The 57,671-nt window shown below is 42.4% G+C and carries 47 protein-coding genes, 1 rRNA gene, 2 pseudogenes and 1 riboswitch (1 of these 51 running past the window's edge); of the genes and pseudogenes, 21 read left to right on the top strand and 29 right to left on the bottom strand.

Annotated elements, in window-relative coordinates:
* The 5 genes from HGJ98_RS13775 to HGJ98_RS13755 form a co-directional block, all read right to left on the bottom strand.
* Positions 1-490 carry the 5' end (the start) of an amidohydrolase gene (locus HGJ98_RS13775; protein ID WP_291352023.1) on the bottom strand. The gene continues 638 nt to the left of window position 1, outside the view, so the window shows 490 of its 1,128 coding nt (coding positions 1-490); its start codon is at positions 488-490; its stop codon lies beyond the left edge, outside the window.
* Between the two features lie 531 nt (positions 491-1,021).
* On the bottom strand, positions 1,022-2,806 hold the full coding sequence (locus tag HGJ98_RS13770) for an L-lactate permease (RefSeq protein ID WP_291351983.1): 1,785 nt from the start codon (positions 2,804-2,806) through the stop codon (positions 1,022-1,024).
* A 614-nt stretch (positions 2,807-3,420) separates the two neighbouring features.
* Positions 3,421-5,580: a Tex family protein gene (locus tag HGJ98_RS13765; protein WP_291351982.1), complete on the bottom strand. Its 2,160-nt coding sequence runs from the start codon at positions 5,578-5,580 to the stop codon at positions 3,421-3,423.
* Between the two features lie 192 nt (positions 5,581-5,772).
* Complete coding sequence (locus tag HGJ98_RS13760; RefSeq protein WP_291351981.1) at positions 5,773-7,836, bottom strand: methyl-accepting chemotaxis protein; 2,064 nt, start codon at positions 7,834-7,836, stop codon at positions 5,773-5,775.
* Between the two features lie 162 nt (positions 7,837-7,998).
* Positions 7,999-8,091: riboswitch (cyclic di-GMP riboswitch) on the bottom strand.
* Positions 8,092-8,308: 217 nt separating this feature from the next.
* Entirely contained in the window at positions 8,309-9,478 is a 1,170-nt protein-coding gene (locus HGJ98_RS13755) for an aminotransferase class I/II-fold pyridoxal phosphate-dependent enzyme (RefSeq protein WP_291351980.1), read from the bottom strand.
* Between the two features lie 238 nt (positions 9,479-9,716).
* Here HGJ98_RS13755 and HGJ98_RS13750 point away from each other — a divergent pair, with 238 nt between their 5' ends.
* Positions 9,717-10,955, top strand: a complete 1,239-nt coding sequence (locus tag HGJ98_RS13750) for an LL-diaminopimelate aminotransferase (protein WP_291351979.1) — start codon at positions 9,717-9,719, stop codon at positions 10,953-10,955.
* A 385-nt stretch (positions 10,956-11,340) separates the two neighbouring features.
* Here the strand turns inward: HGJ98_RS13750 and HGJ98_RS13745 are convergent, their stop codons facing one another.
* The 4 genes from HGJ98_RS13745 to HGJ98_RS13730 all read right to left on the bottom strand — a co-directional run bounded on the left by HGJ98_RS13745 (position 11,341) and on the right by HGJ98_RS13730 (position 14,980).
* A complete protein-coding gene (locus HGJ98_RS13745; protein ID WP_291351978.1) occupies positions 11,341-12,486 on the bottom strand; it encodes an ABC transporter permease in 1,146 nt (381 codons plus the stop codon).
* A gap of 6 nt (positions 12,487-12,492) precedes the next feature.
* Positions 12,493-13,260 (bottom strand): ABC transporter ATP-binding protein, encoded by a 768-nt coding sequence (locus tag HGJ98_RS13740; protein WP_291351977.1) that lies wholly within the window; start codon positions 13,258-13,260, stop codon positions 12,493-12,495.
* Between the two features lie 14 nt (positions 13,261-13,274).
* A complete protein-coding gene (locus tag HGJ98_RS13735; protein ID WP_291351976.1) occupies positions 13,275-14,291 on the bottom strand; it encodes an HlyD family efflux transporter periplasmic adaptor subunit in 1,017 nt (338 codons plus the stop codon).
* 65 nt (positions 14,292-14,356) lie between these two features.
* Complete coding sequence (locus tag HGJ98_RS13730) at positions 14,357-14,980, bottom strand: TetR/AcrR family transcriptional regulator (protein ID WP_291351975.1); 624 nt, start codon at positions 14,978-14,980, stop codon at positions 14,357-14,359.
* 198 nt (positions 14,981-15,178) lie between these two features.
* On the opposite strand from HGJ98_RS13730, the gene HGJ98_RS13725 reads away from it, so the two are divergent.
* Complete coding sequence (locus tag HGJ98_RS13725; RefSeq protein ID WP_291351974.1) at positions 15,179-16,039, top strand: SDR family oxidoreductase; 861 nt, start codon at positions 15,179-15,181, stop codon at positions 16,037-16,039.
* A 92-nt stretch (positions 16,040-16,131) separates the two neighbouring features.
* Positions 16,132-16,518, top strand: coding sequence for a YopX family protein (locus HGJ98_RS13720; RefSeq protein WP_291351973.1), 387 nt, complete (start codon positions 16,132-16,134; stop codon positions 16,516-16,518).
* A 238-nt stretch (positions 16,519-16,756) separates the two neighbouring features.
* Here HGJ98_RS13720 and HGJ98_RS13715 read toward each other — a convergent pair whose 3' ends face one another.
* The 6 genes from HGJ98_RS13715 to HGJ98_RS13690 all read right to left on the bottom strand — a co-directional run bounded on the left by HGJ98_RS13715 (position 16,757) and on the right by HGJ98_RS13690 (position 21,317).
* Entirely contained in the window at positions 16,757-16,954 is a 198-nt protein-coding gene (locus tag HGJ98_RS13715) for a hypothetical protein (protein ID WP_135378093.1), read from the bottom strand.
* Positions 16,951-17,379 (bottom strand): cobalamin-dependent protein, encoded by a 429-nt coding sequence (locus HGJ98_RS13710; protein ID WP_291351972.1) that lies wholly within the window; start codon positions 17,377-17,379, stop codon positions 16,951-16,953. Before HGJ98_RS13710 ends, HGJ98_RS13715 begins: the two co-directional genes overlap by 4 nt.
* 242 nt (positions 17,380-17,621) lie before the next feature.
* Entirely contained in the window at positions 17,622-18,584 is a 963-nt protein-coding gene (meaB, locus tag HGJ98_RS13705) for a methylmalonyl Co-A mutase-associated GTPase MeaB (protein WP_291352022.1), read from the bottom strand.
* A gap of 5 nt (positions 18,585-18,589) precedes the next feature.
* A complete protein-coding gene (locus HGJ98_RS13700) occupies positions 18,590-18,994 on the bottom strand; it encodes a cobalamin B12-binding domain-containing protein (protein ID WP_291351971.1) in 405 nt (134 codons plus the stop codon).
* A gap of 55 nt (positions 18,995-19,049) precedes the next feature.
* Entirely contained in the window at positions 19,050-20,732 is a 1,683-nt protein-coding gene (locus tag HGJ98_RS13695; protein ID WP_291351970.1) for a methylmalonyl-CoA mutase family protein, read from the bottom strand.
* Positions 20,733-20,765: 33 nt separating this feature from the next.
* Positions 20,766-21,317 (bottom strand): cob(I)yrinic acid a,c-diamide adenosyltransferase, encoded by a 552-nt coding sequence (locus tag HGJ98_RS13690; protein WP_291351969.1) that lies wholly within the window; start codon positions 21,315-21,317, stop codon positions 20,766-20,768.
* 500 nt (positions 21,318-21,817) lie between these two features.
* Here HGJ98_RS13690 and HGJ98_RS13685 point away from each other — a divergent pair, with 500 nt between their 5' ends.
* The 10 genes from HGJ98_RS13685 (at position 21,818) to HGJ98_RS13640 (ending at position 33,861) form a co-directional block, all read left to right on the top strand.
* Positions 21,818-22,810 (top strand): ABC transporter substrate-binding protein, encoded by a 993-nt coding sequence (locus HGJ98_RS13685; protein ID WP_291351968.1) that lies wholly within the window; start codon positions 21,818-21,820, stop codon positions 22,808-22,810.
* Between the two features lie 206 nt (positions 22,811-23,016).
* Positions 23,017-23,880, top strand: a complete 864-nt coding sequence (locus tag HGJ98_RS13680; protein WP_291351967.1) for an ABC transporter permease — start codon at positions 23,017-23,019, stop codon at positions 23,878-23,880.
* A complete protein-coding gene (locus HGJ98_RS13675; protein WP_291351966.1) occupies positions 23,865-24,614 on the top strand; it encodes an ABC transporter ATP-binding protein in 750 nt (249 codons plus the stop codon). The genes HGJ98_RS13680 and HGJ98_RS13675 overlap by 16 nt, the downstream gene beginning before the upstream one ends.
* Positions 24,615-24,760: 146 nt before the next feature.
* Positions 24,761-26,332: a helix-turn-helix domain-containing protein gene (locus HGJ98_RS13670; RefSeq protein ID WP_291351965.1), complete on the top strand. Its 1,572-nt coding sequence runs from the start codon at positions 24,761-24,763 to the stop codon at positions 26,330-26,332.
* Positions 26,333-26,608: 276 nt separating this feature from the next.
* Positions 26,609-27,328 (top strand): molecular chaperone, encoded by a 720-nt coding sequence (locus tag HGJ98_RS13665; protein WP_291351964.1) that lies wholly within the window; start codon positions 26,609-26,611, stop codon positions 27,326-27,328.
* Positions 27,273-29,477, top strand: a complete 2,205-nt coding sequence (locus HGJ98_RS13660; RefSeq protein WP_291351963.1) for a molybdopterin-dependent oxidoreductase — start codon at positions 27,273-27,275, stop codon at positions 29,475-29,477. The genes HGJ98_RS13665 and HGJ98_RS13660 overlap by 56 nt, the downstream gene beginning before the upstream one ends.
* Before the next feature lie 12 nt (positions 29,478-29,489).
* Positions 29,490-30,056, top strand: a complete 567-nt coding sequence (locus HGJ98_RS13655; protein ID WP_291351962.1) for a 4Fe-4S dicluster domain-containing protein — start codon at positions 29,490-29,492, stop codon at positions 30,054-30,056.
* 3 nt (positions 30,057-30,059) lie between these two features.
* A complete protein-coding gene (locus HGJ98_RS13650) occupies positions 30,060-30,962 on the top strand; it encodes a DmsC/YnfH family molybdoenzyme membrane anchor subunit (protein ID WP_291351961.1) in 903 nt (300 codons plus the stop codon).
* Between the two features lie 168 nt (positions 30,963-31,130).
* A complete protein-coding gene (locus HGJ98_RS13645) occupies positions 31,131-33,215 on the top strand; it encodes a molybdopterin-dependent oxidoreductase (protein WP_291351960.1) in 2,085 nt (694 codons plus the stop codon).
* A gap of 100 nt (positions 33,216-33,315) precedes the next feature.
* Positions 33,316-33,861, top strand: coding sequence for a 4Fe-4S dicluster domain-containing protein (locus HGJ98_RS13640; protein ID WP_291351959.1), 546 nt, complete (start codon positions 33,316-33,318; stop codon positions 33,859-33,861).
* 159 nt (positions 33,862-34,020) lie between these two features.
* Here HGJ98_RS13640 and HGJ98_RS13635 read toward each other — a convergent pair whose 3' ends face one another.
* The 4 genes from HGJ98_RS13635 to HGJ98_RS13620 all read right to left on the bottom strand — a co-directional run bounded on the left by HGJ98_RS13635 (position 34,021) and on the right by HGJ98_RS13620 (position 39,811).
* Positions 34,021-35,763 (bottom strand): NADH-dependent [FeFe] hydrogenase, group A6, encoded by a 1,743-nt coding sequence (locus tag HGJ98_RS13635; protein WP_291351958.1) that lies wholly within the window; start codon positions 35,761-35,763, stop codon positions 34,021-34,023.
* A 24-nt stretch (positions 35,764-35,787) separates the two neighbouring features.
* On the bottom strand, positions 35,788-37,674 hold the full coding sequence (locus tag HGJ98_RS13630) for an NADH-quinone oxidoreductase subunit NuoF (protein WP_291351957.1): 1,887 nt from the start codon (positions 37,672-37,674) through the stop codon (positions 35,788-35,790).
* A gap of 105 nt (positions 37,675-37,779) precedes the next feature.
* On the bottom strand, positions 37,780-38,268 hold the full coding sequence (locus HGJ98_RS13625) for an NAD(P)H-dependent oxidoreductase subunit E (RefSeq protein WP_291351956.1): 489 nt from the start codon (positions 38,266-38,268) through the stop codon (positions 37,780-37,782).
* Between the two features lie 415 nt (positions 38,269-38,683).
* A complete protein-coding gene (locus tag HGJ98_RS13620) occupies positions 38,684-39,811 on the bottom strand; it encodes a cache domain-containing protein (RefSeq protein WP_291351955.1) in 1,128 nt (375 codons plus the stop codon).
* 368 nt (positions 39,812-40,179) lie between these two features.
* Here HGJ98_RS13620 and HGJ98_RS13615 point away from each other — a divergent pair, with 368 nt between their 5' ends.
* Positions 40,180-41,253, top strand: coding sequence for a cytochrome c3 family protein (locus HGJ98_RS13615; protein WP_291351954.1), 1,074 nt, complete (start codon positions 40,180-40,182; stop codon positions 41,251-41,253).
* A gap of 118 nt (positions 41,254-41,371) precedes the next feature.
* Here the strand turns inward: HGJ98_RS13615 and fetB are convergent, their stop codons facing one another.
* The 3 genes from fetB to HGJ98_RS13600 are packed head-to-tail and all read right to left on the bottom strand — an operon-like array spanning position 41,372 to position 43,127.
* Positions 41,372-42,151: an iron export ABC transporter permease subunit FetB gene (gene fetB / locus HGJ98_RS13610; RefSeq protein WP_291351953.1), complete on the bottom strand. Its 780-nt coding sequence runs from the start codon at positions 42,149-42,151 to the stop codon at positions 41,372-41,374.
* Between the two features lie 19 nt (positions 42,152-42,170).
* Positions 42,171-42,791: an ABC transporter ATP-binding protein gene (locus HGJ98_RS13605; protein ID WP_291351952.1), complete on the bottom strand. Its 621-nt coding sequence runs from the start codon at positions 42,789-42,791 to the stop codon at positions 42,171-42,173.
* Between the two features lie 24 nt (positions 42,792-42,815).
* Positions 42,816-43,127, bottom strand: coding sequence for a PadR family transcriptional regulator (locus HGJ98_RS13600; RefSeq protein ID WP_291351951.1), 312 nt, complete (start codon positions 43,125-43,127; stop codon positions 42,816-42,818).
* A 385-nt stretch (positions 43,128-43,512) separates the two neighbouring features.
* Here HGJ98_RS13600 and HGJ98_RS13595 point away from each other — a divergent pair, with 385 nt between their 5' ends.
* The 5 genes and pseudogenes from HGJ98_RS13595 (at position 43,513) to HGJ98_RS13575 (ending at position 49,077) form a co-directional block, all read left to right on the top strand.
* Positions 43,513-44,637 (top strand): ethylbenzene dehydrogenase-related protein, encoded by a 1,125-nt coding sequence (locus HGJ98_RS13595; RefSeq protein WP_291351950.1) that lies wholly within the window; start codon positions 43,513-43,515, stop codon positions 44,635-44,637.
* Between the two features lie 323 nt (positions 44,638-44,960).
* A pseudogene (locus HGJ98_RS13590) lies at positions 44,961-45,292 on the top strand (MerR family transcriptional regulator).
* Positions 45,270-46,381 (top strand): annotated as a pseudogene (locus HGJ98_RS13585) (RNA-guided endonuclease InsQ/TnpB family protein). Before HGJ98_RS13590 ends, HGJ98_RS13585 begins: the two co-directional pseudogenes overlap by 23 nt.
* 140 nt (positions 46,382-46,521) lie before the next feature.
* A complete protein-coding gene (locus tag HGJ98_RS13580) occupies positions 46,522-47,754 on the top strand; it encodes a diguanylate cyclase (protein ID WP_291351949.1) in 1,233 nt (410 codons plus the stop codon).
* A gap of 126 nt (positions 47,755-47,880) precedes the next feature.
* Positions 47,881-49,077 carry an anaerobic nitric oxide reductase flavorubredoxin gene (locus tag HGJ98_RS13575; RefSeq protein ID WP_291351948.1) on the top strand — a complete coding sequence of 399 codons (1,197 nt, stop codon included), beginning with the start codon at positions 47,881-47,883 and terminating at the stop codon, positions 49,075-49,077.
* Between the two features lie 114 nt (positions 49,078-49,191).
* On the opposite strand, the gene HGJ98_RS13570 is transcribed toward HGJ98_RS13575, so the two are convergent.
* The 3 genes from HGJ98_RS13570 to HGJ98_RS13560 form a co-directional block, all read right to left on the bottom strand.
* Positions 49,192-49,881 (bottom strand): HD-GYP domain-containing protein, encoded by a 690-nt coding sequence (locus HGJ98_RS13570; RefSeq protein WP_291351947.1) that lies wholly within the window; start codon positions 49,879-49,881, stop codon positions 49,192-49,194.
* 35 nt (positions 49,882-49,916) lie between these two features.
* A complete protein-coding gene (locus HGJ98_RS13565; RefSeq protein ID WP_291351946.1) occupies positions 49,917-50,222 on the bottom strand; it encodes a DUF2325 domain-containing protein in 306 nt (101 codons plus the stop codon).
* A 409-nt stretch (positions 50,223-50,631) separates the two neighbouring features.
* Complete coding sequence (locus tag HGJ98_RS13560; protein ID WP_291351945.1) at positions 50,632-51,792, bottom strand: metallophosphoesterase; 1,161 nt, start codon at positions 51,790-51,792, stop codon at positions 50,632-50,634.
* Positions 51,793-52,044: 252 nt separating this feature from the next.
* Here HGJ98_RS13560 and HGJ98_RS13555 point away from each other — a divergent pair, with 252 nt between their 5' ends.
* Complete coding sequence (locus tag HGJ98_RS13555) at positions 52,045-52,707, top strand: DUF3786 domain-containing protein (protein WP_291351944.1); 663 nt, start codon at positions 52,045-52,047, stop codon at positions 52,705-52,707.
* A gap of 246 nt (positions 52,708-52,953) precedes the next feature.
* On the opposite strand, the gene HGJ98_RS13550 is transcribed toward HGJ98_RS13555, so the two are convergent.
* The 3 genes from HGJ98_RS13550 to HGJ98_RS13540 form a co-directional block, all read right to left on the bottom strand.
* On the bottom strand, positions 52,954-54,750 hold the full coding sequence (locus HGJ98_RS13550) for a heavy metal translocating P-type ATPase (protein ID WP_291351943.1): 1,797 nt from the start codon (positions 54,748-54,750) through the stop codon (positions 52,954-52,956).
* A gap of 200 nt (positions 54,751-54,950) precedes the next feature.
* Positions 54,951-55,370 (bottom strand): MarR family transcriptional regulator, encoded by a 420-nt coding sequence (locus tag HGJ98_RS13545; protein ID WP_291351942.1) that lies wholly within the window; start codon positions 55,368-55,370, stop codon positions 54,951-54,953.
* 405 nt (positions 55,371-55,775) lie between these two features.
* The gene (locus HGJ98_RS13540) at positions 55,776-56,150 is read right to left on the bottom strand and encodes a DUF134 domain-containing protein (protein WP_291351941.1); all 375 of its coding nucleotides are present in this window, start codon (positions 56,148-56,150) and stop codon (positions 55,776-55,778) included.
* A 619-nt stretch (positions 56,151-56,769) separates the two neighbouring features.
* On the opposite strand from HGJ98_RS13540, the gene HGJ98_RS13535 reads away from it, so the two are divergent.
* Positions 56,770-57,360 (top strand): nitroreductase family protein, encoded by a 591-nt coding sequence (locus tag HGJ98_RS13535; protein ID WP_291351940.1) that lies wholly within the window; start codon positions 56,770-56,772, stop codon positions 57,358-57,360.
* Positions 57,361-57,554: 194 nt separating this feature from the next.
* Here HGJ98_RS13535 and rrf read toward each other — a convergent pair.
* Positions 57,555-57,670 (bottom strand): 5S ribosomal RNA (gene rrf / locus HGJ98_RS13530).
* Position 57,671 lies beyond the last annotated feature (1 nt).

Genomic DNA, 57,671 nt, shown 5'->3' with positions numbered 1-57,671 from the left:
CTGCAGTTCCCATCCGAGTCATAGGCATTTTTTTTTGTTCGCCGTAAACCATCTTAGGATTTTCCCCGAAAGCAATTTTCAAACCGGCAGGGTCACGAACAATCATTTTATCTACAATCTTTCCTGCCGTCTTCATTACAACGCCGGTTCCCCCAATCACATTTGCACTCCCTGGAACCGTGAACACAGCCGTCACTCCACCTAAACGCGCGTCACGAAAACCCTCGTCTTCCGGGTTAATTCCATCAATCGCCCGCATGTCCGGCGTAATAGGGTCTGTCATTTCATTAAAGTCTTCACCTTCCCACCGATAGATCTCTTCTCCAATCCCTACGTGACAATGGGCATCAATTAATCCTGGCAGTACTAGGCAACCTTGAGCATCGATCACCTCAGCATCTGCCGGTATTTCTACATCAGTAGTTTCTATTAGGGCCGATATCTTTGTTCCCTCAATGAGGATATTTCCTAAAAATTCACGTCCGGCCATTGTTTTAATTTGACCATTCTTTATAAAGAGCTTATTGATTTCTTTATTCACCTTTTTACCTCACTTCTGGCATACCCTTGATCCCTGTTACTAATCAGGAGCAAGCATCTCTAATTATTTTATAATCCAACCAATGTACTCATCTGAATATTATAACAGACTCTTAACATTATCACAGCAAGGAATTAAAGGTGCCAAGGCTTTTCAACCTGTTTCCTAGCCAAAGTATATCATTTGGTTAATTCTTTTCATAATTTCTAAGTATGTAAAAACTTGCCCAGCGCCCACACACACACACGAAGACACTGTCTTCGCACGTAGTAACTCTTCTTACAGACACTGTCTTCGCACGTAGTAACCCTTCTTGCAGACACTGTCTTCGCACGTGGTAACCCTTCTTACAGACATTGTCTTTGCATGGCACGAGTTAGCTTGTCGTAAAGATTACAGGCGAGGCCATGGAGTAACAAAAAGACCCCTCAATTATCAGTAATTGAGGGGTCCTCGGACTAATATAATTTTTTTATAGATTTATTTTGCACCAGGGAGATTCTTGAGTCTACTATTATTCGTTGCAATAATATAGACTACAGCAGCCCAAATCGATGCAGCGATAATCGTTCCGGCATTGATCAATCCGTTTTGAGCGCTATAGAGCATGGCATAACCCACCGCTCCTGGAAGTAAAGCGTAGTATGAGAATACGACCGCAGTCTTTCGTATAACATAACCTTCTTTTCCAAGCAGACCTACGACGGCTGAAGCAGCGACAACATTGTGTACACAGATGACATTTCCTGCTGCACCCCCAACGGCTTGAAGGGCTACAATCCAGGTTGGATCAACTCCAATTCGTTCACCTACACCGAACTGGAACAAGGAGAACATCATGTTAGAAACAGTGTTACTTCCAGCTACGAAAGCTCCAAGTCCACCAATCAAAGGAGCAAAAATGGGCCATGCAGTCCCAGCTAATCCTGCAACGGCTTCAGCGAGGACAATCGGCATACTAGCTAGGCCAGCCGCGCCACCTTTCGAATTCATGAACACTTGAACCATGGGGACGGTGAAAATAAGCGCAGAACCTGCTCCAAGCATCGTTTTTGCTGAGCCTTTCCATGCTCTGGCATAAGCTGTACCATTCATCTTATGCAGGAAGAACGTAATAAGGGAGACTAAGATAAAGATAGTACCGGGTAAATAGAGAGGTTGGAAGGAGGCCGTGATTCCTGTTCCGAAAATTGCAGGCCACTTAACCGTCCATGCCTTGAGCCAACCCGCAAAGGGTAAAAATGAGAGTCTAGAAAGGACAAGGAATAAACCAACGAGAACATAAGGCATCCAAGCCGTTAAACCGCTCATGGTAGTCTTAGCTGAAATGTCTTTAATCTCAATCGAACCAGTCCAAGAGGGATCCCATTTGTCTTTGGCTTCGAAATCCCAAGCTTCTCCTTTTGGCATGAGGAAGCCATTCTTAGCAGCAGTTACAACAATTGCCAAACCTGTTAGTCCACCTATTATGGAGGGGAATTCAGGTCCGAGCAAGTTGGCCACAGCAAGGTAAGGAATAGTCATAGCAAACGCTGAAAAAAGTGCAAATTTCCAAATCTTGAGACCTTCACTAAAGGATTTGTTTTTGCCAAAATAGCGTGTCATAAAAGCAACAACAAAGAGGGGAATAAGGGCACCTGCCACAAAATGCAGGAAGGCAACTTTGGTTGCAATCGCAAATCCGACGAATGCTGTCCAATCAGTATACCCTAAGGATGCGGCATAAGCTTCTAGTTCAGGAGTTTTAAGTCCTGTACTGACTCCAACCAGCATTGGAGTTCCTACAGCTCCGAAGGAAACTGGGGTACTTTGAATCATCATTCCAGCGACGACGGCAGCCATAGCTGGGAAACCCAGTCCAACCATCAAGGGAACCGCAACGGCGGCAGGAGTACCAAATCCTGAGGCACCTTCAATAAAGGAACCAAAGAGCCAAGCGACAATAATAACTTGAATTCTTCGGTCAGCGGTGATTCCTGTAAAGCCTCTCCTAATGGCCTGAATCGCTCCGCTTTCTTGTAATGTATTTAATAGAAGGATAGCGCCGAAAATAATGTACATGAGTGTACCCGCTACAATAACACCATTAACAGATGCAGCTGCTACCTGGGCACCGGGAATTTTCCAAACAAAAAGTGCGAGTATGACTGCTGTAATAAATGAGAGCGGCATAGCTTTACTTGCAGGCCATTTTAACCCCACTAGAAAGATTCCTACAACAGCGATGGGGAGTAGGGAAAGAATAGCTAATAATCCAGTATTCATCTCGAAACCTCCTCATAATTTTCTTAAAAATAAAGTATAAATCCTTTTTTACACAATTAAATCTTGATTCAACCTCCCTTCATCATAATAGGAACCACTCATTAGAACAGTAGAATGGTTAACCTATCATACCACAATTGTCAAAAAAGTCTTATAAGTGTGTGTAGTCATATTTTATACTAAAGTCTAAACTTTTTCAATAATAGAGTTTATTTTCACAATGAAAAACACAATGAATTAAATAAACATTTTTATAAATAGGATTTAGTTCTAAACTTAATATAAAAAACATGGTCTTTATAAAACTTACATTTATATTGTTTCATTATTCTTAATTAAAACCAAAATCGACAAACAAATAGCCCATATTTTCCATCGTTTGTAAAAAGCGACCTATATATGATCCTACCTCGCCTGAAACATTTCATTATTTAAAACAACTTGTAAGGCTAATCCAAATTCATTCCTAAAACGCTACTGACTACTGCTTTATGTGCTACGCTCACGAACTTACCATTAACATGGAAGGTGTTTACTGATAGAAACAAAAAAGAGACATCAAGATCCTTAATGTCTCTACGAATAGTTCTTTGGCAAATATTGGTTTATTCCGTCTAAGCACTCGTCTGGAGATCCCGCATAGATAGGCTTACTCGTTCTCTCGTCTTATCAAGACCGATTACACGAACTCTTACAATATCACCTACAGCAACCACTTCCATGGGGTGTTTAATAAACTTATCACACAACTGGGAAATATGCACTAGGCCATCATGTTTAACACCAATATCTACAAAGGCTCCGAAATCTACGACATTACGCACCGTGCCTTCTAAGATCATCCCTTCGCTGAGATCCTCCATATGAGTGACATCCCTTCGAAGTAACGGCCTAGGCAAATCTTCACGGGGATCTCTACCAGGTCTTTGCAGGGCATTTAAAATATCTCGAACCGTCGGAACTCCTGCACCAAACTTGTCCGCCAGCTCCTTAGGATCTAGAAGAGACAATTTATTACGCACTTCAGTAAGGCGATCTCTCAAATCTCCAGAAGTATGCCCAATACTCTTTAAGATATCTTCGGCAAGCTTATATGATTCCGGGTGGACAGGCGTATTCTCCAAGGGATTATCCCCATCTGGTAAACGAATAAATCCAGCACACTGTATATAGGTTTGTGCACCAAGCCTAGGTATTTTTTTAAGCTGATCCCGACGGGTAAACTTTCCATGTTCATCCCGCCAAGCAACGATATTCTTAGCAACTGCCGGCTTCAACCCTGCAACGTATTGGAGAAGTGAGGATGAGGCAGTATTCAGATCAACCCCTACCACATTAACACAAGATTCCACAACCCCGTGCAGAGATTCCTCCAACCGTTTTGGCTGGACATCATGCTGATATTGACCTACACCAACAGCTTTTGGTTCAATTTTGACTAATTCTGCCAAAGGATCTTGAAGCCTTCTAGCAATGGATACAGCACTTCGTAAGGAAAGATCAAAATCAGGGAATTCTTCTCCCGCTAACTTCGAAGCTGAATATACAGAGGCCCCTGCTTCACTCACCAGAGTGAATTCCACCGAGATTCCATCTTCTTGAATCATTTCTGCTACAACCTCTTCTGTCTCCCTAGAAGCCGTCCCATTTCCAATCGCAATGATATTAGCGTTAAACTCTATTATCGCCTTCCGCAAAATTGCTTTAGCCTCTTCACGTTTACTCTTTCCCGTATGTGGATAGATTACCCCCACTTGATGAAGCTTGCCGGTCTCGTCCACAATCGCCCACTTACATCCCGTCCGGAACCCTGGGTCAAGCCCAAGTACCATTTTCCCACGTACAGGAGGCTGTAATAAAAGCTGGCGTAAATTTGCCGCAAAGACTTTGATAGCTTGCTCTTCTGCTTGAGCAGAAAGTTCCCCTCGCACTTCACGTTCAATCGAAGGTTCGATCAAGCGCTTATATGCATCAAGGGCCGCTTTTTGCACTAGAAGAGAACATGGACCTGTTTTGACATAGCGCAATTCAATAATTCTCTGCAAATTTTCCAGTGGAACATCAATCTTTACGGAGAGGAACTCTTCCTTTTCCCCACGATTCAGCGCCAAAATCCGGTGCGGCGGGATCTTTCGAACCGGCTCTCGATAATTATAGTACATTTCAAACGGAGACCGTTCTGTTGCCTTCTTAGCTGCAGCAACCGCTACGACATCTGCGCTTCTTAAGGTTTGCTCTCTGATCCGTTTACGGAGGGCAGCATCATCTGCGATGGTTTCTGCAATAATATCCATGGCGCCCGCTAAAGCTTCCTCCACGGAATTAACCTCCAACTCTGCATTTAAGTAATTTTCTGCCTCCGCTTGAGGATCACCTCTAGTATATTGAACTAATAACCAATCCGCCAAAGGTTCCAGACCTTTCTCTTTGGCTATCGTTGCCCGTGTGCGCCGTTTCTGTTTGTAAGGTCGGTAGAGATCTTCGACGTCTTGGAGAACCGTTGCCGCGGTAATTTGAGCCGACAGATCTTCTGTAAGCTTTCCTTGCTCGTCAATCAGGCGCAGAACCTCTGCTTTCCTCTGTTCCAGGCGTCGGAGATAATCTAGACGGTCCACAATATCACGCAAAACATTCTCATCCAGTTCCCCAGTTATTTCTTTACGATAGCGTGCAATGAACGGGATCGTATTTCCCCCATCCAGTAAATTAACAGCCTCTTTAACTTGGTTTATTTTCAATCCAAGTTCCTTGGCAATAACTTCATTGAAATCCAACGATCAATTACCTCCCTAAAACTAATGAATACTTGTATAGCCTTTTAAATAATTATACCATTCTTCACCAAATGAAGGAAATTCCGCATCGAAAGTGTGTAAGGGAATTTATCGGGTCTTCTTAACATTTAAGAAAGCTGTGTAAGGTCTAAGGACCCTTCACAGCTTCGTAATCAGGAAAAACTCCCCAAACTATAGTTTAAACATGGTCACACTACCCTGGAAGTCTGTTGCCATTTGGGCAAGTGAGGTAGCTGATCTACGAATTTCTTCCATAGAAGCACTCTGTTCTTCTGTCCCTGCAACCACGTTTTCAAGACTACCGGCTATTTCCTTAGGAATGCTAGCTACTTCCATAATTGAAGCAACGATTGTCTCAGTACTTGTCCCAACCTTCTCTATCACGTCAGCAACAGCTTGTGCCTGTTTTGAAAAGTCGTTAACTCCCTGCAAGATATCTTGAAACGCTTCACCCGCCGAATTAACCATGGTAATCCCGTCTTGAACCGCGGCAGTTCCATCATTCATAGTCTTAACTGCCTTTGAGGTTTCTTTTTGAATCTCGCCCACCAAACCACTTATTTTGCCGGCGGCATCACTCGACTGTTCAGCAAGTTTACGGACTTCATCAGCGACAACTGCAAACCCCCTTCCCTGGTCGCCTGCCCGTGCGGCCTCAATAGCAGCATTTAGAGCGAGGAGATTTGTTTGAGCCGCAATACTGGTTATTATTCCTACTATCTCACCAATTTCCGCTGATTTTTCCCCTAAACTATTCACCACATCTGCTGCCTCTATGACCTTAGTACTAATCGCTTGCATCTCGTCTACAGCTTTTTTAACAACACTATTCCCATTAGCAGCCTTCACTGATGTAGCGTGGGACCCTGCCGTTACTAAATTGATATCCTGGGTGATAGTATGCATATGCACAGAGACTAATTGGGCAGACTGCGCCGTGGCGTCAACACCCGTTAGCTTTTCCTTAACCCCGTCAGAAACTTCTTGAATGGAGTAAACAATTTGCTCCGTTGTCCTACTCCCTTCATCGGCACTAGCAGTTAATTCTTCTGCAGAGGCTGCTAATTGTTCGGAACTATTTACAATACCATTAATAATTCCTTTATAGTTGTTCATCATCCTATTAAGATTTTCAGTCATCTGTCCGAACTCATCTTTCGAACGAACGACCATGGTTTGGCTAAGATCCCCTTGAACAATAGCTGATGCAAACCGATTGACCATTTTGATATTTTTAACTATATAGCGACTATATAAGATGAGCACTGTGCCGGTTACCGCCATTGCCAGTACAATTAGAATTAGCATTCGATTCAATAGATCCTTTAACGGAGCCATCAAGTCATTTTCCGAAACATCAATTGCTAAAATCCAACCAAACTGCGGAACTTCTGCATAGTAAACTTGCCTGGCCCCATTGTTATTGTAAGGAACCGTGCCGCTTTTCTCAGCCATCATCTTTTCTGCAGCTTCTTTCAAGCTGAGGTTCTCTTCTTCCGTAATTTTGATATTCATGATCTTTTTTGGATTTGGATTCGCCAGATACTTACCTTCTTTATTCAAGAGGTAAATATCTGCTTCGATATCTAATTGAATATTACTAATTAACGTTTGTAACGTAGTGAAATCAATCCCACCGGTTATTGTACCCTTGAAATTTCCACTATTATCATAAAACGGGACATTGTCCGTTAATATGGTAGCCTTAGTACCTTCATCATAATAGGGATCAGTCCAAATGGATTTCTCAGTAATACCTTTACTTATGGTATACCATTTCTGAGCGGGATAATCATATTTAGGGTCAGCATATTCATTGGTAAACACTACTTTACCGTCTTTATCTTTATATACATAAGGTCCAAAGTACTGAGTATCACTGTTATAAGCATAAGGTTCATACCACACCCCTGCTCCAAAGGTAACGCTATTAGCTGTTATCATTTTCTGGAGCAAACTTGCATACTCTTCAGTACTTACACCGTTACCAATAGACTCTACAGTACGCGCTAGACCTTGAAGCAGCGTATCATGGGCCGTTAATTGCTTCTCGATATCTTTGATCGTACCTTTTAATTGAGCAGTCATTTTATTTTGAATCTCATTCTTAAGTAGATTTTCTGAATATTTATAGCTGATTACTGACATAGCCACTAAAGTTAATAGTACTAAGGGTAAAATCGTCACCATTGTCTTACTACTGAGGCTAGAAATATTAAATAGTTTCTTAAACATACCTTCATCCCCATTCATGTAATGATCAAATATTATTATTCGACATCGGCCTTTCATTCAAAGACGTCAGTGATACCGCCTTAATATCCCCCCAATTCATAACCAGAACAAAAAAATGCCTAAACTACCGAACTTTCAGCAGATAGACATTTTAGTGTGCGCTTCTGCAACCCGGCTATCGTGATTGTACAAAGTACGACCCTTAGACCCGTGGCTTTGCGTCCCTAACTTTCATTAGGTTTGCGTATTTTAAGTTTACAACTAATTGAGTTATTCAACCCAAAAGCATTGTTTACCTCCTATAGGAAGGCCGGTTTCACATTCCTTATTTCTATCCCCCCTATAACTAAATAAAAAGGCGATATAACAAGTTGTCATATCGCCAAAATAATTTCATAATCATCATTTAATTAAAATCGTGCCCAGTGCCCAAACTGCCTTAAGAAACTGAGAAATAACCGTAAGGAATTACCTATCTACAATGTTTTAAAAACTGTTGAATTCGCTGTACTGCTTCCTGCAGTACACCTTCATCTTGAACCATAGCAATCCTTACGAATCCTTCGCCATGTTCTCCGAAGGCTATCCCTGGCACTACAATTACTCCAACTTCGCGGGCTAAATCCATTGCAAAGGATACCGATCTTTGTCCAGTCGGTACAGGTGCCCAGATAAACATGGAACCTTGCGGGATCGGCATTTTCCAACCGGCAGAGGCACAACCCTCTATCAAGAGATCCCGACGTCTCTGATAGGCACTCTTATTCTCTTCGATAGATCCTTGCGCATTACGAAGGGCATAAGCGCCAGCAGTCAAAACGGGAGCGAAGACACCATAGTCAATATTTGATTTGAGTTGAGAGAGAGTTCCAATGACATCGGCATTGCCGACAACAAATCCTAATCTCGCTCCTGCTAAATTATAGGTCTTAGAAACAGAATGGAATTCAATACCAACCTCTTTTGCCCCCCCTGCTTGCAAAAAACTCACAGGTTTGAAGCCCTCAAACGCTAATTCGGAATAGGCAGCATCATGACAAATGAGCAGATCATACTCTTTAGCAAATTCTACAACCTCGTCAAAAAACTCGAGGTTAGCCACGGCAGCCGTGGGGTTATTGGGATAATTCAAGAACATAAGCTTTGCCTTGCGAGCGATATTCGGGTCAATTTGCTTTAGATCAGGTAGGAAACCATTCTCTTCCAGCAAAGGAATTGCTACTTTCTCTCCACCAGCCAGCAACAAACCCGCCGTATAAATTGGATAGCCCGGATCAGGAATCAAGGCTAGATCCCCAGAGTCGATATAGGCTAAAAAAACATGTGCCAGACCATCCTGAGAACCCATCAGTGGCAAAACTTCAGTTTCTGGGTTTAAAGTAACACCAAAACGTTCTTGATACCATTCCGCACAAACTTTACGAAAATCGTCTGTCCCGCGGGTTAATGTATAACCATATTGATCATCATCCAGAACTGCTTTACTAAGAATATTGCGGATTTCATGAGCTGGGGCACGATCTGGACTTCCTATACTAAGATTAATTAAACTCTTTCCAGCCCTCTCCAATTCCCTTTTCAGATTATCCATTTCCGTAAAAACGGACGCTCCTAATCCTTCTAATCGTTTCGATGGCAGCATATCATACACTCCGTTCTTGTGTGTCATGGGGACGGTCCTTTGACACACCATGACACATCCATACTTTCTTATTTTACCACGTTAATCGCAGTATAATAAAGGTAAATTAACAATTTCCAGAAGTCCTTTTCTTGAGATGAAATGACTAGGGAAAAAAATGTGCTATAATTATAGAAATCGTTTTATTAGAGAATACTTCGATTAAAGCTAATGGTTAAGAAGGGAGACTCATGAATTTATGGCACTAATGAACGAGAATTATCTTAGGTTACCTGGAAGTTATCTATTTTCGGAGATTGCCCGCAGGGTGAATCAGTTTAAAAACGAGAACCCTAATGCGGATATCATTCGCTTAGGGATTGGAGATGTAACTCGTCCACTTCCTCCCGCGGTTATTGAAGCTATGAAAAAAGCTGTTGATGAAATGGGGAACGCCGAAACCTTTAGAGGGTATGGTCCCGAGCAAGGTTATGACTTTCTAATTCAAAAAATTATCGAAAACGATTACAAGACCCGGGGAGTCGATCTTACCTTAGATGAAGTCTACGTCAGCGATGGAGCAAAAAGTGATACCGCGAACTTTCAAGAGATTTTTGGTACCGGCAATATCATGGCGGTCACTGACCCTGTCTATCCGGTTTATGTAGACAGTAACGTGATGGCAGGGCGTACTGGGAACTTCGATACAGATAAAGGGCAGTATGAACGTATTGTTTATCTTCCCTGTACCGAAGAAAACGGAATGAAACCCGCGTTTCCAACAACTCATGTAGATATGATTTACCTCTGTTTCCCAAACAATCCAACAGGAATGACCTTAACTAAATCAGAGCTAAAGCAATGGGTGGACTACGCAAAGAAAAATAAATCCATCATCCTGTACGATTCTGCTTACGAAGCTTACATACGTGAAGAAAACGTCCCTCGCTCGATCTATGAGGTTGAAGGTGCTCGCGAAGTCGCTGTAGAGTTCCGAAGCTTTTCCAAGACAGCGGGCTTTACCGGAACACGGTGTGCCTATACTGTTGTACCAAAAGAAGTTATGGTCTATGATTCAAAAGGTGAGCCTCATAGTCTAAATAAACTATGGCTGAGAAGACAAACCACAAAGTTTAATGGGGTCTCTTATCCAGTGCAAGCTGCAGCAGCAGCGATATACACTGAAGAAGGGAAAAAGCAAGTTAAAGAAACCATTGACTACTATATGGAAAATGCCCGAATCATTCGAGAAGGCCTGACGAAAGCGGGCTATGAAGTATTTGGTGGAATTAATGCCCCTTATATCTGGATGAAAACCCCCAATAATATGAGTTCTTGGGAGTTTTTCGACAAGCTCATGAAAGAAGCTAATGTTGTGGGTACCCCAGGTGCAGGCTTTGGTGCTAATGGCGAAGGGTACTTCCGCTTAACGGCCTTTGGGACACGAGAGAATACGGAAAAAGCTATCGAACGAATTCGAACCAAAATGAACAGCTAACATAAAAAGCCTGTCGCTAGTTAAAACCTAACGACAGGCTTTTTACCTGAGCAGCATCAAACCCTTCCGTTCTTAAACTCCCGTCACTCCAGACCAGAGGGTGTGATGTTGCAGAGCGAACCCTTTAGGCAGAGTCGCGTTAATCGCGCTTAGATTCCGAAGTGCCAGCGTGGCACCGGACTTGTCCATGGATGGACTGATGTTGCGGTGCCAAGGATGGCAAGGAGCAACACACATGCGACGGAACACGATGTTCCTAGTGCCGCATGCGCCAAGGATGGCATAGCATGCGGCCAGAACGCCCAGAGGTTTGCCAACGCTCGCTTCGGAATCAAGTGCGATAGTGACGGCGCCGTGGGTGACCGGAGCAACTTCACATCCTCCGCTAATCCAGGTTTTTCTTAAACTTCTTAGCTGCTATCCCTACTAGGACAATAGCGAAGGCACAAAGGATGAGCGTATCCTGCCAAAGATACTCCATCCCTACCCCTTTAAGGAAGATTCCCCTTACGATCTCCAGAAAATATGTCAATGGAAATAATCCACCTATAATTTTTAGAAACGTAGGCATGGTTTCCCGAGGGAAGATGAAGCCCGATAAGAGGATTGAGGGCAAAATCAGGATAAAGGTCATTTGCATCGCTTGAAGCTGAGTCTTGGCAACACTGGAAATCAAGAGACCAATGGCTAGAATCGTAAACAGAAAAATGGTGGATAAGATTACTAAAAGGGGAATACTTCCTGCGGGCATAACTCCAAACCAAAAAATCGCCGTCGCTAAAATTAAGGTCAAAGAAACAAAACCGATAAACACAAAAGGAAGAAGCTTGCCCATAAGCAATTCAAGAGAGCGAATAGGAGTCACGACCACTTGTTCCATGGTACCACGTTCTTTTTCACGCACAATCGAAAACGAAGTTAACATTGCTATAACATTTTGTAAGATCAGACCGATTAAAGCTGGAATGTTAAAGACCATTGACTTCATGTCCGGGTTGTACCAAACTCTAGTCTCTATATTAAGTGGCATGTTCGTACCCAATGCCGCTCCCCTAGCGGCAAGACGAACCCCTTGTATCTCTAAGGATTTATTAAGACCAAGCATCTGAACCGCGGACATGGCCGCTCGAGCTATAGTAGGATCAGACCCATCGACTAAAACCTGAACGTTGCCTTGACCATTATCTCTCTGTAACTCTTTGCCAAAATTAGGCGGAATGATGACGGCTACCCGAGCTTTACCGCTGTCCAGATAGCTTTCGATCTGATGATATCCTTGGACATATTCATCGGGATCTAAATATTGAGTGTTCCGTATAGACGCGCTAAAGTCTCGGCTATCGGTTGTTTGAGACTGATCCCAAATAACTGTAGGCAGATGATCGACATCCGTATTGACCGCATAACCAAATAGAAGAAGCATACCGATCGGCATGACCATGGCCATGATTAAACTGGCACGGTCTCGCCGAATGTGGAGGAATTCCTTTTTCAAGACGGCTAAAAAACGAACCCAGGAAAATCTCCCCATTTAGGGTCACCCTCCTTTCCTAAGAACGAGATTGCGAGGATCATCCGAAGCTTCATGTTCGACATAATAGATGAAGAGATCATCTAAAGTTTCTTTAGCTTCTTTTCTTTTCATATCCTCCGGCGAGCCAAAGGCTATTAATCGCCCATAGAAAACGAAACCCAAATAATCACAGGTTGCCGCTTCATCCATGTAATGAGTGCTGACTAGAATTGTCATTCCTTCTTTGGCTAACTGATGGATCAAGTCCAAAAAAATACGTCGTGAAACCGGATCCACTCCTGCAGTTGGTTCATCAAGAATGAGCAGTTGGGGACTATGCAGTAAAGCACAAGCTAACGCCACTCTTTGCTTCCAACCACCCGAAAGGGAAGAAACTAACTGAGTGGTTCGTTCAAGCAGGCCAATTCGTTTAATGACCCTTGCCTTCTGTTCTTGGGCTGTCTTTCCATGTAAACTATATACCCCTGCATAGAAGTCCAGGTTCTCCTTCACAGTTAGATCTTCATAAAGACTAAACTTTTGAGACATATAGCCAATGCGCTGTTTAATTTCCTCTGGTTGAGTTAAAACATCATAACCCAACACAGTCGCTTTTCCTTCTGTCGGTAGCAAAACTCCGCAGAGCATACGGATGAGCGTTGTTTTTCCAGCACCGTTCGGCCCGACAAAACCCATAATTGCCCCGGCAGGGAGTTGGAAGCTAACCCCTTGAACCGCTGTATACGTGCCAAAGCGCTTTACCAAACCCTGGCAATCAATCGCTAAATTCATTCTGCTTCACTCCTTTATTCCAGGGTTATATCTGCTGGCATACCTGCTTTCAATTGATCTTCAGTGTCTGTTATGCCAATTTTCACAGCATAAACCGTCGTCGTACGCTCTTCTTTAGTTTGCACATTCTTCGGTGTAAACTCCGCTTGAGTACTGATATACTGAATCTGGCCCTTGAATGTCTTATCCGGGTAGGCATCCGCTGCAATAGAAACTGTCCCACCCATTTTTATCTGACTCAGCTTAGCTCCAGGGACATATACTTTAATCCACAAATCATTAGGGTCCAGAATCGTTGCCAAGGTTGAGCCAAGATTGACAACTTGACCTAACTCTACATTTTGATAGAGTACCTGACCGCTGGCAGGACTCTTAAGAGTAAGCTTGCTTAGACCAAGTTCTGCCGTCTTAATAGACTGCGCTGCAATATCAACGGCTGCTTTTTGTGCTTGAATCATCGGTTGAGTATAGCCGGCCTGGGCTTGATCCAAACTTGCCTGAGTGGCGTCAACACTCGCTTGGGCGCTCTGATACTGGGCTTTTAAGGTATCAAGTTTGGTTCGCTGAGTATCCACCACCTGTTTACTAATTGCACCACTCTCATAGAGTTTTAGATTGGCAGCTAGATTATCTTCCTCAAATTTTAGACTTGGTTCCAGTGCGGATAAATTGGCCTTCGCCTGACTCACTAAGTGCTCAAGCCGACGAATTTCTTCAGCCCTTGCTCCACCTAAAAGGTCATTCAGTTTTGCTTGGGCTTGAGTGTGTTGACTCTTCGCAATAGCCAAGGAAATTTTAGCCTGACTGTCATCCAGTTTAGCGATGATGTCCCCTACTTTAACGACCTGACCTTCACTTACTAGCAAATCGACCACTCTCCCACCAAGCTCTGATTGTACTGGTAGTTCAGTCCCTTCAATAGTACCAGAAAAGACGTTTGAATCTTTAGATCGATTTAGGTATCGATCCCCTATGACCGACAGGGCAATAAAAATTAGAACAATGACCATAACTACAGCTTTTTTTCTCATGTTTTCTCCTCCTGCCCTTGCACATAGTATATAGTGTATCTACGACTCCTTTGTGTTCTTACACGTTACTCAACCAGCAGTCCATGTAAAAAAAGATCTAGTATTTGATCTGCTGCCTCTTCGATGGTTCTTTCTGGAGAAAACCCAGGAAAAACGTGATTGAAGATCCCGTAAAATAATACCGTCCCCATAAAACTTCGCATCATGGATGGAAATGGAACGGGTTTAAAAACCCCTTCTTTAACACCCTTATCAAACCAAGGCTTGACAATACTAATTCCTTGCCCCAGAATTCCATTAAACAGGGCTTCCCTAACTTCATTATGGTACTGTGCTTCGGCAAACATAAAGCGAACAAGACCTTCATTTTCTTTGATTAATTCTAAGCGATCCCTTAGAAAACACCGAAAAAACTCTACAGGATCTTTGTGTTCCTTATCGAGAGAGATAATTCCATTAAGTATTTTCGGCGTCAGAACTGCAATCAGCAATTCCTTCTTAGTAGCAAAATGACGGAAAATAGTTCCTTCAGCAACACCTGCTGCTCGGGCAATTTCAGCCGTTGTGGAGCCATTATAGCCTTTCTTTGTAAATACGTTTATTGCGGCTTCAAGGATATCTTGGCGCCGTTCATCTGCTGTTTTCTTTCTACTGGATTTCTGTTGTTGAGTTTCTTGATTTAGTTTCATAATTGTCCTCCAAATATTTGATCATGAAGCAGAATCTTTATGAGTGATTACTCACTTACAAATCTAAGTTTATCAATTTTAAGATCTTTGTCAAGACTATTATTTGCATTCGCTTCTCCAACACTGGGAAGGTTAAGACTAAGTTATTAATTAGTAAACACCCAGCGCAGAGGGTATACACACAAAGGAGAAAATATGATGAAAAAAATACTGGTAACAGGCGTAACTGGAAATGTCGGCAGATACGTCTGCAGCTCACTTCTAGATATGGGAGAACCCGTTAAGGCAGGCCTTATTTCGATGTCTGCTGCCAAGATTGCTCAAGTAGACAGCCGTGCCGAATGTGTTCTGTTTGATTTTGAAAACCAATCAACTTTTTCTGCAGCACTCCAAAATGTTGACAGAGTGTTTCTGATGAGGCCACCTCATCTTGGCAAACCAGAGGATCTAAAGCCATTCATAACAGCCATGAAAAATGCTAATATTCGCCTTGTATCTTTTTTATCCCTAATGGGGGTCGAGAAGAACCCTATTCCACCTCACCATAAGATTGAGAAATATCTTGAGAAGGCAGGTATCCCCTACGCCCATATCCGTCCAGGTTTTTTCATGCAAAACCTAACCGGCGCCCACCTTCCCGAGATACGTGATAAGGGCGAACTATTCATCCCAGCCGGGAATAGTAAGTGTAGTTTCATTGATTCGAAGGATATCGGGTATGCTGCAGCAGTACTCCTGGCTAATCCCGATAAATACAGAAATACTGCTCATACTCTAACAGGTCCTGAATCGCTGGACTACTTTCAGATAGCTAAAATTCTAACTAACGTGTTGGGTCGGAAGATCGTTTACCAAAAACCTTCGATCTATGCTTATCGGAAACACATGTTGGATATCCGAAGGCTAGACAGGGAGTATGTCAACGTTACAATTATGCTCTATCTTATGACTCGGCTTGGCACAGCCAAGAGGATTACTGAGGACTATAAAAAGCTAACCGGCAGAATGCCACGAACGGTGGAAATGTTTGTGAAGGATAACGCCTCAATTTTCAGCTAATGAAAAAAGATATCTCCTAACCCTCTTATATTTTCTCCCTTTGAACGTATTTATCTAATAAGCGTTTCTAGTTTCAAAGGAGGTACCGCAAATTGAGAGAAATAAAGTTAAGAGTTTGGGACAGGATTCAGGAGAAAATGTTAAAGCCTCAGGCCATAAGTTTTGATACGAACAGTACGTCCCCATTTGCAGTGAGCGTGCCAGGTCGATCTTGGGAACCCATTGGGAAATACATATTGCTTCAATGGACTGGTTTTTGTGATAACAACGGAACAGACGTTTATGAAGGTGATTTAGTCAAAATCTCATCTGCCATTTACAAAGTTATTTGGAACAAAACACTAGCAACCTTCGAACTTCTTGAACTAGGGAGTTTTTCAAAATGCGAAATTAGTGCAGTTGAATGTAGTATTGTTATTGGAAATGAATTCCAAAGGGCTCATTTAACTCCAGAGGCGGTGCAGTTTACATTATTCTAAAGCATACTTATAGCGACTTTTCTTCGCATATAGAGCAATGTAATAAAAACAAGAGGCGCACGTTCAGTATTGAACATGCGCCTCTTGTTTTTAAATTAACGTTCTTTAATTAGCGGTTACTTTAGCCTTAATCCAATTCACAATCTCACCATCCTGTCATAATGCCAGTGGTTGGAAGTCAGTCGCGTAAATTGTTCTCTGCCTTCAAGAAATCTTCTTAGCAAAAAAAGCAGGCAGACTAATCTTTAATTTTTATAGTAACCTTAATACTCTTGCAGCAGTCGTCATTATGCACGGCAATACAATCGGGCTTATCAAATACCTTGTATTTACCGACCGTTTCAATGATTAAATCTTCCGCTTTCAGGCCGTCTTCTTTAGGTATAAAATACATGCGGCCAAGAGGAATGATAACATTTTCTTTTAATATTCTCATAATAGTTCTCCTCCCTCACCGGCAGCCAGCACCTGATTAATCCAGGCAATTATGCTGCCGGTGGAGGTGCCTGGCCCGAATATCTCAGTTGCCGACCCTTGAGCTTTAAGTTCCTGCCGATGCCGCTCGGGTATCAAGCCCCCTCCGAAAACCGGGGGGATATACCCAGCATTTTGGGCAGCCAGCAGCTCATGCAAGCGCGGGTATAAATCCAAGTGGGAACCATTATGCACAAATAACCCCACCAGATCAACAGCCTCCCGCAGTGCTGTTGCAGCTATTTCCTCAAGTGAACAATACAAACCGGAATAAATAACTTCCATGCCGCCCTGTTCTCTTAAACCGCGAGCTAGAATACGGATTTCCTTATTCTGATTATCCATCCCGGCCTTGGCCAGTAGAACCTTTATGGGTCTCTTATTCATGCTCTAACATCCTTCAAAGCCAGTGTTAAATAAACTTTAAAGATAAGTCACTCCACTGTGCCGATAAAGTAAAGGTTTATGCAAAATTAAATGCAATAAACATTTCTCAATGCAAAAAAATAATGTAGAAGCACCCGCCCTTCTGATATAACAAAGGCATACCACAGCAAAGTTAACTCAGAAAGGACAGGTGCTCTAAGCAAGCATAAGCCCTAACTATATCAGAAGCTAATGTCATAATTTTAGACCTTGTTTTTATACCTGACGGCTACTTCCGCTGCCAGAGTATATGGATCTGTTTCTTTTTTCAATAACTGATCAACCATTTTTTCCATTTCTCCGCCTGCATCCAGGTCATTTAATACCGGCTGCAGGATTGCCGCCCACAGAGCTTCATTAAATTCAGCAGCAGTCTTACGGCGCAAACGCTCAGACAAAAGGTTTTTGTCCACCAGGTAGCGATAATGATCTTCTATCTTATCGCATACAGCCGACACACTTTCGGCGAATTTTTTAGGTTCCTGTACGCTTTCCACCAGTAATACAGGTATCTCCCAACCACCTTTAGTAACAGACATGTGAACCATGTTCGTGACTTCTTTATACAAGCTCGCGGCACCGTCACGGTCTGCCTTATTAATGATAAAGATGTCTGCTATCTCCATTAAACCGGCTTTAAGAGCCTGTATTTCATCCCCCATACCGGGCACCAGGACAACTATTACGGTATGAGCGTGATTAATGATTTCTACCTCTTGCTGACCCACCCCTACAGTTTCCACGATTATGGTGTCTTTGCCCATAGCATCCATGACATGGATGCCTTCTCCCACAGCCTTGGATATACCGCCCATAGAACCCCTAGTAGCCAGGCTGCGCAGAAATACCCCTTTATCCTCAGCATGCCGCAGCATACGGATTCTATCTCCCAAAAGTGCCCCCCCGGTAAAGGGGCTGGTGGGGTCTACTGCCAGAACACCGACAGTCTTGTTTCTCTGACGCCAGGAAAAAACCAGTTCATCTGTCAAGGTACTTTTACCGGCTCCCGGGGCACCGGTAATCCCTATGACATGGGCATTACCGGTTTTCGTAAAAATCTCCTGCATAGCAACGTGGGTACCGGGTATTTGATCTTCCAGGTTTCTGATGAGGCGGGAGGCTGAACGCACATCTCCCGCCAATACTTTTTGTCCTAATTCTTTCATCGCACTCACGCCCTTGGAGTTACATTTGTATTAATCCACTCCACCAGTGAATCAAGTTTGGCTCCCGGTGTAAATAATGCTTTTAGACCTGCGTCATAAAGAGGCTGCATATCCTGCTCCGGAATAATCCCTCCACCGATAACGGTGATATCGTCGGCACCTTCCGCCTTCAAAAGTTTAACTACTTGAGGGAACAGGTACTTGTGTGCACCTGATAAACAGCTTAAGCCTACAACATCAACATCTTCCTGAATAGCAGCAGCAGCTATTTGCTCCGGCGTCTGGTGACATCCGGTATAAATTACCTCAAAGCCGGCATCCCTGAAGCACCTAGCTAAGACCTTAGCCCCGCGATCATGGCCATCCAGGCCGGGTTTAGACAATAGTATACGAATTCTTCTCTCTGCCATCACACTTACCTCCTCCAATTTTGCGAGAAACAATTTCTAATTTTCAAACTCAATCTTAGTAAATGCCAGGGTCGCGATACTCACCATAAACTCCCCTGTAAACATCGCAGATTTCCTGAACAGTGGCATAGTTCTTAACCGCCTCAATACAATAAGGCATAACATTTTCGCCTTTCTTACAAGCCGCCTCGATGTCTTTAAGTGTTTCGGCCACTTTACGGTTGTCGCGCTTTCTCTTAACTTCAGCCAGACGATTGAGCTGTTCTGCTTCAACGGAGTCATCTATTTCTACTATCGGAATGTCAACCTGTTCATCTTCCTGAACATACTTGTTCACACCGATCATGACTTTTTCCTGAGCATCAATTTGCTTTTGGAATTTATAAGAAGCATCGGAAATTTCCAGCTGCGGGAAGCCCTTCTCGATAGCAGCAACCATACCGCCCATATCGTCGATCTTATGAATATATTCCCAAGCTTTTTCTTCCATTTCATTGGTCAGCGCTTCCACGAAATATGAACCGGCCAGCGGGTCAATAGTGCTGGCCACACCGGTTTCTTCAGCGATAATCTGCTGAGTCCGCAGGGCAATTTGCACTGCATGGTCTGAAGGCAGACACAGAACTTCGTCCAGCGAGTTGGTGTGCAGTGACTGGGTGCCGCCGAGAACACCGGCCAGAGCTTGAATAGCAGTCCGCACCACGTTATTGTAGGGCTGCTGGGCGGTAAGCGAACAACCGGCAGTCTGGGTATGGAATCTCATCCATAAGGAACGCGGGTCCTTGGCACCATAACGCTCACGCATTGCTTTAGCCCAGATCCGGCGAGCAGCTCTTAATTTAGCAATTTCTTCAAAGAAATCGATATGCGAGTTAAAGAAGAAGGATAACCTGGGCGCAAATTCATCAACCTGTAAACCTTTACGTCTGACCACGTCTTCTACATATTCCATTCCGTCTCTTAAAGTGAAGGCCAGTTCCTGTACAGCAGTTGACCCGGCTTCTCTGATGTGATAACCGCTGATACTGACGGTATTCCACTTGGGCACATATTTGGTACCAAACTCTATGGTATCGCTAATTAATTTTACTGACGGCTCGGGCGGGCACATAAAGGTTTTCTGAGCAATAAATTCTTTTAACATATCATTCTGAATGGTACCGCCGATTTTGTTCAGAGGAATTCCCTGTTCCTGGGCACAGGCAATATACATGGCCCATAATATAGTTGCAGGCGGGTTAATGGTCATAGAGGTGGTTATCTTATCCAGAGGAATCCCGCTGATCAGGTCTCTGAAATCATCGATGCTATCAATAGCCACCCCTACTTTTCCACACTCACCCCTGGCTTTGGGGGAATCAGTATCATAACCCATCAGGGTCGGGAAATCAAAGGCAGTACTCAGGCCGGTCTGGCCGGTGGCTAACAGGTATTTCCAGCGCTTATTGGTTTCAACAGCTGTACCCATACCGGAAAACATTCTGAAGGTCCAGTATTTTCCACGGTAACCGGAGGGCTGACAGCCTCTCAAATAGGGATATTGTCCCGGATAAGCTATATCCCGCTCAAAATCCATATCTTTAATGTCCTCGGGGCCATATATTCTCTTGATTCCCAAATCAGAAACGGTGGTCCAGCTTTCTTTTTGGTCAGGGTGTTTGGCCACTATTTTTTTAACTTCATCTTCCCATTTTTGTCTTAAGGCGCTCGACTTGTTTACTAAATCATCAGTAATCAAAGTTATTCCCTCCTCATGGTTCATTGTTTAATACTAGTACTCAATTCCTGCCCTATCTTTAATCCCCGCACTATAGTGATGTTTTATCTCAGTAACTTCACTTACCAAATCTGCTATCTCTCTCAACTTATCGGAAGCATAGCGGCCGCTTAACAATAAATCCAATTCTGCTGGCTTATTTTTAACCATCTCTAGCACTTCTTCCTCCGGAATAAGCTTAAAGTCCACGGCCACATTAATCTCATCCAGGATGACCATGTTATATTCCCTACTGGCAATGATCTCTTTAGCTTTTTCGAAACCTTGCTGGGCCATCTCCACGTCTACAGGCGCAGGATTGTTCCGCATGACAAAACTATCCAGTCCAAATTGATAGACATGCAAGTCCGGGAGGTACTTTTCCGCGGCAATCACCTCTCCATATTTACGTCCCTTCATAAGCTGAATAATGCATACCTTGTAGCCCTGTCCAATAGCCCGTAAGGCCTGGCCAAAGGATGATGTTGTCTTGCCCTTGCCGTTACCCGTAATTACCATCACCAAACCACGCTTGGCTATGCTCGCTGTGGACTGCATCACACTCAATGTATTCACCTCTTTCTTCGCTCTTCCCCGTCAAGTCAAAGGTCAACTTAAGGTAGGGGAGGTCCACTTATCAGTCTTTGTGTTGAAATCAATGCCCCTTGTTGATCGATGAAAATACTACATGTCTTGACACTCTATTCTAAATATACAGAATTATTATGCAATTGCCATGCCAAGTATCTTATCTGTATATTTAGAATCTTCTGCTTTAAGTCCAGTCAAGGATTAATCCACTTTAACCTTATCAAATCCCGAAAACACTAAGATTTATAGATGTATACTCTCATACACATTTTGACACATTAGAATACCTGATCTGCATTGGATTCTCGACTCTAGACTATGTAAACAAATCAATACGTGTATCCACTTGTTTACATGCGGATAGCTGTCTAGTTTTCCATTTTATAGAGTAGTTCCTACGGCTTGGTTATGTTAAACTATAGAACAAGTGAGTGTATCGTTTAAGCTCAAGCAGAAAGTAAAGGATTGTGATTATTATGTTTCGCTCAAAGATGTTCTTCGTTCTTGCATTATTTACCATCCTCCTTGCGGGGTGTACACCCTTAAAAACCTCCAATCAATCCTTACCCGAACAACCTAAAACAATCAACGCCTCTTACGTCTCTAGACCTATTAACGTCCCTTCGATTGTAGCTCAGGAAAAAAAGCTGTTCGAAAGCGAGTTTCAGAAAGATGGTATAGAATTCAAATGGCATGATATTTCTGTTCCAAGCAACCAACTTGAAGCGTTAGCTGCCAAATCACTTGATTTTGCCAATAGCCTTAACTATGTTTCGGCTATTTTAGCCAAAGCCAATGGTAATGACCTTAAAATCGTAGCCTCCTACTCCCGCTTTCCTAAAGGAATCAATCTGGTTGTTAAAACGGACGGATCAGTAAACACAGTGGCCGACCTCAAAGGAAAGAAAATTGCTTTGCAAAAGGGAACCATGCTCCATGAGATGTTAATCCGGGCTTTGGCAGACGTTCAACTAACGACTCAGGACCTTGAACTAATTAATATGGATTCAACGGCCGCGACAGCTGCTCTTGCTGCAGGACATGTTGATGCCACAATTCTCCCTGAACCACTGCTTTCCAAGGCCGTTGCTACTGGTAAGATTAAAAAACTGAATTCGGCGGAAGGATTAATTCCCGGTTTAGCCGTGATTGCCGTGCGCAGTGAATTTGCCCAAACTCAACCCGAGCTAGTAAAACGTTACCTAAACGTCCACAAGGCTTCCATTGACTGGAGCGAAGCCAACATAGAGGAAGCCTTAACCATGACCGCTCAGAAAAATCAAATGGACATCAAAGCAGTCAAGGCTCTTTATCCTATCTTTAACTTTGAGATGAATCTCGATGAGGTTAAGAGTGACTTGCTGAAATCTGCTTCCTTTTTGCAAAAAGAGGGCATGATCCGTTCCGACGTAGACATTAATAAGGTCATAAACGATTTAGTCGATCCAAGTTACTTACCTACAACGTAGGCAACCCAAGCACTATGTCATCCTGAAAGAGGTACGACTGAAGGATCTAGACCCTTCGCTGACGCTCAGGATGACAGGTATAATTTTTCGTTTATTGTGGCGCTGCAACGCGTGGGAATTCTGAACGAAGTGAAGAATCTTCCGGATGTACCATTTTTCATTACTATATATTGTGTCGCCTGTGATAGCGGCAAATGGAGGTTAATATGAAGGCTTCCGCAAATCACCAGCGAGAAATGCCGACAACTTTGACGGGAGCGTTTATACTGCCCACCGAAAAACAACTTTGTATTAAAATGTTGAAGGGGTTAGCTCTTCCCATATTGCTCTTAGTTCTCTGGGAGGTTCTTAGTCGTTTGGGCTATATAAATACCTACCTCCTACCCCCGCCCTCACAGATTTGGGATCGCCTTTTAACAGCTGCCGTTAACGGACAACTCGTAAGACACATTGGAGCCAGCCTGTACCGTGTGTTTTTCGGTTTCGGCCTGGCCCTGGCTCTGGCTCTTCCTTTAGGCTTCCTCCTTGGCCTATTGCCGGGCGTCCGCGGCTTTCTATCTCCCAGTTTAAGCTTTTTTCAACAAATACCTGCCATTGCATGGATTCCTATGTTCATCCTCTGGTTGGGCATTGACGAGGCCTCTAAGATTGCTATCATTGTTTATTCTGCCTTTTTTCCCATTTTTCTTAATACGTTCCTAGGCATCGCCAGTACCGATCCCAAGCTGAAGGAAGTTGCTTACACCTATGGTCTTTCTCACTGGGGTCTAATGAGACGAGTCTATCTTCCATCAGCTGCTCCTTCTGTGTTTGTCGGTATGAGGCTCGGTCTTAGCTTTTGTTGGCGTTCCTTAGTTGCAGCCGAATTACTGGGGGCTTCTAGGGGCATTGGCTATTTGATCCAGGAAGGCCGTGAAATGGCTCAGCCCGATTTAATGCTCGTAGGGGTATTCGTGATCGGCCTAATCGGTCTCTCCTTAGATTTCATCGTTACTCGTTTAGAAAAGAGATTCTTACCTTGGCAAGAAAAGGTAGACACTGAAGAGGTACAAAAATGGCAAATTTCCTAGAAATCAAAAATATCTCGAAATTCTTTACTATAGGTAAAGGGCAGGTTCTTGCTCTTGAGAATATTCACTTTGAGATGGCTTCGGGGGAGTTAATTTGCTTACTTGGCCCCAGTGGATGCGGAAAGACGACCCTACTTAGGATAATCGCTGGTTTAGAAAAACAGGCATCAGGCCAAATCCTGCTTCATGGCAAGGTAATAACTACTACTGGTCCAGAACGAGGTATGATTTTTCAAGAACCCCGCCTTTTTCCATGGTTGACCCTTGAAGAGAATGTTGGGTTTGGGATAAAGGGTCGGTATGAAAAAAAAAGACTGCAAAGGATTGTCGAAGAACTCCTTGAGATAGTCGGGTTAAGCAATTTTGCCAAAGCTTGGCCAAATCAACTATCTGGGGGCATGGCTCAAAGAGCAGCAATTGCACGGGCTTTGGCAGCTGATCCCTTAATTTTATTACTAGATGAGCCTTTCGCCGCTCTCGATGCACAAACCCGAACTAAATTACAGACTGATTTTCTAAACTTATGGAAATCCACGCATAAAACTTGCATTCATGTCACACATGACATCGACGAGGCCTTAATCCTTGGTCAAAGAATCATCGTCATGGAATCCTCACCGGGAAGAATTCGGGAAATTATCTCCGTCCCCTTTCCTTATCCTCGTTGCCCGGATGACCCTGACTTTCTTGCTTTGAAGAAAGAGTTGCGAGACTCGTTTATATCCACGATGTAAGTTCTCTTATTTTAGCTGAATTTTGTTATCACGAAGCAGAAAGGTTCTTCATCACTCCTTCAAATGTCTCTATTTCCTAAAAACTTGTTATACTTAAATATAACAAGTGCTCCAATCTTAACTATTGATCAAGTGAGGTGGAAATAATGGACAACCTGGATTTACCCCAATCAATCACGGTGGGACGCCTCCAAGAAGCTTTATCGTTACAGGCCATCGGCTCCAATAACACTTTAACCCAAAGTATCTCCCAGTTGTCCATTCAAACGATCCTCTTCTCAGGGATTAATACCTTCTCATTACCTCTTGTCGGTGAAACTATAATTCTGGAACCTACGGCAAACGGATCCATTTCTTTAACTGTCGAGGTTTCTAACCAAAAAATTACCTTATTTTTTTCCCAAGAGAACCCTTCTCCCTGGCCGATCATTTGTGATAAAGCATCGGATTGGTTGGAACGTGAACTGGGACGCGTCCTTATGACCAGTGAACGCTATACACAAATGATCGCTGAACATTTGACTCGTGGGAAGGGGTTTTCATTTCTAGCCAGCTTACAAGAAATTTTCGGGTGTGATATCTTCCTAATCAATAAGCAACTCGAAGTCCTCGGATGGGCTGGAGGAAAAACCGTCCCCTTAGTCCCCATCTCTTTCAAGCCTCCCCGCATATCACCCAACCTCCCTAAACCCTTCGCCCCACTCTATACAGGACAATGGGCTGATAAAAAGCTTCGTCCAGTTCCACTAACCTGGTGCCCTCTATCTGGGCCAAAAGGAGTCCTAGGCTTCTTAGGACTTGCGGAAGACATCCAGAATATAGGAAGTATCAAACAATTCTTTCTTCATAAGACAACCACTTTAATTTTACTCGAACTTGTTAAGACCCAAAGCATACAGGACAGCGAACGCCAACACCATCGAGATTTTCTCTTTGATTTGCTTTACAATAATTTTGATTCTCTAGAAGTGATCATTTCGCGGGGCAAGTTATGGGGATGGGACTTCTCTAAACCTCACTTTGTCGTGGTTGGCGAAATAACTGGCTATGATCCCGATTCCGCCGACCGCGAACGTTTCGAAGAATTATTGACTGAAATGACCACACTTTTGCATAAACGCCAACCTAAGACAATTTGTCTTGAACGCAATGGTCAGGTTGTTTTACTCTTTCCCCTCCAGGACATGCTTCCACAATCAGAATGGCACAGTAAAGCGCTCGGGCTGCTTGAGCCGATCCTGAAAATTATCAACTCCATCCCTGGCAAACAACCGTTTCAATATGGTCTTGGCAATCTTTATAATTCTGCGCGCTATCTACACCGGAGTTTTCAAGAAGCAAGGACAGCGCTCGAATTGGGAAAACTCTTTGATAAACCAGATCGCTTAATTCCTTTTTATGACCTTGGCATTATGCGATTATTACACCGTTTGGATCGCCAGGAATTAGAAGACTATCGTTCAGAAATTCTGGGTCCTCTACTTAAATTCGACAAAGAAAGTAATCTTTCTCTTGAAGAAACATTATTAGCCTATTTCTCGTGCAACACAGACTTGAATGCAGCGGGTGAGAAGCTTTATCTTCATCCCAACACCCTCCGCTATCGCCTTAAAAAAGCTTCTGAAATCCTAGACCGTGATCTATCCTCTCTGGAGAATCAGGTTAATCTTTTTCTCGCTCTTAAGATCGGTCGAATAAAATCATTATGGCCAGACTAGTTACTATCCCATTTTCGTGGTTCGAATATCCCAAACAAATTCCCTTCTCCCGGTGGAGAGGGGAATTTGTCTTTGTTTAGCCACGTAAGAAAAGAAGATGGAAGGCTACATCCCCCTTCACACCTTGTGGAGAGGGGCTTTTGTTTCTTTTTACAACGAATGCCCTTTCATTTCATTTTTTACTCTAAAGGAACAAAACTGAGAAAGCCGAATTATAGGCATGTAAAGTGAACATTGGTACAAGAATCTTGGCTAAAAGAAAGGAGGACTATATTAATGACCTTTTTCGAGGACTGCCCTCCCCAAGTTCTGAAAACTCATGGCGAACTACTACTCGCGCTTAGCCATCTCTTCGCCCAAGGAGGGGAAAACTTATCTCAAACCTTGAGTCCACTGGTTAAATCCTGTTCGGCCATAGCCGAACACTATAATACCTCTAGACTGCTTCAAGCCAACCAAATCTTAGCTCAATACTCTGAAACGAATGACGGAGAATATCTCGTTATGTGCTACGAGTTTAACCGCCTCTTCGTCGGTCCCAATGCTCCTGTTGCCCCCCCTTATGAGTCTGTGTATTTATCCTCCGACCATTTAGTGATGGGAGAACAAACCTTAGCTGTCCGCAAATTCTACCAGCGAGAAAATTTACAGACCATAGGGCAAAGGCATGAACCAGATGATTTTATCTCAACCGAACTCGAATTCGTTGCATACCTCTTGAGTCGGATTATTGAGACACAAGCTGCCAAGAACAGCGCTAAAATACAACTCTATAAAACCTTATACCAGGAGTTTTGGCAACAACACCTTGGCCTCTGGTTAAAAACATTTGCTCACACAGTTTCCCAGTCAGCCAAACATCCTCTCTTTTCTGCCTTAAGCGAGATTCTAGTTGCGCTCTCAACTCTTAACGCACCATTAAACACGAAGGAGGCCCCTTATGAAACTTACGCGCCGCAAATTTCTCGGAGGAGCAGCAGCCGTTGCTGCCTCTAGTATGACTCTTTTCAACTTTAATTTATTAACAAATTCCCCCTCTGCCTCTGCAGCGGATCAACCCTCTGAGGCTATAAAAACCTTCCGAAATGTCTGTCCTCGTAACTGTTATGATACCTGCGGGATGATTACCTATGTAGAAGACGGAGTCCTCAAAAAGGTTGAAGGAGACCCTAAACACGGCTATACCAACGGAAAGCTTTGCCTAAAAGGGTACTCTTATCCGCGCCGTGTCTATAGCCCGGATCGCATCAAATACCCCATGAAGCAATCCCCTCGTGGTTCCGGCAACTGGACCCGTATCAGTTGGGATGAAGCTATGGATACGATTGCCAAGAAAATCCTAGATTTGAAGAAGCGCTACGGTTCTACACTCCCGATCTGCTTAGATAAGTACTCCGGAAATTTTGGTATTGTTCACTATGGAATAGAGGGGACTATGTCAAGCATCGGCTACACAACCCGCGCCGTAGGAACACCCTGCTGGCCCGCCGGGATTGATGCTCAAACCTATGATTTTGGCACCCTTTATAGCAACGACCCCGAAGACATGGTTAATGCCAAGTATATTATTCTCTGGGGACAAAATGCCGCCTGGACAGCGATTCACAGTTTACCCTTCATCAACGAAGCTCGGGAACGCGGGGCTAAACTCGTGGTGATCGATCCTATCTTAACCTCCACTGCTTCAAAGGCCGATCTCTATATACAAATTAACCCCAGTACAGATGGTGCTCTCGCTTTGGGCATGGCTCGCTATATTATCGACAACAATTGGGTCGATTGGGAGTATGCCCGGGCCAACAGTCTCGGCTTTGATGAATGGGTCGAGTATGTCAAAAAGTCTATTACTCTAGACTGGGCTTCTGAAAAAACCGGCGTGCCTAAAGACATCATCATGGAAATTGCCCGCGAATACGCAACCGCTAAACCAGCCAGTATGTGGGTCGGTTACGGTATGCAGCGTCACACGAACGGCGGTCAGAACGTACGGATCATCGATGCCCTTGGAGTCATGACCGGCAATGTAGGAAAATCTGGTGGAGGAGTCAACTACGGTCACCTAGAAACCTGGGGCTTTAACTATAATGCGATGGTCAATGCCCCTCCCAAAGGGTCTAAAGGATTCATTGGTCCCGATGGCAAAGAAGGGGATCGTGCCATCAACATGAATAACTTTGCCCACGATGTCTCCGCCCAAAGCGACCCTCCAGTAAAAATGCTCTGGCTGGCGTGCCGGAATCCCGGAGCTCAAGATCCTGACACTAATGCCATTGAAAAAATGTTCTCCTCTATGGAATTTGTGGTTACTGTAGATTCCTTTTTCAATAAAACCGTCGAGATGTCTGATATTGTCTTGCCAGCAACCACCCATTTTGAGGACTGGGATGTCATGGCCAGCTATTGGCACTATTGGGTCGGCATCAACCAACGCGCTATTGACCCTCTGTATGAATGTAAAAGTGATGTTGAAATCGCTATAGAACTTTCTGAAAAAATGAATGCCCTAGAACCTGGATCTTGTACCTTCCCAACTTCGGGAACACCGGAAGAATGGTTAGCCAAAGAATTCAACCCCGGAATACATCAAATGCTCGGCATTAACGATTATAAAGAACTCATTGATGGGCCTCGTAAGGCAAAAATGCCTCCCGCTTCCTGGTCCGATGGGAATTTCCGCACACCTTCGAAGAAAATTGAAATCCATAGTGAACTTGCCGAGAAGAATGGACTGCCGGCGCTCCCAATCTGGGTTGATGAAATGAAAACCCCCGAGAAATATCCGATCCGCTTTATGACACCCCATCCGCAGTATGCTTTACACTCCCAGTTCCAAAACCTGGACTGGATGATGACTACTAACCCTGAGCCTAAGGTGGAGATTCATCCGAATCTAGCTGCCAAATACGGTATTACTGAGGGCACTATGGTTAAAATCTACAATGACCTGGGTTCAATTACGGTCAAAGCCCACCTAACCAGGACAACCTCAACAAATGTCATCGTCGCCTATGAGGCCTGGTATAAAAACTCTAATTTCAATGTTAATTACACCTTGAAAGCCATCCCCAGTGATATGGGAAAACAAGCGACTGGCAACGACGGGTTAGCCTTTCACGATAATTTCGTAATGATAGAAAAAGCATAAGGAGGAATCCCTTTGAGTAAACAGCTTGGCTTTTTACACAACTCAGAGAAATGTGTGGGCTGTCGGGGGTGTGAAATAGCCTGCAAAAACGAATATCAAATTGAAGCAACCCCCCAGTGGCGTAAAGTTTTCCAACTCCATGAAGACGACTTCTCCCTTCCTACCCGAATGTTCTTTTCGATGGCCTGCAACCACTGCGCTCACCCAGAATGCCTGCGCGTCTGCCCGGTAAAGGCCTACACCAAACGCGAGGATGGAATTGTGATCCATGATCCCAATCGTTGCATCGGCTGTCGCTTATGTACCATGGCCTGCCCGTATGATCGTCCCCAAATTAACCCTGCCAAAAAGAAAGTCGAGAAATGCAATTTATGTTACCAGCGAATTGACCAAGGTGAAAAACCAGCTTGCGTCACCGCCTGCATTCCGGGAGCCCTGGAACTGGTAGAAATCAATGATAGTCTCGATCAAAAAACCGGTATACTCAAAACCTTACCTGGGCTGCCAAGCCCGAAAATCACATCGCCGTCGATTCGTTTTATCGGACCGAAACAGGGCAAACAAATTAGGAGGGATTAAGATATGGGAGACTGGGAATGGCCCTTAATTCTGTTCACCGTTCTAGGACAAATCGCGATTGGGATAATTCTAATGCTCTGGTGGCTCGCCCGTAACCGCAATCTGAATATCCAATTATTCAAACGGGGGGTCCATGTTTCTGGGGGTCTCTTACTGATCGCTCTTTTGGCTTCACTTTTTCATCTGGGACATCCGGAAGCAGCTTACCGCGCTTTAGCCCACCTGGGTTCCTCTTGGTTAAGCCGCGAAATTCTCTTCTTCCTCCTCACGTTCTTGGCCTGGATCTATCTTTTTCGGCTGTCGAGACAACAAACAAGCAGCCACACCCTTGGGTCAGGCGCCTCAATCATTACGACTGCTGAAACTGCAGCTGGGGGACAACCAACTAGCAACCTCTCCCTCGGATTAGGGATCACTTCTCTACTAGGCCTGTTAGGTATTGCCAGCAGCGCCATGATTTATGTTCTACCCCGAGTTCCTGCTTGGAATAACGGCGGACCCGTTCTTTTCTTTTTACTCACCACTGGCTTGCTAGGAGCTCTTTGCACTTTAGTACTAGGAGGGAACTTACTTCAAACCGCTCAAAAGAAGCTTCTTCTTCAAGTGTCACTCGGGTGCACAATCTTCAGCCTCATCCTCTCTGTTATTTATGGTTCTATGCTCAGTGCAAGCATGGAAGGAGCCGCCTCCTTAAACTATCTTTTGAGCAGCCCTCTATTTTGGGTCCGTGCTCTAGTGAGTTGGTTGGCCCCACTCCTTCTGCTGGTTATCATCTTAAAAAGCCCTGACCTCGGCAAAAAAAATCTTATCCTGACCGTTACTCTCTTAGTAGGTTTAGGAGAAATCTTAGGTCGAGCACTTTTTTACCTTAGTGCAACAGGCATCCAAATTACAGCTTTGTTCTAAATGGTGATTCCTCCCACAAAAGCCCTGAAAGTTTGCAGCCTCAGCGCAAACTTTCAGGGCTCATTGTTAATAATGACTAAACTTGATTTTCACGCATACTTAAAGGTTTTTAGGTAAACTTAACGAATAATCTTCTAAAGACATTGAGTGGATCAGGGGGGTAAACTAATGGAATTTCATCAAAATATTTGCCCTCGCAACTGCTACGATACGTGCAGCATTATTAGCACTACCCACAATGGAGTGCTTATCTCTGTTGAAGGTAACCCCGCTCACGAATACACCTTGGGCAAACTCTGTCCTAAAGCTCTAGATGATGTGAAAAAGGTTTACAGTCCTCAGCGCATCCGTTACCCCATGCGCCAACAGGTTCGTTACAGTGGTTTTTGGGAGCGAATTTCATGGGATGAGGCATTAACCCTGATCGCTGAAAAAATCCTGAACCTCGAAGAGACGTATGGAACAACGTTGCCTCTTGCTCTGAATAAGTACTCTGGAAATTTTGGCATCTTACACAATGCCATGGAAGGCCTCTTCACGGGTATCGGGGCAACCACGAGAGCGATTGGATCCCCCTGTTGGTCAGCAGGGGTAGAAGCTCAAACCCTGGACTTTGGAACATTCTTTTGTTCTGATCCGTTGGATATGTCTAAAGCTAAGCTGATCTGGCTCTGGGGAGTAAACCCTGCCTGGACTGCTGTTCACCAGATGCCGATCATTTTCGATGCCATTGATCACGGGGCCAAGGTGGTTTGTTTCGATACCCACTTTAGCGCTACAGCCGCCCGAGCCCATCGATATGTAAAGGTTTGCCCAGGAACCGATGGACTTCTTGCTTTAGGGTTCGCCAAGGTTCTTCTAGAAGAAGGTCTTATAGACCCTAACCTGGGGTCTTATACCTTTGGGCACGAAGAATTCATCCACTATATTGAAACCGAAATATCTCTTGATCATTGTTCGGAAATCACAGGAGTTCCTATATCAACCATTCGCAACCTAGCCATAGAATACGGTCAAACTCATCCGGCTTGTATCTGGGCTGGTTTTGGCCTTCAGCGTTATACTAATGGGGGACAGACCCTGCGCGCTATTGATGCCTTAGGAGCACTTGCTGGACACCTTGGTGAAGAAGGAGGCGGCGTTCAATACGCTCAATTCGAGACCTGGCGTTTTTCCGGGGCAATACAGGATCCGTTCCATCCAATCAACAGTTCTTCCAACGCTGATCAAGCCTCTGTAGACAACCTAACTTTGAATCAAAAACAGACGGATCGACTTCTTAATATCAATCAGTTCGCGGAGGAGGCTTTCAATTGTACGGATCCACCCGTTAAAATGCTCTGGATTTCTGGGAGAAACCCTCTATCCCAAGATGGTAATCTGCAGCAATGGAAAAAACTGATCAGCCAACTGGACTTGATCGTCGTGAGTGATCTCTTCCATTCCAAATCCTCCGAAGCGGCCGATCTTTTTCTGCCGATCACGACCCATTATGAACATTGGGATTTAAATTCCAGTTATTGGCATTATTGGGTAGGAGTCAACGAACCCGCTATTCCTCCGGTCGGTGAATCTCGCTCTGATTTACAGATTGCCTGGGATGTTTCATCAAAATTAAATAAACTTAAACCCGGAAGCTGCGCATTTCCGATATCAGGCGATGAAAAGGAAACCCTTTTACGTGAACTCGGCCCCCCAATGTTAGATATTCTGGGTATAAAAAAAGCAGAAGACCTTCTAAATGGTCCGGTACGCGCAAAATATCCCAGAACAGCTTGGGAAAATCGGACCTTTGCAACTCCTTCCAGACGCTATGAATTTTTCTCATCCCGAGCTTCTGATGCCCATCTTTCACCCCTTCCAATCTTTATCCCCCCTCTTAACTCTTCGATTGATGCTCCATTGCGCCTTTTAACTCCACATCACCACTCTACTATTAACTCTCAAGTTTATGCCACTGGGACGGCCAATCCCGATTACGTCTTACATCTTGCGCCTGAACTTGCCCAGCGTTATGATTTAGCAGTCGGAGACCGAGCCCAAATTTGGAATGAATCAGGTCTATTAGAAGTAGTTATTCAACCAATATTAGGTATCTCGAATGATGTTGTCATTGTTTTTCAGGAGCAAGTCGAAGGGAATTCGCGGCTTAATTGTTTAATAGGAACACCTTTAACTGATATGGGGCAACTCACTCTTGGGGCTCGAGGATTTGCATTAAATGAAACCTTTGTAAATTTGCGGAAACTTTAGATATCGGCAACTTGCTTCAGGTGGAATTCAGCTCCATCAGAGGTTTTTAATTGAACTTTTCGAGAGGCGCTAAGCCATCTGACAAAAGGAGAGTGGGTGTATGGTCAAACAATTGGGTTTCGTGCTTGACGTTAATCGGTGCCTGGGCTGCGGCGCCTGTGCCAAAGCCTGTCAAAACGGAAATCAGTTGGCCCCTCTTCTATGGCGTCGGATTCGTAGGGTAGAGAAAATCTCCAAGGATCAGATTCAGATATTTTATTTATCCACTGCCTGCAATCATTGCGGCGATCCCGAGTGTCTAAGGGTCTGCCCTTCTGGGGCCTATGCCAAACGCCGCGATGGTATTGTCCTACATCTTTCCGAAAAGTGTACGGGCTGTAAGTCCTGCGTCGCCTCATGTCCCTTTGGAGCTCCCCAATACAATCTCCAGACTAACAAAGCGGGTAAATGCCAGCTCTGCCATGAACGTTTAGATCAAGGTATGCCTCCTTTTTGTATTCAAGCTTGCCTTACTGGAGCGCTTAAGCTAAAAGAACTAAAAGACATTGCGGAAAACCAGTTATTAAGACTTACGGCCCCCGTTCCGAGCCTTCGATTGACGCGCCCCTCTGTTTTCTATAAGCCACCAAGAACTACTAAACTATGAATTGCCCAACTAAATCATGGGTTAAAAGCAAAAAGGACCGTTTTTTTGTATGTAATTACAAAAATTCCAGTCCTTTTTTGTTCATTTTTACAATTTTTAATCTGATCGATTCGACCCAAATATTGTATAACCAACCTAAGGCAGGGAATAATCCTATGACTAGATCTTCTTACGTCCCACGTAGCTGGTATGCAGCAGCTTATGAGCCCTTTCTCCATAGGGCTCGCCTAAGAAGTCTTTATAAAGGCCTATAATGGCCGGATTTTCATGCGACTTCCGCAAAGGTTTATTTCGGTCTTCACGGTATAAGGCTCCGGCTCGGTCAGTTAGAATATCTAAGTTCCCATGATGATAGGGTTGTCCGCCTCCCCCAATACATCCTCCAGGGCAAGCCATGATTTCAATTACGTCATAATTACTTTCCCCTGCTTGTATTTTCTCTAGGACCTTACGAGCGTTACCTAGGCCGTGGATAACTGCTGCTCGGTAATCCCTTCCCGCAATAGGGATGACTGCTTCCTTAAGTCCATCCATTCCTCGCAGAACCTCAAACTCCACTTTCTCCAAAGTTTCACCTGTGATTACCTCATAGGCTGTCCGTAAGGCAGCCTCGAGCACTCCACCGGTTGCTCCAAAGATTACGGAGGCACCAGTGGATTCCCCCAAGGGGTGGTCAAACTCTTGGTCTTTGAGATGATCAAAGTGAATGCTGGCTTCCCGAACCATACGAGCAAGTTCACGAGTCGTGATGACGATGTCCACATCCGCAGTTTCTGCACCTTGAGCTAGTTCAGGACGAGCGGCTTCGTATTTTTTGGCAACACAGGGCATCACGGATACAACCGTAATGGTCTTAGGATCGATTCCCAGGGTTCTAGCATAATAACTTTTAATCAAAACCCCTAACATTTCATGAGGAGATTTACAAGTTGAAGGAATGTCCAAGAGATCTGGAAATTGATGTTCGAAGAATTTAACCCAGGCAGGGCAACAACTGGTGAGCAGAGGTAGTCGACCGCCATGTTTTATACGATGGACAAGCTCGGTTGCTTCCTCCATAATCGTCAGATCAGCTGCAAAATCCGTATCAAAGACACGGTCAAAACCAAGCCGTCGAAGAGCCGCGACCATTTTACCTGTCACAATCGTCCCCGGCTCTAAATCGAATTCCTCCCCTAGTGCAACCCGTACGGCTGGAGCAGTTTGTACAACGACAAATTGATTAGGGTCGTTGAGAGCTTTCCAAACTTTGTCCACCTGATCCAATTCCGTTAATGCACCAGTAGGGCAAACTGCTATACACTGTCCGCAGAAGGTGCAAGCGGTTTGGCTAAGAGGTAGATCAAAGGCTGTTTTAACAACCGTCTCAAAACCACGTCCCACGGCAGAGTAAACACCTACCGTCTGTACCTCGTTACACATGGTTTCACAACGGCGGCAACGAATACATTTGTTAGGATCTCGAACAATGGAAGAACTCGAGCGATCAATTTCAAACTCAGACTCTTCTCCTTCATAGGAGATATGGCGCACGCCTAATTCCGAGGCTAAGGATTGAAGGTCACAATCCTGGTTTTTTGCACAGGTTAAGCAAGATTTAGGGTGGTCAGAAAGGAGAAGTTCAACCATAGCCCGTCTGGCCTGGATAGCTCGCAACGAATCGGTTTTGACAACCATACCGCTAGCTACTGGGGTTGAACAAGAGGATGCCAAATTACGTCGACCTTCGATTTCGACCACACAGACCCGACAGGAAGCAATGTTGTTGTTGTAATGCATTTCATTAAGTTTCAAGTAGCATAAGGTCGGAATATCGATGTTTATGGTTCGTGCAGCATCTAAGATGGACATTCCTTCCGGCACTGTTAGAGATATGTCATTAATGGTTAGCTGTATATCCATATGGAGTCCTCCTTCAGGGATACCTTAATGGCGAATAATGGCCCCGATAACGCGGCATTGGTCCATGCAGGCCCCACATTTTAGGCAACGTTCTTGATCGATGACATGGCGCTTCTTGGTTGTCCCAGTGATACAATGCATAGGACATTTTTTAACGCATAGGGTACAACCCACACATTTGTCTGTAATTTCATATTTCAACAAGTGACTACAAACGCCCGCCGGACAGTTTTTGTCGACAACATGGGCGATATATTCTTCCCGGAAATACTTTAAGGTCGAAAGGATGGGGTTTGGTGCACTTTGTCCTAATCCGCAAAGGGCAGTGTCTTTAATGATATGACACAGTTTCTCTAAATTATCTAAATCCTCTAAAGTCGCTTTCCCTTCCGTGATCTTGGTCAGGATTTCATAAAGACGTTTCGTCCCAACGCGGCAAGCAGTGCAACGACCACAGGATTCATCCATTGTGAACTCCTGGAAAAACTTGGCGATATTGACCATACAATCATCTTCATCCAGGACAATGAGTCCTCCAGAACCCATCATGGATCCTATAGAAGCTAAAGATTCATAATCGATGGGAGAATCCAAATACTTGGTAGGAATACACCCTCCAGAGGGGCCTCCGGTTTGAGCTGCTTTAAACGTTTTACGTTGCTTAATCCCTCCACCAATATCAAAAATTATCTGACGCAGAGTGGTCCCCATGGGAACTTCCACAAGCCCGACATTATTGACTTTGCCTGCTAAAGCAAATACTTTTGTTCCTTTACTTTTTTCCGTACCTATTGCTGAAAACCATTCCGCTCCATTTAAAATAATTGGTGGAATATTAGCCAAGGTTTCGACATTGTTGACGCAGGTTGGTTTACCCCACAACCCCTTTTGGGCAGGGAATGGAGGTTTAACAGAAGGTTCTCCTCGGGCTCCTTCGATAGAATGGATCAATGCCGTTTCTTCACCACAGACAAAGGCTCCAGCTCCAAGTTTAAGCTCTATGTCAAAGGAAAAATCACTGCCTAAGATTTCTTTCCCAAGTAAACCAAAATCTCGGGCTTGGGCAATGGCAATTTTTAATCGGTGAATCGCCGCTGGGTATTCTGCTCGGACATAAATAAATCCTTCAGAGGCCCCAATCGTTGCGCCTGCAATGAGCATTGCCTCTAAAACACTATGGGGGTCACCCTCTAAGACAGAGCGGTCCATAAAGGCGCCTGGATCCCCTTCATCGGCATTACAAATGATATAGCGTTGATCTGCTTCGCTCTTGCGAGTCAACTCCCATTTAACACCAGTTGGAAAACCGGCGCCACCACGTCCTCGCAGTCCGCTTTGTTTTAGAACATCAATAACTTCAAAAGGCTTCATGCTGAAAAGAACTTTGGATAAAGCTTGATAGCCATCCGCGGCAATATATTCAAGAATGTTTTCTGGAGCAATAGAACCGACATTCCTTAAGGCTATGCGAAGTTGCCCATCATAAAAAGGAATGTTGGTGGCGAAACGCTCTTTAGTGTTCGGATCCATAAAAAGGAGGTGCTCTATTACATTACCTTTTATAAAGTGTTCTTCAACTATGGTTGTTACGTCGTCTGCCGACACTTCACAATAAGTTACTTTATCGGGAAAAATCTCGATCATTGGACCCTTTTCACAAAAACCAAAACAGCCGGGTTCGAAAACTTTAATCGTATCGGATAATCCACGCCTATTTAGCTCTTCCTCTAGAACTTCAGCGATTCGAGGACTGCCTGAAGAGTGACAACCAGGTCCTCCGCAGACCATAACGTGCCTTACATGCCCTTGAGCATTTTTTGTTGTAATTGCTTCGGCAACACGCCGTGATTCTAAGAGTTTTAGACTTTGGGCTTGTAATGCCTTCAATGCATCTATATTTATGAGTTTCATATGGCTTTTCCCTTCCTTCGAGGGCGTGTCAAGGGGACGGTCCTTTTGACACACTTCTTCGTGTCAAAAGGACCGTCCCCTTGACACACCTCATGTATTCGCTGCTTAACTTTCTGGGCGATACTTTGCCAAGACCTCGTTAATGGCTTGGGGTTCGTGCATGCGTCCATGCACTTCACCATCGACGATCATGACTGGAGCGAGCCCACAGGCTCCAACACAACGCAAAGTTTCTAAGGTAAACAGATTATCTGGAGTAGTTTCCCCAGCTTTAATCTTAAGCTGATTTTCAAGTTCTTCTTTTAATTTTTCAGCCCCTCGAACAAAACAAGCGGTACCGGTGCACACATTAACAACGTGTTCTCCCCTGGGTATCATTGTAAAAAAAGAATAAAAGCTGACAACACCATAGACCATTGCGGAAGGTATATCCAGTTTCTGAGCGATATGCCATTGAACATTATTAGGTAAGTATCCATATATTTCTTGAGCGTAATGAAGGACCCCAATAAGATTTTCCTTTTTATTGGTCAAACTGTCGATATAATCATCTAGCTTTTTGACAAACTGATTTGGCGAAGCTGTATCACACATGAAAATCCTCCTTTTTACTACCAGCGAATGTTACCTGCATTTACACCTCTTTCTTAATTGATTTTGCGCTTTCTCCAAATTTAATCTCTACGGCTTATCGATATCTAATGGGGAACGTCGGTTTTTATTTCTAGTTTAGCTTCCTTCACTCGATCTGTCGTGTTTTTGGACATTAAATAAGCGTTTTGTGAATAAAGAAAATTTTATTAATTAAGAAAATGGCGAAGTAAGTAGTTAAGTCCAAATATGCATAATAGTCTGATAACTATTTGTCCATAACAATACAATTGCACTTGATAATAATAACAACTAACGGTACCCAACCCTTGAACTAAAAAAGACTCCACCTAATTAAAGAGGAGTCTCTGAAAAAATATATGTTTTTTAAAAAAGGGACGCCCCCATGGGAGCCTTTTTACAACGGGATAAAGATCTTGACGGGCCGTCCTACTGTTCCATACTTCTGTTCAGATTTTAATGTTCCATTTTGTTCGAGGAATTCTAGGTAACGGCGTACTGTAACCCTTGTCAGCTTAACTCCTTCTGCAACTTCCTCAGCAGAAAGAGGACGACGATTCGCATTTAAAAACTGAACTATTTGGCCTAGAGTAGCTTGATGCAAACCTTTAGGCAAAACCATTTCTCCGAACGATCCAACAGCCGATAGGTTGGGTAGAGGCATATACCCAGTAGAAATCGAATGGTTATTTTCATGGTGGTTAGTTTCAGGTGGGCTATTTTCAGAACTATTGCTAGTGACTCTGTTTATCTCTCCAGTTAGAGATTGGATTTGTTCAACCATTTGGTTAAAGGCATCCTCAAGCTCCCCTATTTCCTTAGCTCCGGAAACGTTTATCTTCTCAGTGAGATGACCGGTTGCTACGTCCCGAGTTCCTAACATGATATTGTGCAAAGGATTAACGATAACTCTCTGAAGGAAAAACCAGGTAAGAAACGCCACCAGGATGGTTAAGGCCAGTCCTATTCCAGCCATCTTAAGTAAAGATCTAGTAAAAATATCTTGCTCATAGGAATGAGAAATTCCTACGTAAAAAATCCCAATAATGTTTCCATTATCTGTACGTAATGGAATGTAACCCGCTTGGTGCCATTCACCTACAACATCAGCCTCTCCCACATAGGTCTGGCCATTTTTCAATACCGTCTGGGCCACATTAGAAGAAACCTTCGTCCCAATAACTCGTTCACCGTTTGAACCACGTACAGTAGTAGCGACTCGCGTGTCCCCTAGAAATACGGTGACAGTGTCCCCTGTAAGACTAGATAAATGATCCACAATATCATTATTAAGGCTAATTTTTACGGGTCCTTTATAAAGGTTTCCGCCTTGTTCTGACCACGAGCCGGGATATGTCTTATTTAGAATCTCCTCACAGGTTGCCAAATCTGCTTTTACTTTGATAATCGCGGTGGCTACGGCACGATCTTTCATGTATACCCCAACCAATACGAGAAAGCTAACTGCCAACAAAACGAGCGAACTCAACAACAATATAAGAATCTGGTGTTTGAGCGAACGCACGACGAAGTTCACCTCTTTCGACTACATATGTCTATACCCAAATAGTTTATTTGAACTTAATTCGAGGATAAAATTCAAAAACCTTTAACTTCTGCCATATTTATTGAAAAAAAACGAATCTTTACGCTTCTTTATGAATAGAAGTAACTCAACTTGGGTATTTTTATGGCATTCGAATATGGATGAGAGAATTTTGAGATTCTTTTCCATAAATTTCATGCTAAATATATTAATATCCAAGCATTATCCGATTAGTTTCTAAGCAAACTAAGCTCATAATCTTTAAAGTCTAATAACACCTGTCATCCTGACCTATCTGGTCAAGAAAATAACAAATATGGATACAAGATTAAAGGAGGAACGACTCAATGAACTGGAAAAAACCCTTTTTAGCCTCAATTATTTCTCTTACATTCTTAACAGTATTAACCATGGGTTGCAACCAAGCAGATGAAACCCCTTCTACTCAGCCATCTGGACCGCAGCTAACGGAAACTCCAAAGGTTAGCTATGTTGGTGACGAATCATGTAAAGCCTGCCACACTGAGTCCTATGAGAATGTAACTCATACAAAACACTATGATACGTTCAAACCGCTTTCCGCCTTTCCGCTTGATAAACCTCTAGAACCAATTACTATTTTTGATGCCGCTAACAAGGAAAAACCTACATCGACGACTCTAGATTTATCTAAAGCGAAAGTCTATGGGGTTATGGTGAACAACTATATTATTGCGGAAATTCCTAAAGAAGCTGGATTTAAAAATCAATTTTATCGTGTTGGAGCACTTAAGAAAACAAACGACAAATGGGCGGTTGAACCCCCAAAGCAAGCTGATATTGACAAAGATGGCAAGAATGATTGGACTGCTGAGAGTTACGCCAACTGTGCAAAATGTCATTCACCTGGAGTTGAAACTGGATCTCCTAATTATGGTATATCCTGCGAATCTTGCCATGGACCCGGTGGAAATCACGTGAGTGCCACCGATAAGAAGGGAACAATGAGCTCTGAAGTTGCTGAAAATTCGTGTAATACCTGTCATCAAAGTAACCCATCTAAAAATGATCAAGGAACCTTTATTGCAAACAATCACTATGGTACACGAAATTACTTTGCTAGTAAACATGCTCAAAGCTCAGAAATGAATCAGTGTCTCACTTGTCATACATCCCATAAGGCTAATGCCAATGGCTCTCTCCTACCGACGGACAAACCAACTGATAACTGTTTGAAATGCCACGCTGGAAAAACCTTTAATCTAGATAAATTAATGTGGAAGAATCCAACTGATGATCGAGGCCATTTCACAAAAGATCACAGTTTCGGGGCTATGAAATATGAAGATCTTCAAGACGACCCTGCAACGAAACCTATCGAGATAAAAAATCCTACATTTATCGAATTGATTAAGAAACATTTTCCTGAACTAGCTAAGTAATCTTTAATCTCGATAAGTGTTTTCCAAATACTCCATAACACGACAGGGGTATGTAATTCATAGAATTACATACCCCTCTTAACGTATTTTAAGATGGCTATTATATATTCGTATACAGTTATAGCTTAATTTGACTGCGAGAATTAAAAAACGTTTTGTAGCCCAACTGTACAAAAAGTAATACGGTTAATGAAACACTGCCAACAATACCTAGCATCACAGCGATTTGATATTCTATCGCTATAACGGGTGAAGCACCGCCGAGTATTTGACCCGTCATCATACCCGGTAAAAAGACGATACCCATCCCGACCATAGAGTTAATGGTCGGCATCATAGCGGCATCGAACGCGCTTTTCACGATCTGCTCAGAGGCCCTTTTAGGCGTCGCTCCAAGAATTAGGGCAGCTTCAACTAGTTGTTTATGGGTCGTCATTCCTTCGACAAGTGTTTTAACACCCAACGAGATACCTGTCATGGAGTTGCCAATGATCATACCTGCAATCGGAATGATATATCTGGGTTCGTACCAAGGGTACACCTGCAATACTATAAGCACAAAATAAGTTATACTTGCAAGAATACCCAAGGTCATAGAAAGAGCTATGATCTTCTTTATTTCAGATGACAACTGCAATATAGTTCGATTAAAGATGTTATTGATAGCAAAGATAAGCATAATGGTGATAATCCCCAGAGTATAAACGGGATGGCTATGTTCAAATACAAAAGCAAGTATATAACCAACAAGCACTAGTTGAATGGTCATTCTCAGGGAAGAAATTAGAATTTCTTTTTCTCTCGGAATCCCTTTGAATCTAACTATGACTATGAGCACAAGAATAAAAATATAAGCTGCAGTCATTTGCCAAATCGATAAATCTATGTTCGCCTGCATAAAATGGCCTCCTTTGTTTTCACTGCATTGCCTTTTTTATTTCTATGATATGCTCAGCAAAACCTTGAACTAAGGCTTTAGAGTGGGTTACCATAATCATTGTTTTCTTCAAACGTTTGACTACTTTGACCATTTGTTCCATTACTGATTGGGCCGTCTCTTCATCTAATGCTGAGGAGGGTTCATCCAAAAGGAAAACGTTTGGTTCCAGCAGTAAAACTCTTGCCATAGCCAAACGTTGTTTTTCCCCACCAGATAGAAAACTGGCATTAAGTGACATATCCTTATTTAATCGAACGATTTTTATGGCTTCCTGGATTTTACCATCACCTACTTGAGGTTTTTCGCAAAACTTAAATCCGATTAATAAATTATCCCTTACAGATCCTTCAAAAATTACTGGAGACTGTGAAAGCATCATGACTTTTCGTCTGAGCACAATCGGATCCCATTGGGATAGAGGTCTATTCTGAAACAAGATTTGTCCTTCATCCGGGCTGATTAAATGGTTTAATAACTTTAAAAGTGTTGTCTTCCCACTTCCGCTTTCTCCAATTATACAGGTGATCCTCTCTTTAGGAATTTCTAGTTGGTCTATATTTAATATGCTTTTATATTTCACACCACGTAGTGTGTACATTTGATTATCACTCCCTTGTATAATTCATTGTTCATTAAGTTCTTTGAAAAGCTCATAGGCTTTATTTTTCGCTTCCTGCAATACATCGCTTCCTTTTTCTGTCGTTTTATAGTACTTTCGAATTTTTCCATCAACGTTCCTATCTTCTTTTTCTAACAAACCAGCTGAATCCATGGTATGCAGGAGCGGATATAAAGTCCCTGCGCTCAAATTATATCCATGCTCACGAAGCTCCTTTAACATCCAGGAACCGAATATGGGATCTTTTTTTGCATGATGAAGAATGTGAATCTGAATAAACCCCAAGAATAGCTTTCGATAGATTTGTTTTTCCACTGTATCACCTCATACATCTATTGATATCATTTCCCGATATCAATACTCGATATTATGATACCATGTTATCCTAAAGCCGTCAAATAATAGCTCTTTTTCAATTCATACTCTCCTTCGAAGAAGACTATTAGGAACTGCTAGTTTATTTTTAACCTAATTGATATATATAAAATCTAATCAATTAGGGTACCATAATGATACAATCTCGACACTGAGTTAAAATTATATAAATTGAGGTGATCAACTTATCATAGGATAATAACTGACTATTACATGTCGAGAATTGCACGATGCGTGTACAAGACATAAACGTAATTTTTTTATTGAATTGCTTGTTACTGTTTTTAGGAAATTCCCTAAAAATAAGAAAAGGAAGAGGTAAATTATGAAACAACCTTTAATGAAAATTATCGGCCTCACCGTCCTATCCTTGGCCGTCCTCACAGGGTGTGCCGGTACCCAACCTAAACCCGATACTACAATACCAACACCAACCCCTGCGCCTGCAACAGACCCAAAAACTCTAACAGCTATTAAAACAACATCTGCCCCAACATTAGACGGAAAATCCTCAGAAGATACCTGGGCTAATGCACCTGAGATGAAATTAACAGTATCTAATGCTGGAGCCCTTCAAGGGGGCACAGGAGGAAAGTTCGAAAACGGTAGTACTGAAATCTCTATGAAATCAGCTTATGATGCTGAAAACGTATACTTCTTGCTTCAATATAAGGATCCTACCGATTCAAAAGAACGTGGCCCTTGGGTTCTTGAAGGCGGTAAATTAGTAAAAAAACCTTACAACGAGTACTACGAGGATAAAGTCGCCTTTCTCTGGAACATCAAAGATTCCACAAAAGGTTTTAATGAATCTGGTTGTGCTGTAACCTGCCATGCTGCTACTGATAAAGAAGGAAAAACAGTAATGAAACACTGGACAACTGCTGAGAATGAATTATTGGATATGTGGCATTGGAAATATGTTCGTCAGAACTCCCTGTTCGGTCCTGATAAACCAGGACTTATGCATGATCAGTACATGGATAGCGTTAAATATGATCCAAATGACGCAACAAAAAAAGGCGCAGGCCGCCACGCTGACCCCGGTGAAAAAGAGTATGTTGAAAATGTGAATAATGATAAAACAGCTCCTAAGGTAGTTCGTGATGGTCCAGCTCTAAATGGTAACCCTTATGTAATTGTTGAAGGAATTGATAAGACTAAACCTTTTACAACAGACTATATTAAAACTATGAAAGAGGGAGATTTTATCCCTCATCCGATAGCTAAACAAATTTCTGGAGATCCTGCAGACATCAAAGCTAAAGGCAAATGGGAAAATAGTGTATGGACCTTAGAGATATCCCGTAAGTTAAAAACGACGTCTACCAAAGACATTCAGTTCGATGATCTCGCAAAAACTTACTCTTTTGCAGTTGCCGCCTTTGACAATTCCCAAATAGGCCATGCCTATGAAAATACAGTACACAAACTAGCATTTAAACAGTAATTCCAGTACTAAGTTTTGAAAGCCTTTGCTTGCTAACATCAAGCAAAGGCTTTCTCTATTAACAAATATGGATGCTGAAGCAAAGTTAAGCTTGATTATAGTACCTTTTACCTTATAATATTTTTAAATAAATTGGTTGTTTATGCAGGAGTATTTTAGAGAAACGTAGAAGATTAGAACAGATGACAAGTAGCAAACAACTTATATAATACTATCTACGAATGTGCCTGTAGGGGGCTTAATACTGTACCCAGAACTATATAAAGGCTTACAAATATATATTGGTAATATAAGTGTATAATTACCAATAGAGGTGCATTGAGTTGAACAATTATTCAATTGGTAAATTTGCCAAACTTATTAGTAAGACAGAACAAACATTAAGAAACTGGGATAAAAACGAAACGTTTAAACCCCATCACATAGGACCCAGTGGCTACGTTATTACTCTCAAGAGCAACTTAATCATTTCCTAGGCATTAAAAATAACTTGCATCCAAACAGAAAAATAATCGGTTATTGTAGAGTTTCCTCCCACAAGCAGAAAGATGATCTAGTTAGGCAAGAAGACAATAGGTTGCAGGGAAAAAGGGTTCATAAGGCTAAGAAGATGATCAAGGAGTTGCTTGAGAATGATACTGGGGAAGAAAGTTAGACTCAAGCCCACTGAAGAGCAAGAACATCAGTTGTGGAAGTCGGCAGGAACCTCAAGGTGGGCGTATAATTGGACATTGGACAAACAAGAGAAGAACTATGCAAGTGGTGGAAAGTTCCTTTCAGACAATGACCTAAGAAAAGAATTGACTCAATTGAAGCAAACAGAAGAGTTCTCTTGGCTTTATGATGTCTCCAATAATATTACGAAACAGGCCATTAAAGATGCCTGTGAAGCCTACAAGAAGTTCTTTAACAAACTGGCTGATAAACCTAGATTTAAGAGCAGAAAAAGGTCAAAACCATCCTTTTACAATGATAACGAAAAGTTAAAACTAAGGAAATTATCGGTTCTTATTGAAAAGGTAGGTTGGGTGCAAATATCAGAACAGATTCCCATGGGTGTAAACTACACCAATCCCAGAGTATCATTTGACGGAAAGTATTGGTATTTGTCTGTAGGAAGCGAACGAGAGCAAATCGTAGAACCCCTTACGAGTGAAGTAGTCGGTATTGATGTCGGAGTAAAGGAACTTGCAGTATGCTCTAATGGCATGATATTTAAAAACATCAATAAGTCCCAAAGCGTCAAAAAGCTGGAGAAACGACTACGCAGGTTGCAACGCAAAGTTTCTCGTAAATATGAACTAAATAAGGAGGGAAGCCGTTTCGTCAAAACCTGCAATATTGTAAAAGTTGAAAAGCAAATCCGTGTGCTGCATCGAAGGTTAAATGGGATCAGAAACAATCATATCCATCAATCCACTAAGGCAATTGTGAAAACCAAACCTTGCAAAGTGGTGATGGAAACCTTGAATATCAAGGGTATGATGAAAAATCGACATCTATCTAAAGCTATAGCCAAGCAAAAATTATACGACTTCAAGTCAAAGCTTCAATACAAATGTGAGATTCAGGGCATTGAACTCATTGAGGCAGATAAATGGTATCCGTCTAGTAAGTTAGTTGTGGGGCTATAAAGCAAGACTTCAAATTGTCAGATAGAGTCTACAGATGTAGTTGTGGTTTAGTGATCGATCGAGATTTCAATGCATCCATTAATCTTTCGAGATATCAATTAGTAGTCTAGTCACTCAAAAGACACTACTAATGTGTACGATTCGTTGCATCGGAATTTAAGCCCTTGGAGTGTTATATCAAACGAAAGTAGTCTTCGGACAAAATCGGACACTATGAATAGGGAAGCAAACAAAGCCTTTATAAACTTTTATGAAGTTTTGGCAACGGTATGCTATGAAGAAGATTCGTTCCCTATCTAAGCTTACGCGCACTTATATTTCTGCCTTAAGTTTGATTGCCTTATTGACCCTTGCTACTTTCATAACTATGCACCTAATAATCTTGACTCAAAAGGATAGTGCTTTACTTGTTAATTTAAGTGGAAGCCAACGATGGTTGTCTCAGAAAGCCGCCCTTCTAAGTGTAGAACTTGTTTACATCACTGATTCTGCTGAGCGAGATCAATCTAGAAAGCAACTATTAAGCATAATAAATCAATTACAAAGAAATCACCAAGCCTTGATCGAAGATACTCCTAATATAATATCATCGCAAAGTTTAACCCCTCAAATGCAAAAAGTGTTTTTTAGCCCACCTATAAATTTGGACACACGGTTTAACAAATATACATCAGAGGCCCTTGCTTTAGCTAATGAACCAGAGCATTTGCTTACTCCAGATAATCCTCACTTTACTTACCTGCTTCAAAACAGCGAAAACCTCTTGGAATCACTAGATCAGATAGTATCAATGTTTCAGAAAGAAAGTGAGGCTAAAGTTCAACGCCTTGGGATGGTTGAGATTACAAGCGGCGCAGCAATTCTTTTAACCCTTGCTTTTCTTGGTTTGTATATTTTTAGGCCATTAGCAGACACTTTACTCAATGAAAGGTCTCAATTAGAAAAGGCGAATCAAGAACTCAGTCTTCTTTCTTCAATCGATGGATTAACCGGTATAGCGAATCGCCGTCATTTTGATCAATTTCTCGAGCAGCTATGGTTACATTCCGCACGTAATAGTGAACCTATAGCAATCATACTATGTGACATCGACTTCTTTAAGGCGTATAATGATACTTATGGTCACTTACAAGGGGATGAATGCCTTAGGCAAGTAGCGTCTTCCTTAAAGAACTCCCTCAAACGCCCTTCAGATTTTGTTGCTCGGTATGGTGGAGAAGAATTTGTGGTCGTTCTCCCTAACACGGATATCGAAGGAGCTTTAACGGTTGCTGAAACTTTACGAGTAAATCTAGAAAGTTTAGAAATTCCCCATCGCCTTTCCTCCATCACACCAAAAGTCACGATAAGTCTAGGAGTAGCTATCGGACATGCTGATCACACATATCAACCGAAAACGTTAGTGGAAGCTGCAGATTCTGCTCTTTATCAAGCAAAACAGGAGGGTCGTAATCGTTATAAATTAGCTAACTTCGCGGGTTAACTCTAAATTTATTCCAATTGAACTTTTTTAAAAAGGCGAACATCGAATGTCTAAAAGCAGAACGGGGTGCCACTCCCACTAGAAAGTTGGAGTTTTACTATTAAATTAAATTCAGGAGGTTGCATCATGAGTTTTGAAATTAACAAGAGTGTAAAATGGGTAGGTAAAATCGACTGGGAATTGCAAAAGTTCCACGGTGACGAGTACTCTACACATCGAGGTTCCAGCTACAATTCGTTCCTTGTCCGTGATGAAAAAACAGCCCTCATTGATACTGTTTGGACTCCTTTTGCCAAGGAATTTGTCTCTAAACTGAAACAAGAAATCGACCTAAATTCGATCGATTACATCATTGCCAATCACGGTGAACCCGATCATAGTGGAGCTTTACCCGAATTAATGAGAGAAATTCCCAACACCCCTATCTACTGTACCGCTAATGCCATTAAGTCCTTAAAAGGCCAGTATCATCAGGATTGGAACTTTATACCCGTCAAAACGGGGGACAAACTAAGTCTTGGCTCAAAAGAATTTATTTTTGTTGAGGCTAGAATGCTTCATTGGCCTGACACCATGTTTACTTATATGACCGGGGATAATATTCTTTTCAGCAATGACGGATTTGGCCAGCATTTGGCATCAGAGCATATGTTTAATGACTTAGTCGACCAAGCCGAGCTATATCAAGAAGCTCTTAAATATTATGCCAATATCTTAACTCCGTTCAGTAAAATGGTAGAAAATAAAATTAATGAAATCTTAAGCTTCAACCTACCCGTTGATATGATTTGTCCAAGTCATGGTGTTATCTGGCGGGATAATCCTTTGCAAATAGTTGACAAGTATATGGGATGGGCAAAGGATTACCAAGAAAATCAAATTACTATCATCTATGATACAATGTGGAACAGTACCCGACATATGGCCGAAACAATAGCCGCCGGAATCAAACAAAGTAACAAAACTGTAATCGTAAAGTTGTTTAATTGCAACTCTACTCACACAGATAAAAACGATATCATTTCTGAAGTCTTTAAGTCAAAGGCGATTATTGTAGGTTCACCGACTATCAATAAAGGCATCCTCTTCTCCGTTGCTGGGATTCTAGAAATGATTAAAGGTTTAGGATTCAAAAACAAAAAAGCGGTTGCCTTTGGTAGTTATGGCTGGAGTGGTGAAAACACTAAACTCATTTCCTCTGAATTAAGCAAAGGCGGATTTGAACTTCTAAATGAAGGCCTAAGGGTAACCTGGAATCCAGATAGTGATGCAGAAGCAAGCTGTCTGGAACTTGGTCGGAGTGTTGGAGAAGCACTTAAGTAGAAAGTTTTCACAATTTAATATCATGAAGGAAGGGGAGCGTATTAAACGCTTCCCTTCCTTCATGATTCCCTATAGTAACTCATTTACATATGTATTTATTCTACTCATAACTCATTAGGCTTTCGGTAAAGTTTCTCTTCTATAATGTAAGAACTTACTCACATAACCGTCAATTTCCTTGTAATGATTCTTTTGAGACTCCAGCCATCTGTCTCTCCATTTTTTCCACAGCTTTTCTGACGCTTCTACAACCACTGGGTCGAATTGTATTCCTTTGTTTAGAATTACCTCATCCCAGCATTCCTCCCAAGATAAAGCTTTTCGATAGGGTCGTATCGAAGTAATTGCGTCTATAGCATCAGCCACCCCAATAATTCTTGAACCCAATGGTATTTCATTCTTTCGTAAGCCACTAGGGTAACCATTCCCGTCCCATCGTTCATGATGGTGAAGCACAATTTCAGCGATTTGTTTAAGCCCTTTTGATTTGGCTAGAATTTTATAGCCAATCTCTGAATGGTTTTGTATTTGAGCCCATTCATGAGGTAGAAGTGTACCTCTTTTGTTTAAAATACTTTCTGAAATACCCATCTTACCAATATCATGAAGATGTGCTGCTATATGAATATTTTCTAGTTCTGAACCCTTAAGCCCCATGGTGCGCCCTAAATCATAGGACATATCCCCCACCCTAGAAGAATGACCGCTTGTATACAAATCTTTCGCTTCCAGAGCAGCTGCTAAACACTCAATGATATCGTGGAAGTGTTGCGGTTTTAAAAGTCTTTGTATGAATTGAAACATTTACGTTTCCTCCACTTGAATCGTCGATTAGCAGCTTATGTCCCGTAATTCTGAACGATCGTATCTTCAAGTTCGTTAAGCAGTCTGTCTAAGGAAGCACCACTGCTGCTATGACTTCTGAATACTGGTATTTTCTTCCTTTTTGCTTCTTTAACTGCCGTATGAATCATTTTATGAGAGACTGTCGAAGTAAATAAAACAATTCCATCAGGCGATCCGATCACTTTATCAAACTTAGTAGGCATCTGGGTATAGACTTTTACACTGTGCCCACGCTTAGAGCAGATTCCCATATATTCGCTATGCATTCTGTCATGACCACCTACCAATACTATACTCATGGTCTAACCCCTCCTAAATATTTCTTTCCTACCAGATCCGCGGATGTCCGAATTGTTACTTTATATACCAAACAGTGTAAACTAGAGCTACTCAACCCCGATTATGTAATTGAAAGCAATTATCATTTATATCTCTAAAAAAATGCCCCTTCCTTACTTCAGGTGCACCTTACTTCACAATATTTTACTAATAATCCTCCCTGAGCTGTTCATGCCCGCAAACTTTTACTTCTATTGTGTCCGCATTTTTATCACCCCTATTAACAAGCTCTGCAATTGATAATCAGTATCATTAACTTGTGAATATAGTATCACTAATCTCCCCTTCCGTCAACGTTAAACTGGGTAAAATAAGAACTTTAAAAAGAAGCTCTAAAGACTATGTTTCTTTCAGAGCTTCTTTATCTTTTTATTGATTAAACGTAATTGTAATATCAACAATTTCTGGAGTATTACCTATTCGAATTGGCGGACCCCATGTCCCATATCCCGACGATACAATGAGTTGAAAATCACCTTTGTGCAGTAATCCCCAGTCCTGTTCAAAAATTCGCTGCGTAATGAACTGAATGGGAAACATTTGTCCATTATGTGTATGTCCGGAAACTTGCAAATCCACCCCTTGTTTAACTGGTTCCTCCAAATGTGAAGGTTGATGATCCATTAATATCAACGGAAGAGAACGATTTACTCCTTGCATTATGTCCTTTAAGTCTTGTCTTTTGACACCATTGAAACGTGACCCTGATAAATCATCTCGCCCAATCAGATAGAAACTTCCGGCAATCTCCTGGGAACTATCCCTTAAGACCTTAACCCCTGCTTCACCCAAATATTTTATGGCTTCATCTGCATTACCGCCTATGTATTCATGGTTACCCAGTACAGCAAAAGAACCGTATGTTGATGTAAGTTTACGAAAAGTTTCTGATATTTGCAGTTTATTCTTAGACTCTATATCTTCATCGAACACATCCCCCACAAATAGAATCAAGTCAGGTTTTAAACCATTTACCTTATTGACTAGTTTTAGAAGGTGATCATGATGAACGATTGTTCCTAAATGGATGTCTGAAACCATAACAACCTGCAATTGCTTTAAGGCTCCTGCTTGTTTTGCAATTGATATATCATAATGATTAATCCTAGGATAACTGGCATTCCAGGCTCCGTAGCTTACGATACCAATGACTAAGATAAAAACGCTCAATCCCAAGGAGGGGTTTAAACTCTGTTTTATATCCAGTGGTACAATCCTTAGCCAGCGGTCAAATAATCCTAGAAGATCTAGTACACTGATGAGTAGTAAAAAGTAGAACATAAAAGCGATCCAATAAGCACCTGCTATTGTTAGTCCTTCGTATAACACCGTCGGAAGAAATTTCTCGCTAAACCGGCTGATTAAATATGAGAAGGAAAGAAGAAAAAAGACAAGCCAATATACTTTAGAGCTTAAAAAAGGCACGTAACTAAATAAGGCCTGCCATCCACGCAGGCCGATATAGTAATTGAGTCCACAGTAAACTAGAAAAATAACAGTACCCACTACAATAACTAAGGGGCTTGTCATATCTATTGCTACCTCCTGAGTTCCGACATTAGGTTAAATGCTATTATCTACAGGGGGTATTATACAACTTTTTCCGGATTACGTCACATCCTGCTTAATAATTTTTATTTAATATACTGTACTTGATTGCAAGTAAAAAACCAATTGCTAGCATATGAACTTGAAACACCAAAAAATACTTCCTAATTAAGAGGATTATTGGGATGGAAAAAGAATAGCTTAGGACAAGGAATATTTGGAGGTGGATCATGTATGACAAAAAACCATAATGAAGGCGCGTATGCACCCGCATTCATGAAAAGCAGAGAGAGCCTTAGTAAGTTAACCCCTCAAACTATCATGGAAAAATCACTTTGCAACTTTGCAAATTCTTGGTTTTCAGTCAAATGCTTTGGTCAGATAATTGAAATATCATATCCAGAAGGGCAAATAGTGACTCAGGGTTTGGAGAATTCACTTTCACTCGATAAGAGATTACTCCTTCTTAATTATTTATCCTATGCCCAAAATCTTCCTCTCTCGGGTCAATGGGTATCCTATCGTGATTTACCCAGCGGAAATGTCTTCTATCCACACATTAAAAAGTATACGCTTGAAGTTCTAGGAGACTTTTTTTCCAGTTGTGACAAAGCTATATTGCGTCACTGTTTAATTGAAGGGGGGTTCGAATTGATCCAAACCAAGGCCGATCTTACTGCCAAAGGGTTCTTTGCTCCCAGAATCCCCATCCTTCTTAAGTTCTGGGAAGGAGAAGAGGATATACCTTCAGCTTGTCAAATTCTCTTTGATAGTACCATATCTAAACAAATGCATATAGAAGATAGTGCTGCATTGTGCAACATTATTAAAAACCAAGTTATTAATCTATACAATTCGAAAAGAGCCAACGTGACTAATGTAGGGAGATCTGGATAGTGGACTCGATTAGCTAAAGATGAACGAATCTTTCCCTAGCTTGACACGTTTAATTCTTTCCCCGGGGATCAGCTCAAAAATGATCACTAAACTCTTTATGCAATTTTTTGATCACACTGGTATATGGGACTTATTATATAGATTACTTGACATAAGATTTCCTCAAAATCAGATACCCAAGTCTCAACCTAGCCGGATTGATACTTGGGTATCTAAGTCTAATGAATGTAAACAACATGCTTAATATTATCGAAGTAACCGCAGCCCACTCATGATAACAAGGATTGTACTTCCTTCGTGCCCTATCACTCCTAAGGGCAAATTAATATTTCCGAAAAAATTAGACAAGATCAGCAGAAACATCACCGCAATAGCGAAGCTCACATTTTGTTTGACCACCTTAGTCGTACGCCGCCCTAAGGCAATGGCATAAGAAACCTTCGAAATATCATCTGCCATAAGGACCACATTAGCCGTCTCCAACGCTACATCAGTTCCGGCAGCACCCATAGCAATACCTACGGAAGCCGCCGCTAAGGCCGGTGCATCGTTAACACCGTCGCCGACCATAGCAACCTTTCCAGATTTCTGTAAATTTTTGATAATATCCACTTTATGTTCCGGCAGTAAGTCTGAATATACCTGATCAACCCCTGCCTCCTCACCAATGATTTGGGCAGTTGAAGAGCTGTCACCTGTCAACATTACTACCTTAATCCCCATTTTCTTAAGTCTTTTAATAGATTCATTCGCTTGCGACCGCAAAGTATCTTGTACGGCTAAGACACCGATCCGTTCTTTCTCCCCCTGAACAAAAATAACCGTATTCCCTTGCCTCTCCAGTTTTCGGACAACCTTCAATTCTTCATTCGGTAATTTCTGCCCCCCTACTAAATCTAGTTTTCCTATTCGATATTCCTGCCCCTCTACTATCCCCTGAACCCCAAGCCCTGGAACAGCTTCCAGCTTTGAGGCTGAACTCAGGTGAAGATCCTTCTCTTTTGCTTCCCGGATTATAGCTTTAGCAATCGGGTGTTCTGACCATGTCTCCAAGGAGGCTGCAATACTTAAGACCTCGTTTTCCGTGTAGTTTCCATAAGGTATTATCCGAGTAATTCTCGGTATTCCCTCGGTGAGAGTTCCGGTTTTATCAAATGCCACTACGCTTACATTACCGATTGCCTCCAGATAAGCGCCCCCTTTAAATAAGATGCCCTTGCGTGCTCCATTCGATATCCCTGATAAAACAGCTGGCATGATGGAGGAAACTAAGGCACAGGGGGAGGCTACAACGAGAAAGATCATCGCTTTATAAATTGTTTCATCCCATGACCATCCTAAAACAAAAGGTGATAGAACTGCGATCACAATTGCACCAATGATCACGATTTTCGCATAAATACCTTCAAACCGCTCCATAAATAATTGACTGGGAGGTCTTTCGCTTTGCGCTTCCTGAACAAGATGAATTATTTTAGCAAGCAGAGTTGCTTCTGCGGGCTTAGTCATTTCGATGACTAAAGCTCCTTGTCCATTCATAGTTCCAGCAAAAACTTCGTCCCCTGTAGATTTATCTACGGGAATCGATTCACCCGTAATCGATGCTTGATTTACAGAGGAATATCCTTCGCGCACAATCCCGTCCGCCGCGATCCTTTCTCCTGGTCTTACTAACAAAAAGTCACCTTGATTTAATTCTTCGACTCTAACTCGTTTTTCTACATTCCCTTGCAACACAATAGCCTCTTCTGGGCGTAGCTTCATGATGGACTTAATTTCGCCATTCGTTCGTTCTAAAGTATATCCTTCTAAAGCACCACTTAAGGAGAAAATTAAGATCAATATTGCTCCATCCCTCCAAAACCCAATACTGGCTGCACCAATGGCTGCGACAACCATCAGTAAATCGACATCCAAATCTTTTTCCTTAATTAGAGTCTGCAAACCTTCCCAGGCTTTCTGATATCCACCTATGGCATACGCCAAAAGGTAAAAGGGAACTTCGAGTTCAGAGCGACCATATTTACCTGAATACCAAGCCATGATAATAAATCCTAAACTGAAGATAGTAACAATTAACCCTTTGTGCCTATCCCAAATTATGTGCCAAGTAGTCATTTTTACACCAAGTCTCCTCTTGTACATTTTTTCACAAATTTTTGGATAATCTTATGTAACCCATCCTTGACTCTATTAATCAAACCCGTTCAAATGAGGAGTCGCATAAGATTCATAAACAGTATTTAAAACGTTTCAGCATTTATTTTCTTTAAGGTATGCAAAAACTGCTTTATTTCATCGTCGGTAAGTACTGACATCATCTGCTCTGTCAAGTGCATATGAAAGTCATGATGTTCCTGAAAAGCCTTTCTCCCTAGATCTGTAAGACTGATCAGATTAACACGTCTATCTTCTTTCGTCGATTCCCGGCGAGCTAAATTCTTCTTTTCTAAGCGATCTACCGTTACGGTAGTAGTACCTGTTGTAACTCCAAGCTTCTGGGATAAACCTTTCATATTTATTTTTTCGTGTTCACCAAGTACTTCAATAGCATGTGCCTCAGAAACCGTGAGCTCACTAGATCTCACGATGGAATTTTCCCAGGATGAAAACCCATTAAAAAATGCTAAAAGTTCATGCGTTAATTCTTCATTGATAGTCATTAAAACTCCTCCTTTGTATATTTAGTAATTCATACTGTTTTGTATTAAAAATGTTTGACTTTCAAGATATATGATAACAAAAATACTTTTCGCTGACAAGGGGTCAGCGAAAAGTATTTAATTCTTGTATCCAAAAGTACTTTAATCTGCCGATCTATAGCAGTCACAGTTTACACCGTTCAAGCATACCGTTCACTTTCAGCCCATGCCGTAAGCTTCGCTCGCTAGTCGACATTGAGTATTATTGGAACTGATGTTGTTGATTTGTCCAGCCCATATTTTGTTGATTCTGCTGGCCTTGACCCTGTTGACCTTGCATGCCTTGTTGGATAAGACCTCCTGAGCGTTTTGCCCAAGAGGTCTACCCCGTATATTTCATATTACTCCCTTAAGATTGACGATTATTTACATGTTATCATCTTCCATAAAATCTCTCCCGCATCTAAGTCCGCGGCAACCGCCACAACCACATGATTTTTCATGGCCCTCACACAGCCTGTAATCTCCACCTTCTATTCTTAGCACTTTCCCATTGACCAGAGACTCAGCAAGTTTTTTTCTTGCATCTGTATAGATACGCTGAACAGTTGTGCGTGCAATATTCATTTGGTCTGCACACTCTTCCTGCGTATATTCCTCTAAGTCAATGAGTCGAATCGTCTCATACTCATCTACAGTCATAATAACAAAATTATCTTGACTAATGGTTGTGTTGAGTGGACCAAATCGGTTGCTTTCTGGCAAACAACACACTTTTCTACATTTCCTAGGTCTCGGCATAAATCCATCACCTCAATTTGCGATATTGAAAACTTGATAAAATATAACAGATATTTATCTCTTTAGGTACTCCTGACTTCCATGGTTCTCTATAGGCAAAACTAACATTAATATACCAGAAATTTTCACTTTATACAAAATAGCTTTGTCGAAGTAAAATATCCTAAAAACCTATCTCGTTCAGAGAGGGTCTTGTTCCCCAAACCCCATAGTCAATCAATAGTAAAATCCATGGTGTTTATGTAAGAATGTTGATAGACAAAAAGCGGAGTGTTTAATTCATCTTCTTATGGAACCCTACGAAGAACGTAGTCCCTTCCGGGCTGTAGTATCTATATCAATGCACGTATGTGTCGCTCTGAAAGCTATAACCGATAGGTAGATCCAACCTGTACCTTTATCTTTCGTCTAAAAAACGGTGTTCTGTTCCCAGTTTTCTTGAATATGGAGGGGAATCTTTATAAATAGTCAATAAGAAGACTAATTTTTTTCGAAGAATTGCAAAAGATAATTTGTAGTTAAACCCTCAATCCATATTACCAGGACTTGATATCTGCTTTGTCCTTAAGTTGAATCATTACTTGAAGAAAGAAGATGTTTTATGGAACTACTTGATGTTATGAAAACCAGACGAAGTATTCGGAAGTTTAAAACTAAACCTATAGATGAGTCATTAGTTAGGCAACTTATTGAAGCCGGTCGACTTGCTCCCTCAGGGAGTAATCTCCAACCTACTCGCTTTGTCATAATAAAAAGTGATTCCGTACGTGCGAAGCTAAGCCAAGCTACCCCATTACCGTTTGTGAGCCAAGCTCCGGTTGTCATCGCCTGTTGTGTTGATTCCGAATCCTTCGAAAGTCTAGGCACTCGAATGCATGAGCTTAAGAATGCAGGCGCCTTTACTGATACTCCTCTTGATAAGATTGATTCTGAAAGCTATACTAAGCGCAGAACAATGGATCAGTCTGCGGCCGATGCTTATCTTCGCTTAAACGCAGCTATTGCTATAGATCATATTACATTACGTGCTGTTGATCTTGGGCTTGGCACGTGTTGGGTGATGATGTTCGATCAAAAGAAAGTTAAAGAAATCCTAGGTTTAGGCGAAAACTATAATGTCGTAGCCTTAATTCCCGTAGGGTATCCTGATCAGAATCCTAGCGCCCGTCCAAGAATTGAGATGAATGAAATCGTGCTCAAAGAGATATAGGACAATATCTTTGTCTGGAATGGATTTCTCATTGCACTTCGTCGGTGTGGATCGAACACGAAAAGCGAACGAGCTTTTCGCCACACTGCGTCCCGTAACGCATACTCCTGCAGTGTGGATCGTGGAACCCCGGCATCTTAATTACGAAACACAGAAAGGACTAACTCATTAAGAGATAGTCCTTTCGCTTGTTTACCTGGCGATGACCTACTTTCCCAGGAGCTATGCCCCAAGTATCCTTGGCCCTGGAGGTCTTAACTTCCGTGTTCGGTATGGGAACGGGTGGAACCCCTCCGGCATAATCACCAGAT

It is taken from the genome of Desulfosporosinus sp., assembly GCF_014237355.1.
Taxonomy (GTDB): domain Bacteria; phylum Bacillota; class Desulfitobacteriia; order Desulfitobacteriales; family Desulfitobacteriaceae; genus Desulfosporosinus.
The sequence above is the reverse complement of the archived record's forward strand: the minus strand, read 5'-3'. Positions and strand labels throughout refer to the sequence as shown.

What these genes read in the sequence shown, in the direction of transcription:
- HGJ98_RS13545 (WP_291351942.1), bottom strand. Translation starts at nt 55,370, where the DNA reads ATGACTATCAATGAAGAATTAACGCATGAACTTTTAGCATTTTTTAAT.
- HGJ98_RS13640 (WP_291351959.1), top strand. Translation starts at nt 33,316, where the DNA reads ATGGTCAAACAATTGGGTTTCGTGCTTGACGTTAATCGGTGCCTGGGC.
- HGJ98_RS13745 (WP_291351978.1), bottom strand. Translation starts at nt 12,486, where the DNA reads ATGGGGAGATTTTCCTGGGTTCGTTTTTTAGCCGTCTTGAAAAAGGAA.
- HGJ98_RS13760 (WP_291351981.1), bottom strand. Translation starts at nt 7,836, where the DNA reads ATGTTTAAGAAACTATTTAATATTTCTAGCCTCAGTAGTAAGACAATG.
- HGJ98_RS13650 (WP_291351961.1), top strand. Translation starts at nt 30,060, where the DNA reads ATGGGAGACTGGGAATGGCCCTTAATTCTGTTCACCGTTCTAGGACAA.
- HGJ98_RS13645 (WP_291351960.1), top strand. Translation starts at nt 31,131, where the DNA reads ATGGAATTTCATCAAAATATTTGCCCTCGCAACTGCTACGATACGTGC.
- HGJ98_RS13625 (WP_291351956.1), bottom strand. Translation starts at nt 38,268, where the DNA reads ATGTGTGATACAGCTTCGCCAAATCAGTTTGTCAAAAAGCTAGATGAT.
- HGJ98_RS13675 (WP_291351966.1), top strand. Translation starts at nt 23,865, where the DNA reads ATGGCAAATTTCCTAGAAATCAAAAATATCTCGAAATTCTTTACTATA.
- meaB (WP_291352022.1), bottom strand. Translation starts at nt 18,584, where the DNA reads ATGAAAGAATTAGGACAAAAAGTATTGGCGGGAGATGTGCGTTCAGCC.
- HGJ98_RS13740 (WP_291351977.1), bottom strand. Translation starts at nt 13,260, where the DNA reads ATGAATTTAGCGATTGATTGCCAGGGTTTGGTAAAGCGCTTTGGCACG.
- HGJ98_RS13570 (WP_291351947.1), bottom strand. Translation starts at nt 49,881, where the DNA reads ATGTTTCAATTCATACAAAGACTTTTAAAACCGCAACACTTCCACGAT.
- HGJ98_RS13730 (WP_291351975.1), bottom strand. Translation starts at nt 14,980, where the DNA reads ATGAAACTAAATCAAGAAACTCAACAACAGAAATCCAGTAGAAAGAAA.
- HGJ98_RS13605 (WP_291351952.1), bottom strand. Translation starts at nt 42,791, where the DNA reads ATGTACACACTACGTGGTGTGAAATATAAAAGCATATTAAATATAGAC.
- HGJ98_RS13670 (WP_291351965.1), top strand. Translation starts at nt 24,761, where the DNA reads ATGGACAACCTGGATTTACCCCAATCAATCACGGTGGGACGCCTCCAA.
- HGJ98_RS13615 (WP_291351954.1), top strand. Translation starts at nt 40,180, where the DNA reads ATGAACTGGAAAAAACCCTTTTTAGCCTCAATTATTTCTCTTACATTC.
- HGJ98_RS13575 (WP_291351948.1), top strand. Translation starts at nt 47,881, where the DNA reads ATGAGTTTTGAAATTAACAAGAGTGTAAAATGGGTAGGTAAAATCGAC.
- HGJ98_RS13550 (WP_291351943.1), bottom strand. Translation starts at nt 54,750, where the DNA reads ATGGCTTGGTATTCAGGTAAATATGGTCGCTCTGAACTCGAAGTTCCC.
- HGJ98_RS13635 (WP_291351958.1), bottom strand. Translation starts at nt 35,763, where the DNA reads ATGGATATACAGCTAACCATTAATGACATATCTCTAACAGTGCCGGAA.
- HGJ98_RS13595 (WP_291351950.1), top strand. Translation starts at nt 43,513, where the DNA reads ATGAAACAACCTTTAATGAAAATTATCGGCCTCACCGTCCTATCCTTG.
- fetB (WP_291351953.1), bottom strand. Translation starts at nt 42,151, where the DNA reads ATGCAGGCGAACATAGATTTATCGATTTGGCAAATGACTGCAGCTTAT.
- HGJ98_RS13770 (WP_291351983.1), bottom strand. Translation starts at nt 2,806, where the DNA reads ATGAATACTGGATTATTAGCTATTCTTTCCCTACTCCCCATCGCTGTT.
- HGJ98_RS13560 (WP_291351945.1), bottom strand. Translation starts at nt 51,792, where the DNA reads ATGACAAGCCCCTTAGTTATTGTAGTGGGTACTGTTATTTTTCTAGTT.
- HGJ98_RS13710 (WP_291351972.1), bottom strand. Translation starts at nt 17,379, where the DNA reads ATGAATAAGAGACCCATAAAGGTTCTACTGGCCAAGGCCGGGATGGAT.
- HGJ98_RS13565 (WP_291351946.1), bottom strand. Translation starts at nt 50,222, where the DNA reads ATGAGTATAGTATTGGTAGGTGGTCATGACAGAATGCATAGCGAATAT.
- HGJ98_RS13540 (WP_291351941.1), bottom strand. Translation starts at nt 56,150, where the DNA reads ATGCCGAGACCTAGGAAATGTAGAAAAGTGTGTTGTTTGCCAGAAAGC.
- HGJ98_RS13630 (WP_291351957.1), bottom strand. Translation starts at nt 37,674, where the DNA reads ATGAAACTCATAAATATAGATGCATTGAAGGCATTACAAGCCCAAAGT.
- HGJ98_RS13535 (WP_291351940.1), top strand. Translation starts at nt 56,770, where the DNA reads ATGAAAACCAGACGAAGTATTCGGAAGTTTAAAACTAAACCTATAGAT.
- HGJ98_RS13685 (WP_291351968.1), top strand. Translation starts at nt 21,818, where the DNA reads ATGTTTCGCTCAAAGATGTTCTTCGTTCTTGCATTATTTACCATCCTC.
- HGJ98_RS13715 (WP_135378093.1), bottom strand. Translation starts at nt 16,954, where the DNA reads ATGAGAATATTAAAAGAAAATGTTATCATTCCTCTTGGCCGCATGTAT.
- HGJ98_RS13680 (WP_291351967.1), top strand. Translation starts at nt 23,017, where the DNA reads ATGAAGGCTTCCGCAAATCACCAGCGAGAAATGCCGACAACTTTGACG.
- HGJ98_RS13580 (WP_291351949.1), top strand. Translation starts at nt 46,522, where the DNA reads ATGAAGTTTTGGCAACGGTATGCTATGAAGAAGATTCGTTCCCTATCT.
- HGJ98_RS13750 (WP_291351979.1), top strand. Translation starts at nt 9,717, where the DNA reads ATGGCACTAATGAACGAGAATTATCTTAGGTTACCTGGAAGTTATCTA.
- HGJ98_RS13700 (WP_291351971.1), bottom strand. Translation starts at nt 18,994, where the DNA reads ATGGCAGAGAGAAGAATTCGTATACTATTGTCTAAACCCGGCCTGGAT.
- HGJ98_RS13555 (WP_291351944.1), top strand. Translation starts at nt 52,045, where the DNA reads ATGACAAAAAACCATAATGAAGGCGCGTATGCACCCGCATTCATGAAA.
- HGJ98_RS13665 (WP_291351964.1), top strand. Translation starts at nt 26,609, where the DNA reads ATGACCTTTTTCGAGGACTGCCCTCCCCAAGTTCTGAAAACTCATGGC.
- HGJ98_RS13755 (WP_291351980.1), bottom strand. Translation starts at nt 9,478, where the DNA reads ATGCTGCCATCGAAACGATTAGAAGGATTAGGAGCGTCCGTTTTTACG.
- HGJ98_RS13735 (WP_291351976.1), bottom strand. Translation starts at nt 14,291, where the DNA reads ATGAGAAAAAAAGCTGTAGTTATGGTCATTGTTCTAATTTTTATTGCC.
- HGJ98_RS13725 (WP_291351974.1), top strand. Translation starts at nt 15,179, where the DNA reads ATGAAAAAAATACTGGTAACAGGCGTAACTGGAAATGTCGGCAGATAC.
- HGJ98_RS13660 (WP_291351963.1), top strand. Translation starts at nt 27,273, where the DNA reads ATGAAACTTACGCGCCGCAAATTTCTCGGAGGAGCAGCAGCCGTTGCT.